Annotated in this window: 52 protein-coding genes and 1 pseudogene (2 of these 53 only partly in view); 29 read left to right on the top strand and 24 right to left on the bottom strand. The window is 68.8% G+C overall.

Features of this window, described 5'->3' with window-relative positions:
• Both AB0M14_RS13775 and AB0M14_RS13780 read left to right on the top strand, forming a co-directional pair.
• Nucleotides 1-111, top strand: the final stretch of a protein-coding gene (locus AB0M14_RS13775) for a DMT family transporter (RefSeq protein ID WP_364993646.1). Its footprint begins 729 nt before the window's first position; the window shows 111 of its 840 coding nt (coding positions 730-840); the start codon falls outside the window, past its left edge; its stop codon occupies nucleotides 109-111.
• 92 nt (nucleotides 112-203) lie between these two features.
• Complete coding sequence (locus tag AB0M14_RS13780; RefSeq protein ID WP_364993649.1) at nucleotides 204-1,166, top strand: LysR family transcriptional regulator; 963 nt, start codon at nucleotides 204-206, stop codon at nucleotides 1,164-1,166.
• Here the strand turns inward: AB0M14_RS13780 and AB0M14_RS13785 are convergent.
• Complete coding sequence (locus AB0M14_RS13785) at nucleotides 1,132-2,037, bottom strand: zinc-binding dehydrogenase (protein WP_364993652.1); 906 nt, start codon at nucleotides 2,035-2,037, stop codon at nucleotides 1,132-1,134. The two genes, AB0M14_RS13780 and AB0M14_RS13785, sit on opposite strands and share 35 nt — an antisense overlap.
• Nucleotides 2,038-2,212: 175 nt before the next feature.
• Complete coding sequence (locus AB0M14_RS13790) at nucleotides 2,213-2,872, bottom strand: TetR/AcrR family transcriptional regulator (RefSeq protein ID WP_364993655.1); 660 nt, start codon at nucleotides 2,870-2,872, stop codon at nucleotides 2,213-2,215.
• Between the two features lie 157 nt (nucleotides 2,873-3,029).
• Between AB0M14_RS13790 and abc-f the strand changes: the two genes are divergently transcribed.
• Nucleotides 3,030-4,637, top strand: coding sequence for a ribosomal protection-like ABC-F family protein (gene abc-f, locus AB0M14_RS13795; RefSeq protein WP_364993659.1), 1,608 nt, complete (start codon nucleotides 3,030-3,032; stop codon nucleotides 4,635-4,637).
• Between the two features lie 81 nt (nucleotides 4,638-4,718).
• A complete protein-coding gene (locus AB0M14_RS13800) occupies nucleotides 4,719-5,321 on the top strand; it encodes a CatB-related O-acetyltransferase (protein WP_364995766.1) in 603 nt (200 codons plus the stop codon).
• Between the two features lie 9 nt (nucleotides 5,322-5,330).
• Here the strand turns inward: AB0M14_RS13800 and AB0M14_RS13805 are convergent, their stop codons facing one another.
• Together AB0M14_RS13805 and AB0M14_RS13810 are read right to left on the bottom strand one after the other, a co-directional pair.
• Nucleotides 5,331-6,191, bottom strand: a complete 861-nt coding sequence (locus AB0M14_RS13805) for a haloalkane dehalogenase (RefSeq protein WP_364993662.1) — start codon at nucleotides 6,189-6,191, stop codon at nucleotides 5,331-5,333.
• A gap of 73 nt (nucleotides 6,192-6,264) precedes the next feature.
• A complete protein-coding gene (locus tag AB0M14_RS13810; RefSeq protein ID WP_364993665.1) occupies nucleotides 6,265-6,582 on the bottom strand; it encodes a hypothetical protein in 318 nt (105 codons plus the stop codon).
• Nucleotides 6,583-6,905: 323 nt separating this feature from the next.
• Between AB0M14_RS13810 and AB0M14_RS13815 the strand changes: the two genes are divergently transcribed.
• Nucleotides 6,906-7,634, top strand: a complete 729-nt coding sequence (locus AB0M14_RS13815; protein ID WP_364993668.1) for an rRNA adenine N(6)-methyltransferase family protein — start codon at nucleotides 6,906-6,908, stop codon at nucleotides 7,632-7,634.
• A 206-nt stretch (nucleotides 7,635-7,840) separates the two neighbouring features.
• Nucleotides 7,841-8,575, top strand: a complete 735-nt coding sequence (locus AB0M14_RS13820; RefSeq protein ID WP_364993671.1) for an alpha/beta fold hydrolase — start codon at nucleotides 7,841-7,843, stop codon at nucleotides 8,573-8,575.
• Nucleotides 8,576-8,592: 17 nt separating this feature from the next.
• Here AB0M14_RS13820 and AB0M14_RS13825 read toward each other — a convergent pair whose 3' ends face one another.
• The 6 genes from AB0M14_RS13825 to AB0M14_RS13850 form a co-directional block, all read right to left on the bottom strand.
• Entirely contained in the window at nucleotides 8,593-9,789 is a 1,197-nt protein-coding gene (locus AB0M14_RS13825; RefSeq protein ID WP_364993673.1) for an MFS transporter, read from the bottom strand.
• Between the two features lie 61 nt (nucleotides 9,790-9,850).
• A complete protein-coding gene (locus AB0M14_RS13830; protein WP_364993676.1) occupies nucleotides 9,851-10,516 on the bottom strand; it encodes an MspA family porin in 666 nt (221 codons plus the stop codon).
• 26 nt (nucleotides 10,517-10,542) lie between these two features.
• On the bottom strand, nucleotides 10,543-11,184 hold the full coding sequence (locus AB0M14_RS13835; protein WP_364993679.1) for an MspA family porin: 642 nt from the start codon (nucleotides 11,182-11,184) through the stop codon (nucleotides 10,543-10,545).
• Between the two features lie 145 nt (nucleotides 11,185-11,329).
• Complete coding sequence (locus AB0M14_RS13840) at nucleotides 11,330-11,803, bottom strand: hypothetical protein (protein WP_364993682.1); 474 nt, start codon at nucleotides 11,801-11,803, stop codon at nucleotides 11,330-11,332.
• On the bottom strand, nucleotides 11,800-12,057 hold the full coding sequence (locus AB0M14_RS13845) for a hypothetical protein (RefSeq protein WP_364993685.1): 258 nt from the start codon (nucleotides 12,055-12,057) through the stop codon (nucleotides 11,800-11,802). The genes AB0M14_RS13840 and AB0M14_RS13845 overlap by 4 nt, the downstream gene beginning before the upstream one ends.
• Nucleotides 12,058-12,275: 218 nt before the next feature.
• On the bottom strand, nucleotides 12,276-13,478 hold the full coding sequence (locus tag AB0M14_RS13850; RefSeq protein ID WP_364993688.1) for a cytochrome P450: 1,203 nt from the start codon (nucleotides 13,476-13,478) through the stop codon (nucleotides 12,276-12,278).
• Nucleotides 13,479-13,616: 138 nt separating this feature from the next.
• Between AB0M14_RS13850 and AB0M14_RS13855 the strand changes: the two genes are divergently transcribed.
• Nucleotides 13,617-16,757 carry a BTAD domain-containing putative transcriptional regulator gene (locus AB0M14_RS13855; protein WP_364993691.1) on the top strand — a complete coding sequence of 1,047 codons (3,141 nt, stop codon included), beginning with the start codon at nucleotides 13,617-13,619 and terminating at the stop codon, nucleotides 16,755-16,757.
• Here AB0M14_RS13855 and AB0M14_RS13860 read toward each other — a convergent pair.
• Together AB0M14_RS13860 and AB0M14_RS13865 are read right to left on the bottom strand one after the other, a co-directional pair.
• Nucleotides 16,741-17,490 (bottom strand): ABC transporter permease, encoded by a 750-nt coding sequence (locus AB0M14_RS13860; RefSeq protein ID WP_364993693.1) that lies wholly within the window; start codon nucleotides 17,488-17,490, stop codon nucleotides 16,741-16,743. The genes AB0M14_RS13855 and AB0M14_RS13860 overlap by 17 nt on opposite strands.
• On the bottom strand, nucleotides 17,487-18,428 hold the full coding sequence (locus tag AB0M14_RS13865) for an ATP-binding cassette domain-containing protein (RefSeq protein ID WP_364993696.1): 942 nt from the start codon (nucleotides 18,426-18,428) through the stop codon (nucleotides 17,487-17,489). The genes AB0M14_RS13860 and AB0M14_RS13865 overlap by 4 nt, the downstream gene beginning before the upstream one ends.
• 149 nt (nucleotides 18,429-18,577) lie before the next feature.
• Between AB0M14_RS13865 and AB0M14_RS13870 the strand changes: the two genes are divergently transcribed.
• Nucleotides 18,578-19,216 (top strand): DUF4097 family beta strand repeat-containing protein, encoded by a 639-nt coding sequence (locus AB0M14_RS13870; protein WP_364993698.1) that lies wholly within the window; start codon nucleotides 18,578-18,580, stop codon nucleotides 19,214-19,216.
• A gap of 4 nt (nucleotides 19,217-19,220) precedes the next feature.
• Here the strand turns inward: AB0M14_RS13870 and AB0M14_RS13875 are convergent, their stop codons facing one another.
• The gene (locus tag AB0M14_RS13875) at nucleotides 19,221-20,885 is read right to left on the bottom strand and encodes a hypothetical protein (protein ID WP_364993701.1); all 1,665 of its coding nucleotides are present in this window, start codon (nucleotides 20,883-20,885) and stop codon (nucleotides 19,221-19,223) included.
• A 191-nt stretch (nucleotides 20,886-21,076) separates the two neighbouring features.
• On the opposite strand from AB0M14_RS13875, the gene AB0M14_RS13880 reads away from it, so the two are divergent.
• From AB0M14_RS13880 to AB0M14_RS13895, 4 genes are all read left to right on the top strand, one after another.
• Complete coding sequence (locus tag AB0M14_RS13880) at nucleotides 21,077-21,400, top strand: metalloregulator ArsR/SmtB family transcription factor (RefSeq protein ID WP_364993703.1); 324 nt, start codon at nucleotides 21,077-21,079, stop codon at nucleotides 21,398-21,400.
• A 1-nt stretch (nucleotide 21,401) separates the two neighbouring features.
• Nucleotides 21,402-21,959 carry an SRPBCC domain-containing protein gene (locus AB0M14_RS13885; protein ID WP_364993706.1) on the top strand — a complete coding sequence of 186 codons (558 nt, stop codon included), beginning with the start codon at nucleotides 21,402-21,404 and terminating at the stop codon, nucleotides 21,957-21,959.
• Between the two features lie 64 nt (nucleotides 21,960-22,023).
• On the top strand, nucleotides 22,024-22,377 hold the full coding sequence (locus AB0M14_RS13890; protein ID WP_364993709.1) for a VOC family protein: 354 nt from the start codon (nucleotides 22,024-22,026) through the stop codon (nucleotides 22,375-22,377).
• Entirely contained in the window at nucleotides 22,374-23,246 is an 873-nt protein-coding gene (locus AB0M14_RS13895; protein WP_364993711.1) for a sigma-70 family RNA polymerase sigma factor, read from the top strand. The genes AB0M14_RS13890 and AB0M14_RS13895 overlap by 4 nt, the downstream gene beginning before the upstream one ends.
• Here the strand turns inward: AB0M14_RS13895 and AB0M14_RS13900 are convergent.
• A complete protein-coding gene (locus tag AB0M14_RS13900) occupies nucleotides 23,227-24,468 on the bottom strand; it encodes an oxygenase MpaB family protein (RefSeq protein ID WP_364993715.1) in 1,242 nt (413 codons plus the stop codon). The genes AB0M14_RS13895 and AB0M14_RS13900 overlap by 20 nt on opposite strands.
• A 297-nt stretch (nucleotides 24,469-24,765) precedes the next feature.
• Between AB0M14_RS13900 and AB0M14_RS13905 the strand changes: the two genes are divergently transcribed.
• The gene (locus AB0M14_RS13905) at nucleotides 24,766-25,908 is read left to right on the top strand and encodes a nucleotide pyrophosphatase/phosphodiesterase family protein (protein WP_364993717.1); all 1,143 of its coding nucleotides are present in this window, start codon (nucleotides 24,766-24,768) and stop codon (nucleotides 25,906-25,908) included.
• On the opposite strand, the gene AB0M14_RS13910 is transcribed toward AB0M14_RS13905, so the two are convergent.
• The gene (locus AB0M14_RS13910) at nucleotides 25,883-29,050 is read right to left on the bottom strand and encodes a carboxyl transferase domain-containing protein (RefSeq protein ID WP_364993720.1); all 3,168 of its coding nucleotides are present in this window, start codon (nucleotides 29,048-29,050) and stop codon (nucleotides 25,883-25,885) included. The genes AB0M14_RS13905 and AB0M14_RS13910 overlap by 26 nt on opposite strands.
• On the opposite strand from AB0M14_RS13910, the gene AB0M14_RS13915 reads away from it, so the two are divergent.
• Nucleotides 29,031-29,627 carry a helix-turn-helix domain-containing protein gene (locus AB0M14_RS13915; protein WP_364993723.1) on the top strand — a complete coding sequence of 199 codons (597 nt, stop codon included), beginning with the start codon at nucleotides 29,031-29,033 and terminating at the stop codon, nucleotides 29,625-29,627. The two genes, AB0M14_RS13910 and AB0M14_RS13915, sit on opposite strands and share 20 nt — an antisense overlap.
• Nucleotide 29,628: 1 nt before the next feature.
• On the opposite strand, the gene AB0M14_RS13920 is transcribed toward AB0M14_RS13915, so the two are convergent.
• Nucleotides 29,629-31,398 (bottom strand): long-chain fatty acid--CoA ligase, encoded by a 1,770-nt coding sequence (locus AB0M14_RS13920; RefSeq protein ID WP_364993726.1) that lies wholly within the window; start codon nucleotides 31,396-31,398, stop codon nucleotides 29,629-29,631.
• Between the two features lie 115 nt (nucleotides 31,399-31,513).
• Between AB0M14_RS13920 and AB0M14_RS13925 the strand changes: the two genes are divergently transcribed.
• Together AB0M14_RS13925 and AB0M14_RS13930 are read left to right on the top strand one after the other, a co-directional pair.
• Entirely contained in the window at nucleotides 31,514-32,122 is a 609-nt protein-coding gene (locus AB0M14_RS13925; RefSeq protein ID WP_364993729.1) for a TetR family transcriptional regulator, read from the top strand.
• A gap of 17 nt (nucleotides 32,123-32,139) precedes the next feature.
• Complete coding sequence (locus AB0M14_RS13930; RefSeq protein ID WP_364993732.1) at nucleotides 32,140-32,964, top strand: alpha/beta hydrolase; 825 nt, start codon at nucleotides 32,140-32,142, stop codon at nucleotides 32,962-32,964.
• Here AB0M14_RS13930 and AB0M14_RS13935 read toward each other — a convergent pair.
• Entirely contained in the window at nucleotides 32,961-34,259 is a 1,299-nt protein-coding gene (locus AB0M14_RS13935; RefSeq protein WP_364993734.1) for a helix-turn-helix domain-containing protein, read from the bottom strand. The genes AB0M14_RS13930 and AB0M14_RS13935 overlap by 4 nt on opposite strands.
• A gap of 205 nt (nucleotides 34,260-34,464) precedes the next feature.
• Complete coding sequence (locus tag AB0M14_RS13940; RefSeq protein WP_364993737.1) at nucleotides 34,465-35,091, bottom strand: TetR/AcrR family transcriptional regulator; 627 nt, start codon at nucleotides 35,089-35,091, stop codon at nucleotides 34,465-34,467.
• Between the two features lie 127 nt (nucleotides 35,092-35,218).
• On the opposite strand from AB0M14_RS13940, the gene AB0M14_RS13945 reads away from it, so the two are divergent.
• On the top strand, nucleotides 35,219-36,589 hold the full coding sequence (locus AB0M14_RS13945; protein ID WP_364993739.1) for an AarF/ABC1/UbiB kinase family protein: 1,371 nt from the start codon (nucleotides 35,219-35,221) through the stop codon (nucleotides 36,587-36,589).
• On the opposite strand, the gene AB0M14_RS13950 is transcribed toward AB0M14_RS13945, so the two are convergent.
• On the bottom strand, nucleotides 36,590-38,089 hold the full coding sequence (locus AB0M14_RS13950) for a multicopper oxidase domain-containing protein (protein ID WP_364993743.1): 1,500 nt from the start codon (nucleotides 38,087-38,089) through the stop codon (nucleotides 36,590-36,592).
• 177 nt (nucleotides 38,090-38,266) lie between these two features.
• Between AB0M14_RS13950 and AB0M14_RS13955 the strand changes: the two genes are divergently transcribed.
• Genes AB0M14_RS13955 through AB0M14_RS13965 form a run of 3 tightly spaced genes read left to right on the top strand, consistent with a single transcriptional unit; the run spans nucleotide 38,267 to nucleotide 41,372 of the window.
• Nucleotides 38,267-39,439, top strand: a complete 1,173-nt coding sequence (locus AB0M14_RS13955; protein ID WP_364993746.1) for a histidine kinase — start codon at nucleotides 38,267-38,269, stop codon at nucleotides 39,437-39,439.
• Nucleotides 39,436-40,077, top strand: coding sequence for a response regulator transcription factor (locus AB0M14_RS13960; RefSeq protein ID WP_364993749.1), 642 nt, complete (start codon nucleotides 39,436-39,438; stop codon nucleotides 40,075-40,077). Before AB0M14_RS13955 ends, AB0M14_RS13960 begins: the two co-directional genes overlap by 4 nt.
• 53 nt (nucleotides 40,078-40,130) lie before the next feature.
• Entirely contained in the window at nucleotides 40,131-41,372 is a 1,242-nt protein-coding gene (locus tag AB0M14_RS13965; protein WP_364993753.1) for an acyl-CoA dehydrogenase family protein, read from the top strand.
• 28 nt (nucleotides 41,373-41,400) lie between these two features.
• Here the strand turns inward: AB0M14_RS13965 and AB0M14_RS13970 are convergent, their stop codons facing one another.
• Nucleotides 41,401-42,588: a cytochrome P450 gene (locus AB0M14_RS13970; RefSeq protein ID WP_364993755.1), complete on the bottom strand. Its 1,188-nt coding sequence runs from the start codon at nucleotides 42,586-42,588 to the stop codon at nucleotides 41,401-41,403.
• A gap of 238 nt (nucleotides 42,589-42,826) precedes the next feature.
• Here AB0M14_RS13970 and AB0M14_RS13975 point away from each other — a divergent pair.
• Both AB0M14_RS13975 and AB0M14_RS13980 read left to right on the top strand, forming a co-directional pair.
• Nucleotides 42,827-42,985 (top strand): annotated as a pseudogene (locus AB0M14_RS13975) (helix-turn-helix domain-containing protein); the annotation flags it as partial.
• A gap of 3 nt (nucleotides 42,986-42,988) precedes the next feature.
• The gene (locus AB0M14_RS13980) at nucleotides 42,989-43,552 is read left to right on the top strand and encodes a helix-turn-helix domain-containing protein (protein ID WP_364995769.1); all 564 of its coding nucleotides are present in this window, start codon (nucleotides 42,989-42,991) and stop codon (nucleotides 43,550-43,552) included.
• Between the two features lie 30 nt (nucleotides 43,553-43,582).
• On the opposite strand, the gene AB0M14_RS13985 is transcribed toward AB0M14_RS13980, so the two are convergent.
• Entirely contained in the window at nucleotides 43,583-45,211 is a 1,629-nt protein-coding gene (locus AB0M14_RS13985; RefSeq protein ID WP_364993757.1) for a CocE/NonD family hydrolase, read from the bottom strand.
• Between the two features lie 466 nt (nucleotides 45,212-45,677).
• Between AB0M14_RS13985 and tuf the strand changes: the two genes are divergently transcribed.
• From tuf to AB0M14_RS14000, 3 genes are all read left to right on the top strand, one after another.
• The gene (gene tuf, locus AB0M14_RS13990; RefSeq protein ID WP_364993760.1) at nucleotides 45,678-46,853 is read left to right on the top strand and encodes an elongation factor Tu; all 1,176 of its coding nucleotides are present in this window, start codon (nucleotides 45,678-45,680) and stop codon (nucleotides 46,851-46,853) included.
• Between the two features lie 236 nt (nucleotides 46,854-47,089).
• Nucleotides 47,090-47,605, top strand: coding sequence for a hypothetical protein (locus AB0M14_RS13995; protein ID WP_364993763.1), 516 nt, complete (start codon nucleotides 47,090-47,092; stop codon nucleotides 47,603-47,605).
• Nucleotides 47,606-47,751: 146 nt separating this feature from the next.
• Nucleotides 47,752-48,888, top strand: a complete 1,137-nt coding sequence (locus AB0M14_RS14000) for an LLM class flavin-dependent oxidoreductase (RefSeq protein WP_364993765.1) — start codon at nucleotides 47,752-47,754, stop codon at nucleotides 48,886-48,888.
• Nucleotide 48,889: 1 nt separating this feature from the next.
• On the opposite strand, the gene AB0M14_RS14005 is transcribed toward AB0M14_RS14000, so the two are convergent.
• Complete coding sequence (locus tag AB0M14_RS14005; RefSeq protein WP_364993768.1) at nucleotides 48,890-50,902, bottom strand: CocE/NonD family hydrolase; 2,013 nt, start codon at nucleotides 50,900-50,902, stop codon at nucleotides 48,890-48,892.
• Between the two features lie 217 nt (nucleotides 50,903-51,119).
• On the opposite strand from AB0M14_RS14005, the gene AB0M14_RS14010 reads away from it, so the two are divergent.
• The gene (locus AB0M14_RS14010) at nucleotides 51,120-52,217 is read left to right on the top strand and encodes an AraC family transcriptional regulator (RefSeq protein WP_364993771.1); all 1,098 of its coding nucleotides are present in this window, start codon (nucleotides 51,120-51,122) and stop codon (nucleotides 52,215-52,217) included.
• A 3-nt stretch (nucleotides 52,218-52,220) separates the two neighbouring features.
• On the opposite strand, the gene AB0M14_RS14015 is transcribed toward AB0M14_RS14010, so the two are convergent.
• Nucleotides 52,221-53,054: a siderophore-interacting protein gene (locus AB0M14_RS14015; protein ID WP_364993773.1), complete on the bottom strand. Its 834-nt coding sequence runs from the start codon at nucleotides 53,052-53,054 to the stop codon at nucleotides 52,221-52,223.
• Nucleotides 53,055-53,211: 157 nt separating this feature from the next.
• On the opposite strand from AB0M14_RS14015, the gene AB0M14_RS14020 reads away from it, so the two are divergent.
• Nucleotides 53,212-54,219, top strand: a complete 1,008-nt coding sequence (locus AB0M14_RS14020; protein ID WP_364993776.1) for an AraC family transcriptional regulator ligand-binding domain-containing protein — start codon at nucleotides 53,212-53,214, stop codon at nucleotides 54,217-54,219.
• Here AB0M14_RS14020 and AB0M14_RS14025 read toward each other — a convergent pair.
• Nucleotides 54,216-54,407, bottom strand: a complete 192-nt coding sequence (locus AB0M14_RS14025; protein ID WP_364993779.1) for a hypothetical protein — start codon at nucleotides 54,405-54,407, stop codon at nucleotides 54,216-54,218. The genes AB0M14_RS14020 and AB0M14_RS14025 overlap by 4 nt on opposite strands.
• Before the next feature lie 202 nt (nucleotides 54,408-54,609).
• Between AB0M14_RS14025 and AB0M14_RS14030 the strand changes: the two genes are divergently transcribed.
• Nucleotides 54,610-55,194, top strand: a complete 585-nt coding sequence (locus tag AB0M14_RS14030; RefSeq protein WP_364993782.1) for a biotin transporter BioY — start codon at nucleotides 54,610-54,612, stop codon at nucleotides 55,192-55,194.
• Nucleotides 55,187-55,853 carry the 5' portion of an ABC transporter ATP-binding protein gene (locus tag AB0M14_RS14035; protein ID WP_364993784.1) on the top strand. 14 nt of this gene lie beyond the right edge of the window, so 667 of the gene's 681 nt are visible here — the first part of the coding sequence; it begins with the start codon at nucleotides 55,187-55,189; the stop codon falls past the right edge of the window. The genes AB0M14_RS14030 and AB0M14_RS14035 overlap by 8 nt, the downstream gene beginning before the upstream one ends.

Below are 55,853 nucleotides of genomic sequence, written 5' to 3' on the forward strand. Positions count from 1 at the left end.
CTCGTCACCATCGCGCTGGCCCGAATCTTCTTGAACGAGAAGCTCGGTCGCCCGCAGCAGGTCGGGGTCGGGGCGGCGCTGGCCGGCGTGCTCGCGATCGCGACCGGCTGACGCGGCGGCTGCCTGGACCTGCGATGTTCGAGGCGGGTGCGGGGTCGGGCAGAATGATTCCCCTTGACTGTTCGATCGGAGGTACGGGCGGAATGATGGAACGCGCCGAGATGGAGATATTCCTGACTCTCGCGCACGAGTTGCACTTCGGCCGTACCGCTGCCCGCCTGCACGTCTCGCCCGCGCTGGTCACCCAGATCGTGCAGAAGATCGAGCGGCGGCTCGGGGTGGCGCTGTTCGCCCGCACCAGCAGACGGGTGGCGCTGACCGAGGTAGGGCAGATGCTGCGCGATGAACTCCAGCCGCTGTACGAGGCGATCGGGCTCGCACTCAGCCGCGCCGAAAGCGCCGGACGCGGTATGACCGGCACGCTCACCGTCGGTTTCATGGGCAGCCAATCCGGGCGCTGGGTGTATGCCGCCCGCGACCTGTTCGCGCGCCGCCACCCGGACTGCGTCGTGCGCATCGTCGAAACCCACCTGCATCACCACGTGGCGCAGCTGCGTGCCGGCGCCGCCGACCTGTTGCTGATCACGCTGCCCATCGACGAGCCCGATCTGACGGTCGGCGCGGTGGTGACCCGCGGCACCAGATATCTCGGCGTGGCCGCGAACCACCGCCTCGCCGCGCGCGAGTCCGCGTCGTTCGACGATTTGGCGGGGGAAACCTTTGTCGCCGTGACGGATTCGGTGCCGGACTACTGGATCGACTACCACTTTCCCCGGCAGACCCCGAGCGGACAGCCCATCGGCAGGCACAATGACCCCTGCGCGACCTATGCCGAGACGCTGGGGCTGGTGGCCCTGGGACAGGCCATCGTGCCCGGCGACGCGCAACTGCCGCTGCTGTACCAGCGACCTGACATCCGCTTCATCGCCGTCCCCGATATGCCGCCGATCGAGCAGGGCATCGTCTGGCGGACGCGCGACGACGCCGACCCGCGCATCCGGGCCTTCGCCGAGGTGGTCATGGAAATCGCGCCGGCGTTGTCGCCGCCCGGCGTGGTGTTCCCCGCGCCGGCTACGACCCCAGATCCAGTACCGCTTTGCCCGTAATCTGCCGGGACAGCAGCATGTCGGCCGCGTGCTCGGCTTGCTCCCACGAACCTCGCCAGCCGATCTGAGCGGTCAGCCGCCCGTCCCGCACCAGCTGGAGCAGCAACGCGAGGTCCGGGCCGAAGGGCGTGGCGACATTGAAGTTCTCCAGCCGCCCGCGCGCCGAGTTGGTGCCCGCCACCTCGAAGTCGATGACGGTCACCTCGCGGGCGGCCCGGCCGATGGCTTGCGCGACGCCATCGGGTTCCAGCCGGTAGAACGCCTCGGCCAGCTGGGCGCCACCCACGTTGTCCAGCACGCCGTACACGGGAGCCGTCAATTCCGCGGGGCCCGAGACGATTTCGGCGGCGCCGAGTTCGCGCAGCCCGGCCGCGCGCTGGGCGCTGCTGACCGAGGCGATGACATGCGCGCCCGCCAAGGCCGCGAGTTGCACGGCGAACCGGCCGACGCCGCCGGACGCGCCGGTGATCAGCACCCGCCGGCCCAGAACCGAACCGAGCCGGCGCAGCGCCTGCAACGCGGTCACGCCCGCGACCGGCAGCGCGCTGGCGATACCGAGATCCACGTCGTCCGGAACCACCGCGAGGTTGCCGGTGTCGACGGCCCGCAACTCCGCCCACGCTCCGCCCCAGCCGAAGGTGACGACCCGGGCGCCCACGGGCGGTCCCGACCCGTCGGCGGCGGCCTGGGTGACGATGCCGGCGGCGTCCCATCCGGAGACGCGCGTGCCCGAAGTGGCCGAACGGTAAGCGATCTCACCGAAGTTCAGCGAAACCGCCGCCACCGTGACCAGCGCCTGGTCGGCCCGCGGCCGCGGATCCGGGGCCGCGGCGAGGTAGAGGCCCTCCGGGCCGTTGAGTAGTGCACGCATAGCTGGGTCTGTTCCTTCGTGTGCTGTCAGTTGCTCGGATCGAGGGCCCCCACTACCTTGGCGTCGCCGCCCTGCCGGAACAACGCACGATTCCGCAAGGATCTCGGCCCGCGGCTGAATGATCCGGGCCCGCCGGGCTGCTGTCCGGCTATCGCGCGGGCATCGAAGTGCCCGATCACATCGGCGCTCGGCGCCGCCCGCGGACCTTGCTCTGATCCGCCGGGGCCGGTAGCGGGGTGAAGGCGCCCGCGGCCGCCGCGAGTGCGGCGGTGCGGGCGGCCGCGTCGGGCAGCCGCGGATCGGGTGGGGTGCGCAGCAGCACCAGCTGGTGGTAGAGCGGGGCGGTCGCGGCGATCAGCAGGGCGCGGGCGTCGACCTCGGGTGCGAGCTCGCCGCGGGCGATCGCGCGCCGAATGATGATCTCGGACTGGGCATATCGGTCTTCCCATAGTTGCCGCAGGGCGCGGGCGGCCTCCTCGGAGCGGAACGAGACCGCGATCAGCGCCACCGCGATCGAGGATTCCGCGCCCAGCGAATCCTGGATTTCCTGGTTGAGGGCCGCCAGGTCGCCGCGCAGGGAGCCGGTGTCGCGCGGCTCCCACGGCAGGTGGGCGGCGGCGTCGAAGACGTCGGCGAGCAGGCCGCCGACGTCTTGCCAGCGGCGGTACACCGTGGCGCGGTGCACGCCCGAGCGGGCGGCGACGGCATCGATACTCAGTGCGTCGTAACCGTTTTCGGCCAGCTCCGCGCTGACCGCGTCCAGCACCTGGGTCCGGATGCGGGCGGTCCGGCCGCCCGGTCGGGAACGGGGGACGGGTGGGGGGTCAACACTCATGCGGTCATCCGATTGCTTGACGGGCGGGAGTCCTCACGCTACCTTAGTGCGACAGTTGTCGTACTAAGTGAGGTTCTGCCGATGCTCCTGCGAAGTGTTCACCCGGTCCTGCGGTCGCTGCCGACCGTGTCGTCCTCGAATGCTTCGGAGAGTGCCCATGCCAACCCAGATCACCGCGCACGCGGTCAGCAAGTCCTTCAACGGCAAGTCCGTTCTCGATGAGGTGACGTGTGCGCTCGCCGCGGGTGAGCGCACCGGGATCATCGGCGAGAACGGATCCGGCAAGACCACCCTGCTCCGCCTGTTCGCCGGACAGGAACAGCCCGACGAGGGCGCGATCGTCGTCCAGGCCGACGGCGGCGTCGGTTATCTCGCCCAGGATGAGCAACTTCCGCCGCACCTGACGGTGCAGGAGGTCATCGACCGGGCATTGACCGAGCTCCGCGCGATCGAACAGCGGATGCGCCGCCTCGAGGTCGCGATGGCTGCCGGCGACGACGCCGGGATTGCCGAATACGGCGATCTGACAACGGTTTTCGAGCTGCGCGGCGGTTACGACGCCGACGCCCGGGTGGAACGCGCGCTGCACGGCCTGGGCTTGGGGCTGGTGCGGCGCGAGCGCACGGTCGCCGGACTGTCCGGTGGCGAGCAGGTCCGGCTGCGCCTGGCCGCGCTGCTGGCGGCCGGCACCGAGGTGCTGCTACTGGACGAGCCGACCAACCACCTCGACGACGACGCCATGGCCTGGCTCGAAGCGCACCTGCGGGCCCGCCGCGGCACCATGGTGGCGGTGTCGCACGACCGGGCTTTCCTCGAGCGCGTCGCGACCACGCTGCTGGAGGTCGACCCGGACCGGCGGCGAGTTGTCCGCTACGGCAACGGCTATGCGGGCTTCCTGACCGAGAAGGCGGCGGCACGCCAGCGCTGGGTGCAGGCGCACGCGCAATGGCAGGCCGACACCGCACGGCTCCGCGAGGCCGCCGCGACCACCGCGCGCGAGGTCGCGCCGGGCCGGGCGATGCGGGACAACAACAAGATGGCCTACGACCGGGCCGGCGGGCGGGTGCAGCAGTCGCTGGCCAGCCGGGTTCGCAACGCTGAGGAACGGCTGCGCCGCCTGCTCGCGGATCCGGTTCCGGCGCCGCCGCGTCCCCTGCGGTTCACGCCGGGGCTGCGGGCCGGGCAGGTGCAGGGCACCGTGCTCGACGCCTCCGGTCTCACCGTCCACGGCCGCCTGGACCGGGTGAGCTTCGAGCTCTGCGCCGGTGATCGGCTGCTGGTCACCGGCCCGAACGGAGCGGGCAAATCCACCCTGCTGCAGGTGCTGGCCGGTCGGCTCGCACCGGACGACGGCACCGTTGTCCGCCGCGGCGCGATCGGGTACCTCGCTCAGGAGCCGAGTTTCGCCGACTCCTCGGACACGCTGCTGGCGGCGTTCGCCCGCGGCCGCCGGGGACCGGCCGACGAGCATGCCGAACGGCTCCTGGCGCTGGGCCTGTTCGAGCAGGCGCAGTTCTCGACGCGCGTCGAGCACCTGTCCACCGGGCAGCGGCAGCGACTTGCCTTGGCCCGCTTGGTCACCGAGCCCCTCGACGTGCTGCTGCTCGACGAGCCGACCAACCATCTGTCACCAGGTCTGGTCGAGGACCTGGAAACCGCGCTGACGCACTACCGCGGCGCCCTCGTGATCGTCAGCCACGACCGCAGGCTCCGCAGTCGCTGGCGCGGCGCTCACCTCGCGCTCCGCGCACCGGTCTTCGCCTGACATCCCCGAACATCCACGCACCGAAGGAGTTTCGCCGTGCCCCACGATTCCGTTCCCGCGGACCCCACCGTCCTGCACCCGATGCCCGGCCAGCCGCGGGTAGTGCTGCTGAAGCCACTGCTCACCTCGCCGCTGATCGAGGTGGGGGAGTACTCCTACTACGACGACCCCGACGACCCGACGACATTCGAAACCCGCAACGTCCTCTATCACTACGGCCCGGAGAAACTGATCATCGGCAAATTCTGTGCCCTGGGCACCGGCGTCCGTTTCATCATGAACGGCGCCAACCACCGCATGGACGGCCCGTCGACCTTCCCGTTCCCCACCATGGGCGCCTCCTGGTCGAACCACTTCGACCTGCTCACCGGCTTACCGACCCGCGGTGACACCGTCGTCGGCAACGACGTCTGGTTCGGCAACGGCGCGACGGTGCTGCCCGGCGTCCGCATCGGCCACGGCGCCATCATCAGCACCGGCGCCGTAGTCACCAGCGATGTCCCCGACTACGGCATCGTCGGCGGCAACCCGGCCCGCCTCATCCGCTCCCGCTTCGACGACCAGGACATCGCCCGCCTGCTGAAAGTGGCCTGGTGGGACTGGCCCGCCGAGCACATCACCGACCACATCCCAGCGATCATGTCGGGAAGCGTCACCGATCTCGAGGCCGCGGCCCCGCACTGACCGGCGGTGTCAGGGGAAACGTTTCGCGATCGCCGTGGCGATCGCTTCGGGTGCGTGTTCCTGAATGAAGTGCCGCGCGTGCGGCAACTCCACCACCTCGAGGTCGGTGAAGGCCGCCCGCATACGCGGGATACCGGCCTTCGGGCGAAACACCATGTCCCGCATGCCCCAGACCAGCAGGGCGGGCTTGTCGCCGAGTACGGCGGGCACGTCCTGCGCCAGGCGCTCCAGTAGCGGGCGCGCGGCACGAATTTCCCTGGGCGGCACGGTGAGTCCGCGCCGGGCCGCCGGGGTGGGCTGCACCGCGCGGTAGTGCTCGGCTTCGGCGGGGGAGAGTGTGCGCCCCAATTCCGCGAGCACAACCCGCTCGATGAGGAAGTTGTGTTCGAGTATGCGCCGCTGCATCGGGCGACTGCTCATGATCGCGCTGAAGGCTCGGTTGGCCAGGGTCTCGATCGGCCAGAACACGGTGTTGCCCAGGACGATTCCGCGCACTCGGTCCGCGCGCGTGGTGGCCGCGCCCAACCCGATGGGGCCGCCCCAATCCTGTCCCATCAGGACGAAGTCGTCGAGCTTCAGGTGATCGATCAGCTCGCCGAGAATCGTCGTGTGCTCGGCGACGGTGTAGCCGAAATCCGCCGGGCGCTCGGACAATCCGAACCCGAGGTAGTCGACGGCGACACACCGGTACCGATCGCGCAGTTCCCGCACGATGTGGCGGTACTGAAAACTCCACGCCGGGACGCCATGACAGAACAGGATTGTCGGTCCGGTCCCCTCATCGATGTAGTGCACACGCCCGGCGGACGAGTCGAACCAGCGCGACTCGAATGGATACAGGTCCCCGTCGGGAACGAAGTCGATCAGCATTGGGCCCCTCCCTCTGGCGAGAGGTTACCCGGGGCCCGCGGCTGACCGGTAGCGGTGTGCGCGACGTCGCGATCTAGGCTTGGATTACCTCGACGTGCACGAGTGCGTTGAGTGAATCGCAACTGGCCCAGGATTGACCCTGCCCGTATTGCACGGGGCCGTATTTCCAGTAAGTGAATGGAACCGGCCAGGCGACACAAGTGAGTTTTACTTGGTGCCAGGTGGGCAGTTCGCAATTGGCCATTCCGCCGGTATTGAAGATGTTGTACACGTGACAGTTGGCCTGCCATACCGGCACGTCGGCCTGGGCAACGCCACCACCAGCGAGGACGGTGGCCGCGGTTGCGGTGGCAACGGCGGCGCCGGCGGCTAGCCGCTTCGCAGTGAGCATTTTCGGACCTCCTGAATTGATGTTGTGTGGAAAACATCGCAAGCGGTTCGAACGTGTTACTCGCGGACGTCTGGGGGCGGTATTCAGATAATTCACCGGATAATCGACCTCGTAAATGCGCGGTAATTCGGTTGCGGGCCGGTGACGTGGTTCGTAGGCTGCTCGTCATGTCTTGTCGCCATGCCGCCCCCTACTTCATCCGTCTGCGCAGCGCTCGGGCTCTGGCCCGCTAGCGGACGCGGAGAGAACTGCTTCGGCGTCCGTGAGCGCGCCCAGGGCCCTTCGAGAACTCATTCGACTCGAAGACCCGAAGGGGCAAGCGCATGGCGCAAGATTTCGCATACCGGAACTACTCCCACACCCAGGGCAAGGTCAAGAACGGCGGCGGTGGCCGCGCGTCCAGGGATCAGGCCAGACGGGCTCCGACCCAGCACCATCTGGTGCACCCGGAGGCCGTGGCGGCGATCCTGGCCGTCGCCGACCCGAGCGGATCGGTGCTCGATCCCGCGGCGGGGGAGGGTGCGCTCACACGCGCCCTGGCTCGGCGCGGGGCACAGGTCACCGCCTACGAGCCGGATCCCCTGCTGGCCGCCAAATTGGCGGCCGGCACCCGTGCCGAGAGCGGAATACGGGTGGTGCGAGCCGATTTCAGCAAGGCAAAGCCGCACCGTGACCCGTTCGCGGTGGTCGGCAACGTCCCCGCCGCGGCGACGGCCCGGATCATCGACTGGTGCCTGACCGCGCCCGCCCTCACCTCGGCGACCCTGCTCACCCAACTGGATTGCGCGCGTGCCTATTCCGGAGCCGACGGGCACTGGAGCCTGACCACCGCGCTGAGCTGGCCGTGGTTCGACTGGCAGCTGCACGGACAGGTGGACCGCACCAGCTTCCGACCCGCCCCCGCCGCCGACGCCGCGATCCTGCACCTGGTCCGGCGACCGGAACCGCTGGTGCAGGAGCGGGATTCCTACACCGACCTGGTGCGCGGCAGCTTCACCGCCGACGTCCATCCGGACCACTGGGTGCGGACGCACGAGCGTCTGACCGGGTAATCGCACCGGTGCCGATCAGGTAACCGGACGGGGTCGCCCTGCCGCGGCAGGGCGACCCGCCTCGTGTGGCCGCGGCGACCCCGCCTCGTGTGGTCGCGGCGAATGCGATCGATGTGGCGCGCGGTCGGTGCGGTGTGCGGAGCCGAGGCGCGTCCGGTGAGTAAAGTGCTGCGGGTCTTGCCCGGCGGTGTGCGAAGGAGCAGGGAATGGTCTGGGGCGGTGCCAAATCCGTGACCGGTGTGGTGTGCACGGTGGCGGGAGTGCTCGCGGGGTTAACCGGAGTGCCGGCGAGTGCGGGCGCGCAGCCACCCGGGAACCCGGTGCTGATCGTGCACGGCTGGACGGCGGGCGGACTGCTGCCGCTCGACGACGATTGGGCCGACGTGCTGCGGTCGGCGCTCGAGCGGCAAGGCAGGCCCGTGTACGTCGTGGATCTTCCCGGTGAGCGGAATGTCGAGAACGCGGAGACGATCGCCCGGGTGGCCCGGCGCGCGTCCAGCGACCACGACGGCGCGAAGATCGACGTGGTGGGCCACAGCATGGGCGGGCTGTCCGCCCGGTACTTCGTCAAGTACCTGGGCGGCCAGGACTTGACCGCGCATTACGTCTCTGCCGGTACGGGCCAATACGGTTGGTACCCAACGTGTTTGCTGCCGCTCGATCGGGGCGGTGAGATGTGCCCGGCAAGCCGGTTCCTGGCTGTCCTCAACGAAGGCCGCGACACCGTGGGCGATGTCGCCTACACCACCCTGCGCACCCGCGCCGACGACGCGGGCCCGTTCCACTCGCCCATGGACAGCCGCCCACTGGAGGGGCGGTCCTGCGTGGCGAACGGTATCGACGGCGGTCCGCACGCCGACGAGCTGAAGAACCCGACCGTTATCGCCGCGATCCTCGACGCCCTGAACGACCGCTGCCCCGGCGCGATCGTCGAGGCGTAGAACCCACCCGCATAGCGCTATTCGGCGTGCCGCAGTTTGACCACGATGTAGAGCAGCGCGGCGAGCGCGGTCGCGGCCAGCAGCAGCAGACCGACCGCGTAGCTGTTGTTTGCTTCGTCGTAGGTGATGCCCATGATCAGCGGCGGGAAGTAGCCGCCGAGCCCGCCTGCCGCGGAGACGATTCCGGTGATGCTGCCGACGTTGGAGGCGGGGGAGCGCTGAGCCACCCAGGCGAACACGCCGCCGGTGCCGATGCCGAGGAACAGCGCCATCGTGATGAAGACCGCGGCCGAGCCCACATCGGCGGGTGGTTTGAAGGAGGCCAGCACGGCCATCGCCGCGGTGCCGATCAGCGAGGCGGCGACGATGTACTTCGGCGCGATCCGGTCCGAGAGGGCGCCGCCGATCGGGCGGGCGATCACCGCGGCGAGGGCGAAGGCGGCGGTGCGGGTGCCGGCGTCGACCGCGGAGAACTCGTAGATGTTCTTGATATAGGTCGGCAGGTAGGAGCTGAAGGCGACGAAGCCGCCGAAGACCACGGCGTAGAGGAACGACATCTCCCAGGTGACACGAAGTTTCATCGCGCCGCGCAGTTTGGGCAGCACCGGATCGGTGTTGGGGGTGAACTCCGGCGAATTCCGCAGGAACAGGATGCACAGCCCCGCGGTGACCGCGAGCGCGGCGGCCACGATCAGGTGCGTCGGCAGTACCCCGAACCAGCCGACGAGGCGCGGGGTGAAGAACGCCGACACCGCGGTACCGACCATGCCCGCACCGAACACGCCGGTCGCGAAGCCGCGCCGCGCGGGCACGTACCAGGAGTTCGCGAACGGGATGCCGACCGCGAAGATCGTGCCGGGGATGCCGAGCAGGAAACCGAACACCAGCATCAGCGGATAGGACTCCATGCTGCCCGCGAGACCGACCGCCACGACGGGCACGATCGAGGCCAGCGAGACCCCGATGAACATCGTGCGCCCGCCGAGCCGGTCGGTCAGCGCGCCGGAGACGATCCGGCCCAGCGAGCCGACCAGGATCGGCATCGCCACCATCAGCGAGGCCTGCGTGCTGCTCAGGTCCATGGTGTCGGCATAGCGCGGGGAGAGCGGACCGATCAGGTTCCAGGCCCAGAAATTGATCGCCGAAACCCAGGTGGCGAGGGCCAGGTTGAGGGTCGGGGACCCGGTGCGTACCGCTGCCTGTAGCGAGGTCACTCGATCAGGAAACCATAGCCACCAGCATCTGAAGCAGTAACACGCAACAGTTGAGCAATCGTCAACCGATGCTGAAGGGCTGCCCCCAGAGCATGACGTTCCCGATGAAATTGGTGGTGTCGACCTCGGCGGCGACAAAGGCTCGAGCCTGGGCGTATCCGCCGCATCCGTCCACCGCGAAGGTCTCGTCGATCCACGTCACGCTGGTGCGCGGACCCGGCACCTTGTTGTATCGCTTGTGTGATTCCTGGCCGTAGTCATCGGGCTTCTCCAAGTCCAGCATCAGGCGAGCTAACGCCTTGCCCGGCCCGAGCGTGATCCCGGTGCCCAAAGCCTGGGCGGGCGCCACCGACCAGGCGCCGCCACCGCCTTGCGACGCGGTGGCGGTTTCGTCGGCGCTCTCGGTGATTCCGGCGATATCCACCTGGCAGCCGACGATGTAACCAGGGCTGATCTTGATCGTCGCGGTCGAGGCGCTCGGGCCCGCGAGATCCACACTCGCGCGGGCGGTCACCCACACGTTGCGATGCATGGGCGTCCCGCCCATCGAGCCGTTGATCCTGGCCGACTCCTGCTCCAGGCGGACCGTAATGGTGGTTCCGTCGGCCAATTCGCGCGTAATCGTGCCGCCGGGCAGCGGTACGAAGGTGTCAGCGGTGGCTACCCCCGTCTGACCGATCCCGAATGCCGTCGCGGCCAGCGCCGCGCCGAGAATCTTGCCGAACATGCGATCCCTTCAGTCGGAACGGACCGTCAGCCGAGGCTGAACGGCTGGCCGTAGAGCGTGGCTTTCACGTACTCGACGCCGATGATCTCCACCACCGCGACCTGGCGCGCCTGCGCGTAACCGGCGCACCCCTGAACCTCCATCGGCACGTCCTGGTAATTGATGGTGTAGGTGCCGCTCTTGACCAGTTCGATGTTGTTGATCGCGACCCACTGCACCTGACCGGGCGAGAGCGGAAAGCTGAAGCCGCCGACGATGGTCGGGGTCGTGCTGAGGGTGAACGCTGTGTTCGCGGTCAGCTGGCTCAGCGCCACCTGGCAGCCGACGATGTAGCCGACCGTGAGGTTCGACGAACCATGGGTCCCCGAATTGTTGGTGCCCGGGTAATTCTTGGGTCCATTGTTGGGTCCCACGACGCCGTCCGGTGTCTCCACCTCGGTGGTCACATTTCCGGACAACCACGAGCTGCGGCCCGCGCCGTTGGCGGCCAGGGACGACGAAATGATCGCGCGCTCACCGCGACTCGTGATTTTGATCCCCGGGCCCTCGATGTGCCCGTCCGGCAGCGGCACCACGACATCCGCGGCCGCACCGCCCGGCAGCGCGGCGAGTCCGATGCTCACGGCGACGGCCGTCACCGCCCATTTCCCGATCCGATTCTTGCTCATTCACCCCTCGCTCATCGTGGCGAGGCCGCATTCCTCCGAATCGAGAGCGACCGCGCTGCGCCAACATTCACTGAGGTAAAGCGAGGGAATCTAACCACACATCCTCAGGAAGACGGCCGATTGCGGCGGGCTATGTCGAGACGCGCTAGGGCGCGGCAGGCCGGGTGATGCTGCCGCCGGCGGTGCTGATCAGGGCTTCGGCGATGCTCGCGGCCAGGTCCGCGTCGTCCTCGTCGCAGGCCCACCAGCGCAGGTCGCCGTACATCTGCCCCGCGGTCCGGCGCGCCAGCATCCGGGCCGGACAGCCGGTGGAGAGCATGATCGCGGCGGGCAGCAGCGCCTCGGGCGGCCCGGCGACGCAACCGGTGACCGCGGCCCGGATCAGGTCGGCCGGCATCGGATCCGGTGCGGTGACCGGCGGACCCGGGAACAGCGCCCAGCGTGCGAGCGGGGGATAGGACAGATAGTTCGCGCGACCGCGCCAGCGGCGGCTGCCCCAGGTCACCATCCGCTGCGCCGCGGTGGTCAGCCGGGTCTCGTCGGCGCTGAAAGTTATTCGCACACAGCGGCATTCGACTGCGGCGACATGCTGTGCGGTAGGTTCTGCGACTGCGGTCATCTCACACCCCTTCGACTGCTCAACGTGGACACCGCGGCGAACACGGCGACCGTGCTGGCCGAGAGCGCCATCAAGGCCAGCGCGTAAGCCGAGAGCAAGATGCTCGACTCCGCCGCGCCCCCGCCGCGATAGATCAGCACGGCCGCCACCAGCGGACCGAGGCAGAAAAGCACACAGCACACGCAGAGATAGCCGACAGCCAAGAGCACATATCCACCGAAACTCGATGCTCGCCGCGCTGTCGGCAATGCCATGCGGACCGCCTCCGATCGAGGAATGTGCCACCATCGTCGTCTGGAATCAGGACTCTAACTTAGAGAACTGGCAAATAGTCAGTCACGTGATCGAATGGTGACCTGGTCCATGAAACATATTGATAGGTAGTATTTTTACGGCTATCTAGTCAATTAACCCCAGTGAGTGTAAATCGGGAAGCTGTAATAGCAATATTTTGGCAATCCATTCTCGAGAATCACCAGGTGACCGGAAGTTCGTGGACGCCATAGATATTCATGTCGGTCCGCAGCCGGACCTCGGCGGCGGGGACGGCGAGGGCGAGGGTGGGGAACCGGCGCAGCAGGCCCTCAAAGCCCGCGCGCATCTCGATGCGCGCCAGCTGCTGGCCGAGGCAGGTGTGGATGCCGTGGCCGAAACCGAGGCGGCCGCGGGACTCGCGGTGGATGTCGAGGGTGTCGGGGTTCTCGAAGCGCCGCGGGTCGTGGTTGGCGGCCAGCAGGGAGACGACCACGGTCGAACCCGCGGCGATCAGCTCGCCGCCGAGTTCGATGTCCTCGGTGGCGTAGCGGTAGAAGATGTCGGCGACGGACAGGTAGCGCAGCAGTTCCTCCACGGCGCCCGGCATCAGCTCGGGATCGGCGCGGAGTTCGGCGAGCTGCGCCGGGTGCTCGAGCAGCGCGAAAGTGCCCAGCGCCAGCATGTTCGCGGTGGTCTCGTGGCCGGCGAGCAGTAGCAGGAAGGCGATGCCGACCAGTTCCTCGATGCTGAGATCTTCATCCCGGGCCAGATCGGAGAGCAGGTCGTCGCCCGGCTCGGCGCGCCGGCGGGTGACCAGGCCGGCGAGGTAGGTGTTGATCGCGATGACCGCGGCCATCTTCTCCTCGAGCGTCTGGTCCCGGACCAGGAACTGGGCGGTGTTGACCTGGAAGGTCGCCCGGTCCTCGTAGGGGACGCCGAGCATCTCGCAGATCACCAGCGACGGCACCGGCAGCGCGAACGCCTGGACCAGGTCGACCGGCGGGGCCATGGCCGCCAGCTCGTCCAGCTGCCGCTCGACGATGTCGGCGATGTGCGCTTCGAGCTGCTTCATCCGCCGGACGGTGAAGGCGCCGGTGAGCTTGCGCCGCAGCCGGGTGTGGTCCGGCGGGTCCATGGCGATGAAGACCCCGGGCATCTGCGGCGACGGCTCGGTCGGCGCGGGCATGCCCGGGGTCTCGAACGGCACGTGGATGATGCCGAGGTCCAGCCGGGAACTGAACCGGGTGTCGGCCATGAGCTCACGGGTCGCGTCATAGCCGGTCACCAGCCAGCCTTGGTGACCGTCGGGAAAAGCCATCGGGCTCACCGGGCGGACCGCGCGCAGCTCGCTGATCTCGCGCGGCGGGTCGAACGGTCCGGCGGTGCGTGCCATGGGCAGGCCCTGGAGGGAATCCGACATCGGATTTTCCTTTCGTCGCGGTTGTTGTGACGACAATCGCGAAGCGACCTGACATGGGCCTGTCACGGGCCTGACACCAAGGGTTGGGCTGGTAACGGCGGTCGGAGCGGCGGCCGCTCCCATGGCAAGATCGGCCAGGTGCAGATCGGGATTCTCGGACCATTCGAAGTCCGCACGGGTGACGGCGTTTTCGCCGACGTGCCGGGCGCGCGGTTGCGCGGGCTGCTGGTAGCCCTCGCTCTGGAACCCGGTCACCCGGTCCCCAAAGCGACGCTGATCGACTGGATCTGGGGCGAGAACCCGCCCGCCGACGCGGCGAACTCCTTGCACCGCTTGGTGTCCCGGCTGCGCAAGGCGCTGCCGGCGGGCTCGGTCGAGGGGCAGACCGATGGATACCGGCTACGGGTGGAACCCGACGCCGTCGACGCGGTGCGGTTCGAACGGCTGCTCGCCCAGGCCCGCGACGAGGACGATCCGCAGGCGGTACAGCGGCTGCGCGAGGCGCTGGCGCTCTGGCGCGGTGCGGCCATGCAGGATGTCGGCCTGCAGGAGAGCGGGGCGTTCGAGGCGGCGGCCGTCCGGCTCGAAGGGCTACGCCTGACCGCGCTGGAAGGCCGATTCGACGCGGAAGTCGACCTCGGCCACGGCGCCGAACTCGTCACCGAACTCACCGATCTGGTGGCCGCGCATCCGATGCGCGAGCGGCTGGTCGCCGCGCTGATGCGCGCGCTCGTCGCGACCGGCCGCGACACCGAGGCGCTGCGCGTCTACGAGCGCACCCGCGAAACCCTGGCCGACGAGCTGGGCGTGGACCCGTCCCCCGAGCTGTCCGCGCTGCACGTCGCGCTGCTGCGCGGCGAGCTGGGCCGCAAGCAGGAGCCCCGCAAGACGAACCTGCGCGCCGAGCTCACCAGCTATATCGGCAAGGACTCCGATATCGCCGCGGTCCGCGAACTCATCGCCGGGCACCGGCTCACCACCCTGATCGGGCCGGGCGGCTCGGGCAAGACCAGGCTCTCCACCGAAACCGGCCGCACCATGCTCGGCGATCTGCCGGATGGTGCGTGGGTGGTGGAACTCGCGGCCATCGGCGCCGACGGCGATGTCGCCCAGGCGACGCTGGGTGCGCTCAAACTGCGCGACGCGCTGCTCGGGGAAGCGCCGGACACCGAGCCGGTGGATCGGATCATCGCCGCCCTCCGGGACCGCTCGATGCTGTTGATCCTGGACAACTGCGAGCACGTGATCGAGGCCGCGGCGGCCTTCGCGCATCGCGTGCTCGGCGAGTGCCGGCGACTACGGATCCTCGCGACGAGCCGCGAGCCGCTCGGCATCACCGGCGAAGCGCTCTGGCCGGTAGCGCCCCTGGTGCTGCCCGGCGCCGACGCCGACCCCGCCGAGATCGAGTCCGCGCCCGCCATCCAGCTGCTGCTGGATCGCGGCGGGGCGGTGCGCAACGACCTCACGATCGACCCCGGCACCTTGGCGACGCTGGCGCGCGTCTGCCGCGCACTGGACGGGATGCCGCTGGCGATCGAACTCGCCGCGGCCCGGCTGCGCACCATGTCCCTCGATCAGCTGGCGCACCGGCTCGACGACCGGTTCCGGCTGCTGACCGGCGGCAGCCGGGCCGCGCTACCCCGGCACCGGACGCTGCGCGCGGTGGTCGACTGGAGCTGGGAGCTGCTCACCGAGCCGGAACGGGTGGTGCTGCGCCGGCTTTCGGTGTTCGCCGGCGGGGCGAGCTTGGAAGCCGCCGAGCACGTCTGCGCGGGTGCGGTGGTCGAGCCGTACGAGGTGCTCGACCTGCTCACCGCGCTCACCGAGAAATCGCTCGTGGTCACCGCGGGCGCGGCGGCGCCGCGCTACCGGATGCTCGGCACCATCAAGGAATATGCCGAGCAGCGGCTCGCGGAGGCCGGGGAGACCGAGCCGACCCGCCAGGCGCACCTCGCGTATTTCACCGAACTCGCCGAGGTCGCGGAACCGCAACTGCGCCGCGCCGAGCAACTGACGTGGCTCGCCTCGCTGGAGGCCGAACACGACAACATCGGCGCCGCGATGCGCGGCGCACTCGCGGCCGGGACAGCGGACGATGCGGTCCGCCTGGCCGCCGCGGCGGGCTGGTACTGGTGGTTGGCCGGGCACAAAACCGAGGGCAACGAGCTGATACTGGCGGCCGTGGCGCTGCCCGGCGGCTCGGCCGACGCGGCCCGGGCCGTGGCGTACGGCCTGGCCGTGCAGTTCATGACCTCCGGGCAGCAGGCGGACGAGCACTACGCGGCGGAGTGGATCCACAAGGCGTACGACATCAGCCGGCAGGTGCAGGGCAGCCATCCGGCGCTGAGCGTCGCCGCCCCGCTGGAACGCATGCTGCGGGAGCCGGGGGAAATCCTGTCCGCATGGGAAGCGCTGCTGGCCGATCCGGACCCGTGGGTGCGCGCGCTGGCGCGGTTGCACTCGGGAAAGATGCGGATCCAGCTCGGCTACGGCGGCCCCGAGGCGGACGCGTACCTGGCGGCGGCACTGGCCGAGTTCCGCGCGATCGGCGATCGCTGGGGCATCTCCTTCGCGCAGACCGAGCTGGCAAATCGCATCGCCGCGCGCGGCGAATTCGCCGCCGCCTGTGCACAGTACGAACAGGCGATCGCGGTCGTCCTCGAGGTCGGCGCGATCGAGGACGTGGTGCCGATGCGATCGCGGCAAGCCCAGTTGTATTGGCTGCTGGGTGATTCGGCGGCCGGCGCGGCCGCACTGGCCGAAGCGCAGCGCTTCGCCGAACGCGTCGCCTGGCCGAACGCGCTGGCGGAGCTGGCACTGTCGAAAGCCGAGCTCGCGCGCTGGAGCGGTGACGCCGAGCAGGCGCACCGGCAGATCGACGTCGCGACCGAGCTACTGGGCGCGGACGCGGTCCGGCCCAGCGTCCGCGGCATTATGCAAGACCTGCTCGGATACCTCGCCGAGGACCTCGGCGTCGCCCGGGCCCACCACACCGCCGCTTATCAATGCGCCGCCGAGGCCGGTCATCCGGTCCTCGTCGCGCGGGTACTCATCGGCATAGCCGACCTGGCGCTGCGCCGCGAACAGTACGAGCAGGCCGCGCGCCTGCTCGCGGCGAGCGCCGCGATACGCGGTCTGCCGGATCGTTCCCAGCCCGACGTGGCGCGCATCGAGCAGGCCACGCGAAATCGCCTCGGCGACACGAGGTTCACCGAGGCGACAGCGGAGGGGGCACAGGCGAGCTGGCAGGAGTTGGTCGCACTCACGCTCGCTTCGTGAAGGTGGCCGATGCCCACAGATAGCCGACCACGGCGATCCCGGCGCACCAGGCGACGGCGGTGAGCGTGGTGCCGGTTTCCGGTGCGCCATTGAGCAATCCGCGCACGGTCTCGATGATCGGGGTGAAGGGCTGGTACTCGGCGAACTGCCGCAGACCCGGCCCCATCTTCTCGGCCGGAACGATCGCGCTGCTGAAGAACGGCAGCATCACCAGCGGCACGGCGGCCATCCCCGCGGTTTCGGGCGACTTCGCCGCCAAACCCAGCGCGACGGTGAGCCATCCGGCCGCGAAAGCCAGCAGCAGGACGATGCCGGCCACGCCCAGCCAGTCCGGGAAGCTCGCCGCCGGGCTGAAGCCGAGCAGCAAGGCCACGCCGATCAGGGCGGCGATGGAGACCACGTTGGTCAGCACGCTGGCGATGACATGGCCCGTCAGCACCGCGCCGCGGGAAACGTCCATCACCTTGAACCGGTTGATGATGCCCTTGGTCATATCGGAGTTCACCGCGGTCGCGGTGCCGCCCAGCCCGTAGCAGACGGCCAGCAGGATCAGGCCCGGCGTCGCGTAGTCGATGTAGTCGACGCCGACGCTGAACGCGTCGCCGAACATGTAGACGAACATCAGCATGATGATGATCGGCATCAGGATCGCGTTGAACACCGAGGTGGGGTTCCGGGCGACGTGCTTGAAGTTGCGGCGCAACATGACAACCGCGGGGGACTTGGCGCTCATTTCACTACTGCTTCCGTGGCGTGGCCGGTCAGGGCGAGGAATACGTCATCGAGGTCGGGGGTATGGACGGAGAACTCTTCGGCGGCGAGCCCGTGCTCGTCGAGCCGATCCAGCAGGGCGCGCAGCGATCTCGTCCCGCCGTCGCTGGGCACCCGCAGGGTCAGCGTCTCCTCGTCGGAGGTGGTGTCGGGGAACAGACTCGCGGCGGTGGCGAGCTCGGTGCTCTGGGTGAATCGCAGCCGGACATGCGTTCCCGGGATCTGGCGCTTGAGTTCGTCAGGGGTGCCCTGGGCGACCAGCCGCCCCTGGTCGAGCACCGCGATCTGGTCGGCGAGCTGATCGGCTTCCTCGAGATACTGGGTGGTGAGGAAGATGGTGACACCGTCGTCCACCAGGTCCTGGATGATCGCCCACATGGTGCGGCGGCTGCGCGGATCCAGTCCGGTGGTCGGCTCGTCCAGGAAGATGACCTTCGGGTTGCCGACCAGCGTCATCGCCAGATCGAGCTTGCGGCGCATACCGCCGGAGTAGGTCGAGGCGGGCTTGCCCGCGGCGGCCGTCAGCTCGAAGCGTTCCAGCAGGTCCGCGATGATCGGCCGGCCGGCGGCGGTGGAGATCCCGTGCAGGTCCACCATCAGCTGCAGGTTCTCCTGCCCGGTCAGCAACTCGTCGACGGCCGCGAATTGGCCGGTGACCCCGATCGCCGCGCGGACCGCCTTGGCCTCGGTGGCGAGGTCGTGGCCGGCCACGCGGGCCGTCCCGCCGTCGGCCTTCATCAACGTGCTCAGCACGTTCACCGTTGTCGTCTTACCGGCCCCGTTCGGGCCGAGCAGGGAAAAGATCGTTCCCGCACGGACATTCAGGTCGATGCCGTCGAGCACGACCTTGTCCCCGTAGGTCTTGCGCAGTCCGGAGACCGCGATCGCTGTGTCTGTCATGGGACAAACCTTCGGGGGCCGCCCTGACACCCACCTGTCACGCACCTGTCACGGCTGTGTCAGTGGCCGGGGCGTCCGGTGACGGCGCCGTGTCAGGACGGCAGGCGAGGGTGGTTCTCATCGAACACCACACCAGAAGGAGTCCCGCCGTGCCTACTTTCCAGACCCCTGCCCCGATCGCCGTCACCATCGATGTCCCCTCCGGGAACGTGCAGGTCATCGCCTCGGATCGCAGCGAAACCGTGGTCGAGATCCGGCCGAGTTCTCCCGCCAAGAAGGGTGACGTCCGCGCCGCCGAGCAGGTCCAGGTCGATTACACCGCCGGCGCTTTGACGGTGACCCTGCCGAAAGCCTGGCGTCTCTACGGCCCGCTGAGCGGCAACCCCTCGATCGAGGTCATCGTGGAGGTGCCCGCCGGCTCGCACCTGAAAGCCACCGCGGCGCTGGGCCGCCTGCTGATCACCGGCGAATTCGGCGAATGCGACCTGGAGGTCGCCGCCGGTGACATCACCGTCGATCGCCCGCGCGGTTCGGTCACCGCGAAAACCGCTAAGGGCGATATCCGGGTCGGCGACGCCGCCCGCGGAATCCTGCGGCTCACAACCTCTTACGGCGAACTCGAGGTCGGCATCCGCCCCGGCAGCGCCGCCCGGGTGGAGACCAACGCCCAGTACGGCACGGTGCGGAACCTGATGGAACCGGTCGGCAAGGGCCCGGGCGACACCGTTCAGGTGTTCGCGCGAAACTCCTACGGCAACATCGTCATCCGGCACACCGACGCCGCGTGAGGCGCTACTTGCCGCCGATCTTCGCGCGAAACGGTCCGCCGACGCTGTTGAACAGCAGGTCGCCGTTGGGGAAGGCTTCGACGATGGCGTACGCGCCGTTGCCGAGATTGGAATGGCCGAAGACGGTGCGGTGCACGGTTTCTCCGGTCTTCCAGTCCAGGCCGGTGACCTCCCAGCCGTCAGCTTTGGTGTAGCCGTTGACGAACACGATCCCCGACGTGCTCGACACCGCCGGCACCATCGAGGTCGACACGACATCACCGCGGGTCCAGGCCGAGGACCAGCTGTCGCTGTCCGGGTTCCACTCGAAGCGCTGCATGCCGTGCGGCGGTTCGGACACCGGTCCGTTGGCGAGCACGTCGACCAGCCGGTCGGGTGCGCCGCCGGGGCCGATGTTCTGCACCACGAACGCGCCCCAGCCGGTGGCCACGACGGACTGCTCGGACTGGATGAACTCCGGCAGCGGATCGCTCAGACCCGCGGTGACCTGGATCTGATCGGCGATGCGCTGGGATTTCGTGCCGGGTTTCTGCTGGAAGCCCTCGGGAATCTTGTTGCGCCAGAACGCGACCAGCTTCATGTGGTCCGCGCCGTCGGTAATCACGACCAGTTCGTCGGAGCCTTTGCCGAAGCCCATCAGCGTCGGGGTGGAGCCGGTGCCGATGCCGAACTTCACCGCCGGGGGCTGGCGGCCGAAGTCGTACGGCGCGGCCCAGGCGCCGGCGCTCTCGTCGCTGGAGAGTTTGCCGTCCCGCCACAGCACTTTGCGCATCATCTTGTCGGAGGCGAAGTACACGCCGCCGTCGGCATCGACGGCCATCGAGTTCGACACGGTTTCGTCGTCGCCGATGCGCAGCTCTTGCGGATCACCTTTCAGGTCTCGGTCGAGGGCGAACAGTGACCGGGACGCGAGGATGAGCAGCTTCCCGTCGTAGGTCATGTCCACGCCGACGATCGACTCGGGGATGCCCAGTGTGGTGCTCGCGGTGCTCAGCAGCGGTTTGAAGTCGCGCCGCGCGACGATGTCGATACCGTCTTCGGGCTTGTCCTTGTTCTTCAGCCCGAAGACGAGCAGTTCGGAGTTCTGGTTGATGTAGTAGACCCGGTTGTCCTTGTCCACCAGGCTGTAGACGCCGTTGACGATCCGCTGCCAATCGGCGCCGGACCAGTCCCGGGCGAGCGCGGCCTCGATCTGCCCGACATCGCTGAACTGCTGCCCGAGCACCTGATCGAGGGCCTGGGTCGAGATCTGCGGTGACACGCCGGGCGCGTCCAGAGCGGCGACCTGCCGGAAACCGTCGCCGGAGACGTCCACGTAGCGCACACCGGATGTGGACGACACCCACATGTAGTTCGAATCCGGGGAAGCGAGGGTCATGATGTTGATCGGCCCGCCGGGCACCCGGGGCATCTGCGCCGGGTCGATCTGAAAGGTGCCGCGCGGCACCGGATCCGGGAAGCTGTCGGTCTGCGCGGGATCGAGGTGGGTGACCGCGTATTTCTCGGCGGCCAGGTACGGATTGCGCGCCGGGCCGCTACCCGCCGCTGCGGTATCGGCCGAACCCGTCGAACTCGAGGAATCGTCGGCGCAACCCGCCGCCATCGCGAACGACCCCGCGACCGCTAACGCCACCGCCGCCGCTCCGGTCCGAATTCGTCGACTGGCCACAATCATCCTCCTGTTTCGAAACCGGCTTCCAGCATGCGGAGAAACGAGAACAAGCGATCTTGGCGAACCGAACCTTACCGAGTGCGGGCAAGGCGCATGGTGCCCCGAACCGGGGTTATGCACGCCAGTACCGGCGGTGAACAGTGTGTATGCCTTGACAAGCATATGCCTCAAGAGGAATGATCAGTGGCATGGCACGTGACGTCTTCGAGGTTCTGGCCGACCCCACGCGGCGGCGGATCCTCGATCTCCTGCGCGAAGGGGAACGCACCGTCGGTGATCTGGCCGGTGCGCTCGGTACCGCGCAGCCCAATGTGTCGAAGCATTTGCGGATGCTCGATACGGCGGCGCTGGTGCGGGTTCGCGTGGACGGTCCACGCCGGCACTACGGGCTGGCGCTGGAGCGGCTGCGGGAGATCGACATGTGGCTGGCGCCGTTCCGGGAGATCTGGGCCGACCGGCTCGACGGACTCGAGCGCTATCTCGACACCCTGCCCGACGAACCCGAGGAGTGACATGACCGGAGTGAACCAGCGGCTCGGCGAGATTCTGCGCGACGGCGACCGCGTCGGAATCCGCTACGACCGCACGCTCGCGCACCCGCCCGCCAAGCTCTGGCGGGCGCTCACCGAATCCGACCATCTGCGGCACTGGTTTCCGGCCGACATCCTCGGCGAGCGCCGGGCGGGCGCGGAAGTCCGGTTCCGGTTCTGGCCGGAGACGGTCGAATCCGCCGACACCGAACTGGCGGCGGCCGGCGTCGACCTCGACGACCCGGAACTGCCCGGCAAGATCCTGACCTGGGACCCGCCCCGGCTCTTCGAAGTGCTCTGGGACGACGAACATCTCCGCTTCGAAATCCACGCCGCCGGCACGGGCTCCCGGCTGCTGACCACGATCTGGTTCGGCGCCCCCGGCCCGCACGGCAATTCGGGAACCGCCGCCGGATACCACTTCTGCCTCGCCGCCCTGGCCGACTTGCTCGACGGCCACCCAGTCACCGAACCCGCCCACGATCTGGTCGCGGAGTACGAGCGCCAGTACGCGGAGCTCATCGACCCGTCCTCCGCGTAAGCCGGTCCGGTTACCTTTCCGCGCCGGCGCTCGTCATAACTACATGCTGACAAACATCATGTACGTGACAATCGCTGTGACCGATCAGGACCGCGCGCTGCGGTTCTACACCGAGGGGCTCGGACTGGAGACGCGGATCGATGCCCCGGGGCCGGAGGGGCGTTTCCTCACCGTCGGAGTTCCCGGCAGCTCGGTACAGATCATCCTCTGGTCGCAGCCGCCGGTGGCGGGGCAGCCTGCCGCGCCCGGTCCGGTGATCCTCGAATCAGACGACCTGCGAAAGGATTTCGAGATCTTCCGGCAACGCGGCGTCACCTTCGATCAGGCCGGGCCCGAAGAGTATCCCTTCGGGCTCCGCCTCGAGGCCGTCGATCCGGACGGCAACCGGATCTCGTTGCGGCAGCAGCGGCAGCCGTGACCGCCGATCCTTCCGGCCTCGTGACCGAGGCGTTCGAAGCCCAGCGCGACCGGTTGCGCGCCGTCGCCTACCGCGTGCTGGGCTCGCACGCCGACGCCGAGGACGTCGTCCAGGAAGCCTGGATGCGCCTGATCCGCCAGGACGCCGCGACCATCGGCAACCTGGCGGGCTGGCTGACGACCGTCGTCGGCCGAATCAGCCTGGACCTGTTGAGATCCCGCCAGGCCCACCCGGAAACTGTTTACGGGCAGGAGTTCTCGCCCCTCGTGACCACTCCGGACGACGACCTCGAGCCGGATGAGCAAGCGGCGCTGGCCGACTCGCTCGGCCTAGCCCTGCTCGTCGTGCTCGATTCGCTCACCCCGAGCGAACGCCTGGCCTTCGTCCTGCACGACATGTTCGCGGTCCCGTTCCAGGAGATCGGCCATATCCTGGGCAAATCCGCCGACGCCGCGAAGATGATCGCCAGCCGCGCCCGGCGCAAGGTCCAAGCTACGGACCGCCCGGCGGACCCGGGCCGCGAGCATCGTGAGGTCCTCCGAGCCTTCCGCGCCGCCGCGGTGGGCGGCGACTTCGAAGCCCTGCTACGCGTCCTCGACCCGAACGTGAAGCTGACTGTCGATACCCCGGACGGCGTCGTCGTCGTGCTCGGGGCCACCGAGGTCGCCGCCGGCGCCCGCAGGTTCTCCGGCGAGGTCGCCCGCCAAGAGCCGGTGCTGGTCGACGGTCGCCCCGGCCACCTGTCCTGGCGTCCGGACGGAACACCGCTGTCCGCCACCGCGTTCACGGTCGCCGGAGGCCGGATCGCGGCGATCCACATCATTACCGATCCGGTGAAACTCGCTGGGCTCAGCGTGGCGGCTGGTTGAGATCCCGGTTCATGGTCGGGATTTCGATGCTGATCGGCATGCGCAGTTCGGCCAGGTAGATGAGGGCGGCTTGGCGGAGGAACTCGTCGAAGAGCCAATAGGCTTCCGGGGCAAGGGGAACCACCGGAAGCAAGCCTTCGCGGACGGCGATGAAGGGACCCCAGCTGAAGCGGAGCAAGGGGTCCCAGACCGGTTCGCGGGGAATCGCCAGGCCGTCGGCGATCGGGTCGCCGAGCAGGAAACGGGTGAAGGAGCCGAGGACCGGTTTGGTGAGCACGGCCAGATCGATCTGGGTGCCCAGGCGGAGTAGGCGATCGGCGAGCTTGGCGCCCTCGGGGGTGGCGGCCAGGATGGGGTCGAGCACCTGGGCCGCTTGGGAATTGGCTTCGGGCCAGGTGGCCGGGATGTATTCGTCGCGCACGCCGAGCATGTGGGCGGCCACCTGCCAGGAGTGCAGGAAGGCGTCGGATTCGTGGACGGGGATCGGGACGCGCCAGGCGGTGAGGTGCTTCATCACGGTGGTGGGCAGGCTGTGCCAGGTGACCATGATGTCGTTCTGACTGATCGGGATGTCCTCGTCGGCGACGTAGGCCCAGTGCGGCGACTGCGGGAGCAGGTGCCGGACCGCGGCGTGCACCAGCCGGGTCTTGACGCAGGTCACCACCATTTCGCCGTCGGGTGCGTAGGCGTTGTGGGTGCCGATGTCGTAGCCGAGTTTCGCGGTCTTGGAGATGCGGTCCTTGAGGTCGTGCCCGCCCTTGGAGTAGTAGACCGCGCGCGCCTCCTTGGGAATGACAGTGCTCATCATGCCGCTGGCCAGGCCGTAGAGGACGCCGAGGTAGAGGCCGCGCTTCTTGTTGAACTCGACCGCGGTGGCGAGCTTTCCCCGGTCGGTCCAGTGCGGGAGCTGCCGAGCGTATTCCATGAAGTCCCGCAGCTCGCCGGGCAGTCCGGCGGGCAGGGGCTGGCCGTTCCTGGTCCAGGTGCGCAGGAGCTCGTTGACCCGGGGGACTTCGCCGCGGTCGATCAGCCCGGCCACCACCGGATCGGCTTCGGCGTCCCACACCGTCAGCGGGTCGATTCCGGTGCCGTCGCCGGCGACCGACCCCTGGGGCGACCACGTCCACGGCTGCGCCCGGGCGGGTGAGACGGCGGCCAGCGTGCCGAGCGCACCCAGTGCGCCGCCCACTTTGATCGCGTTGCGTCTGCTGAATTTATCCATCGTCGCTACTCCTCATCGAGCCGAGCGCTGCCCGCGGGTTCGCGGTGGCGTCTCATATTGCGAAGAATTAGTAGTAACTTAGCTCGAGGCTGGACACATGTCCGGGCTTTGCGAATTCTGGTCTGTTCACGATGTACTCGCTGGTCGTCGCGGGTCGCGCGCAGCCGATCTTGCTGTGGGCATAGCAAGAATAAATAGACACTTAGCCCGCCGTTCGCCGCGTACGGCGGCAGCCGCTCGGACACGCGAGTTCTATGCACTCGCGGAATCGGCACGCACACGGCACTATTCGAGGCGATGCCGTACACACTCGCCGATGTCCTGCCGTCCGTCGCCGCGTCCTTCGGTCTGGGCGGTCCCAACCCGCTGGGGCTCGAACCGAATCGAGACGTCGTGGTGTTGCTGATCGATGGGCTGGGGGCCGAGCTACTCGCGCGGCACACCGATGTCGCGCCCACCCTGGCCGCCCACGTCACCCACACCCTGACCGCCGGATTCCCGGCGACCACCGCCACCAGCCTCGCCAGTCTCGCGCTGGGCGCGCCCTGCGCGACGCACGGCGTCATCGGCTACTCCTTCGCCCTGCCCGACGACGGCAACTTGCGCCTGCTCAACTCGCTGACCTGGCGGCTGGATGCCGCCACGGGTGTGGACGCGCGCGAGCAGTTTCCGCCGGAGGTGGTGCAGCCGCGGCCCAGCCGCTTACAGGATCTCGCCGCGCACGGCGTCGAGGTGCACTACGTGATCCCGGCGTTCCAGGCCGAATCGGGCCTGACCAGAGCCGTCTTTCGCGCCGCGGGCACCGTGCACCCGGCCAAGACGCTCGACGAGGTCCGCGCCGGAATCCTCGCGGTGGCCGGGCATTCCGGCACGCGGTCCCGATTCGCCTACGCCTACTTCCCGAATCTCGATGCCACCGGTCACCTGTGCGGGCCGGAATCGGAACAGTGGCTGACGGTGCTGGGCGAGGTCGACGCGTTCGTCGCCGGACTGCTGACCGACCTCCCGCCGAGCTGCACGCTGCTGATCACCGGCGATCACGGAATGATCCACGCGGACAATGTGATCGACCTCGACGTGCGCGGCCACCTGCAGCAGGGGGTGCGGTTGATCGCGGGCGAACCGCGGGTACGGCACGTCTATCTCGAGCGACCCGAGGCGCTGCCCGACGTGATGGCGGCGTGGTCCGGCGAATTGTCTACGCACGCACGGGTGGTCAGCCGCGAGGAGGCGCTGGACGAGCACTGGTTCGGCCCGACGCCGCCGGAGCCCGTCATCGCGCGGCGCATCGGCGATCTGCTCGCCGTCGCCAAGGATCGGACCGTGCTGGTCTGCCCGGAGCGAGAACCGCTGGAGTCCAATCTGATCGGCCACCACGGCGCCTGGACCTCCGACGAGCAGCTGGTTCCGCTGATCAGCAGTCGCCCGCCAGCGTCGTGATCCAGCGCCGGGTGTCGGCGGGATCGATCACGTCGTCGAGTTCGTTGACGGCCGCGGCGTTGAGGGCTTTGCTGTTGGCGTAGGCGAGCTGCACCATCGCCTCGAAGGTGCGCTGCTGTTCGGCCGGATCCTCGATCGCTTCGAGTTGTTTGCGAAAGCCCAGCCGCACCGCGCCTTCCAGGCCCATGCCGCCGATCTCGCCGGTCGGCCAGGCGATGACGAAGCGCGGGCTGCGGAAGGAGCCGGCCGCCATCGCCTGGGCGCCCAGGCCGTACCCCTTGCGCAGGACGACGGTGCCGAAGGGCACCGACAGCGCGGCGCTGTCGATGAACAGCCGGGCGAACTTGGTGACCGTCGCCTCCCGCTCGGCCTCCGGTCCGACCATGAAACCCGGTGTGTCGCACAGCGATACGATCGGCAGGCCGTGCGCGTCGCACAGCCGCAGGAACGCGCTGAGCTTCTCCGCCGCCGGTGCGTCGATCGCACCGCCCAGGTGGTGTCCGTTGTTCGCGATGAGCCCGAAGGGCCGCCCTTCCACCCGGACGAGCGCGGTGACGACGCCGACTGCCCAGTCCGCCCGCAGTTCCAGCATCGAGCCGACGTCGACGACGGACTCGATAGCGGCCCGTACGTCATAGGCGCGTAACCGGTTCTCCGGCACCACATGCCGGGCCAGTCGCGGGTCCGGCGCGGTCCACTCGGCGACACCGCCCTGGAAATAGGCGAGGTAGCGCCGCGCGATGTCGACGGCGTGCGCCTCGTCGCGGGCGACCACGTGCACCACACCGTTGCGCCGCTGCACCTCGATGGGCCCGATGTCCTCGGGCGCGTACACCCCGAGCCCGCCGCCCTCGATCATCGCGGGCCCGCCCATGCCGATATTGGCGTCGGGAGTGGCGATCACGACATCGCAGATGCCCAGCAGCGCGGCGTTTCCGGCGAAACAGCGCCCGGACGCGATGCCGATCAACGGCACCCGGCCGGAGAGCGCGCCCATCGCGCGGAAGGTGGTCACCTCGAGGCCGGAGACGCCGGTGTAGTCGGTGTCGCCGGGCCGCCCGCCGCCGCCCTCGGTGAAGAACACCACCGGGAGCCGCTGCTCGTAGGCCAGGTCCAGCATCCGGTCGGTCTTGCAGTGATTGCGCATCCCCTGGGTGCCGGCGAGCACCGTGTAGTCGTAGGACAGCACCACCGCGCGGCCGGCGTTGATAGTCGCGATGCCGCCGATCAGGCCGTCGGCGGGGGTGTTCGCGATGAGGTCGGCGTCGTTGCGGCGCTTGCGTTGCGCGGCGATCGCGAGGGCACCATACTCGCGGAAACTGCCCTCGTCCACCAGATCGGCGATGTTCTCGCGGGCGGTGCGCCGGCCGAGGCGCCGGCGTTTGGCGACCGCCTCCGGGCGCGCCTCGTCCAGCCCGATCCGATGGCGTTCACGGACCTCGGCCAGATCGGGGCGGACCGCGTCGAGGTCGATTTCGCTTGCCGCGGTGGCGGTTCCGTCGTGCTCGGCGCCGGTCCAGGTGACGAGCAGCTGGTGCGGGTCGATCACGGCTCCGGTCGCGGCGAAGGCGCGCCGTACCAGCAGCGGCGTCTCGGCGCGCAGCACGTGCTCCATCTTCATCGCCTCGAGGACCGCGACCTCGCCACCGGCGGCGACGACGGTTCCGGGTGCGGCGATGCTGACAATTGTGCCGCCCATGGGGGAGCGGAGGGCCTGTTCGTCCTCGAGAAGTGCTGGCGCGGTGTAGTTTTCGGGCTTCGAAGCATCGCCGATCGGGATTGCCGGCAGGTCCGCGGCGGCCGCGATCAACTGCTCCGCGTGCTGCTCGAACCAGGAGGTGGACACCGGTCCGTGCGCGGCGAGCTCGTCCAGGACGGCCCGCAGCAGGTGCGCGTTGGTGTCCACGCCCGCTACCACGGTTTCGGCCAGCGCATCCGAACAGCGTTGCAGCGCGGCCGGATACGAATGGCCGCGAGCGATCACCTTCGCGAGCAGCGAATCGAAGTGCGCGCCGACCCGCAGGCCCGGCTGGGCCGCGGTATCGACCCGCACCCCCGCACCGGTCGGCGCCGTGAAATGGGTGAGCGTCCCCGTGCTGGGCAGCAGATCACCGCTCGGCGTGACCAGTTCGGCGTTCACCCGGGCCTGAATCGCGAAACCCCGCGGCGCCGCGTCCGGCAGATCCAGGTCGTCGAGCGTGTTGCCTTGTGCGAGCGCCAATTGCGCCGCGACCAGATCCAGCCCGGTGGTCTCCTCGGTGACGGTGTGTTCCACCTGGAGGCGCGGATTGACCTCCAGGAACCAGGCTTCGTCGTCGCGGACCAGGAATTCGACGGTGGCGAGTCCGCGATAGCCGACCGACTCCGCGACCCGGACGGCAGCGCGGTGCAGCCGATCCCGCAGTCCGGCAGCCAGGTTCGGGGCCGGTGCGATCTCGATCAGCTTCTGCCGCCGGCGCTGCACGCTGCAATCGCGGTCACCGAGCGCGACGGCGCGGGCGCCGTCCCCGATCACCTGAACCTCGATGTGCCGGGCGTCGGGCACGAGCGCCTCCGCGTAGAGCGCGCCGTTGCCGAAACTGGCCTCCGCCTCCGATCGGCAGCGTTCGTAGGCGTCGGCCAACGCGCCGGATTCGCGCACCACCCGCTGGCCCCGGCCGCCGCCGCCATGGGTCGCCTTGATCATCACGCCGTGCGGTTGGCCGGCGAGCAGCGCTTCGATCGCGGGCAGCCCCGCTCCGGCGGTGGTGGCGGTCAGTACCGGCAGCCCGGCGTCGAGGGCCGCCTTCCGGGCCGTGAGCTTGTCGCCGAAGACTTCGAGCGCGCCCGGATCCGGGCCGACGAACACCAGCCCGGCCGCCGCGCACGCCGTAGCGAAAGCGGCGTTCTCACTGAGGAATCCATAGCCCGGATGGACCAGCGCACCCGCGCCGGCCGTACTCGCGGCCCGCACCACGGCAGCCACGTCCAGGTATGCCGCGGCCCCGGTTCCCGGCAGCGGCACCACCTCGTCGGCGAGCCGGGCGGGCAGCGCCGAGCTCTCCTCGCTGGTGCACAGCAGGTAGGTCGAGTGCCCACGCTCCCGTGCGGTGCGCAGAATCCGGACCGCGACTTCGCCCCGATTGGCGACGACAATCTTCACGCCGCCAGTCTCGCAAACTCCCCGGCATCGCGAACTGCTGGACGCCGCCGCACGAGTCTTCGCCGCGCGCGGCTACGAAGACACCACCGTCGCGGCGATCACGGCCGAAGCCGGTGTCTCGCGGGCGACGCTGTACGTCTACTTCGCCTCGAAAGAGGAGATCTTCCGCGCGCTGGCCGCCCGGGTCCGCGACGATTTCCTCGCCGCCCAGGAATTCGAGACCGCCGACGCCGATCCCCGTGCCGCCCTGGCGGCGACCATCCGCGCCTACGGCGCCGCGGTGCTCGCCGCCGGACCGCTGCTGCGGCTGATCGATCAGCGCGGCGCCGTCGACCCTCGGATCGCCGCGCTCGCCGAGGAGATCAACGAACGTCCGCTGCGCCGTTTCACCCGCTACCTCGACCGGCAGGCGGCGGCCGGCGCCATCGCACCGGCCGCCGCCCATCGGGTCATCGCCGAGACCATCGGCTACACGATCACCCATGGCATGCTCGCCCGGCGCGAGGCGACCGCCGCCGCCCGATCCGCGTTCCTGGACGAGATGCTCCGAGTCAGCCAGACGCTGCTCGGCCTCTAGATCAGCCGTAGAGTTCCGCGATGACGGCGGCGTAGCGCTCGTTGATGGGCTTGCGCCGCAGCTTCATGGTCGGAGTGAGCACCTCCGAGCCCGGTTCCCAGAAGTCCGGCACGATGGTGAACTTCTTGATCTGCTCGACCCGCGACAGTTTCGCGTTGGCCTGCGTCACGGCCTGCTCGATCCGCCGGTACACCTCCGGATCTTTGGCCAGCACGGCGGGATCGGCTGCGACACCGGCCTTTTCGGCATAGACCGCCGCGGTGTCGGGGTCGAGGGAGATCAGGGCGACGTTGTACTTGCGGTTGTCGCCGATGGCGACGGCCTGGCCGATCAGCGGCGAGAAGGCCTTGATCCAGTTCTCGATGTTCGACGGCGACATGTTCTTGCCGCCCGCGTTGATGATCAGTTCCTTCTTGCGATCCACGATGGTCAGGTAGCCCTCGGCGTCGAGCGCGCCGATATCGCCGGTGTGCAGCCAGCCGTCGGCGTCGATGGCCTCGGCGGTCTGCTCTGGTTTACCGAGGTAGCCCAGCATCAGGATCGGCCCGCGCGCCAGCACCTCGCCGTCCTCGGCGACCGCGATCTCGTTGCCCGGCATCACCGTGCCGACGGTGCCGAGCCGGATCTGCCCAGGTGGGGAGAAGGTCACCATGCCCGACAGTTCCGACATCCCCCAGCCATCGGAGAGCGGGATGCCGACACCGTGGAAGAAACGCAGCACATCGGGGGACACCGGTGCCGCGCCGCAGATCGCGACCTCGGCGGCGTCCAGGCCGACGGCGGTGCGCAGTTTCGACAGCACGAGCGCGTCGGCGACGCGCTCCTGAAGACTCAGCAGGGCGCTCGGCGCGCCGCCGTCCAAACGAATGTCGGCGGCTACGCGTCCGACCCGCAGCGCCCACCCGGCCAGACCCGCCCGGATACCTGTCGCCTCGCTGACGCGCTGCTCGATACCGGCCCGCAGCTTCTGCCAAACCTGCGGCACCGCACCGAAAATCGTGGGCCGCGCGGCCGTTAGTCCGGCGAGGAAATCGGCGCGGTCGGCGACGGTGGTCACCTGATTGCCGACCACTTGCAGGTTGTAGAGCGCCGACCAGCGGTCCACGACATGTGCCGAGGGCAGGAACGACAGGAACCGCGTCGCGGCGGTCAACCCCGCCTTGCGTTCGGTCGCGTCGATCATCGCGAGCATGTTGGCGTGCGTGAGCTGGACCCCCTTGGGGTCGCCGGTGGTGCCGGAGGTGTAGATCAGGGTCAGAACGTCGGTGGGTTGCACCGCGCGCCACGTGGATTCGAAGTCGAAATCCGGATCGCGCTGCGCCGCGACAGTGCCGAGCGCGCGGGTGTCCGGCGGTGTGCCGTCGATGCAGACGACAGTGACCTCGCCGTCCGCGCTCGCGGTGATCCGCGCCGCGAACTGTGCTTCGCATACCACGACTTTCGCGCCCGAGTCGGTCAGCAGATATCGGATCTGTTCCGGCGCGGAGGTGTTGTAGATCGAGAACGCGGTCGCGCCGAGGTGCTGCAGTGCCACGTCGATCGGATAGAACTCCGGCCGGTTGGTGAGCATCAGCGCCACGGCGTCGCCCCGGGCGACGCCGAGCGCCGCGAAGCCGGCGGTCAGGGCGCGGACCTGCGCGTCCCATTCGCGGAACGTCAAGGTCACGCTGTCGTCGTGGGCGCGGACCGCGATCTTGTCCGGGTCGCGCCGGACGGTGGCTTGAAACGCCGCGCACATCGTCGTTGCCGCCGTGGCGTAGGTGTCGCTCATTCACATTCCTCTGCACTTTATTGACGCGATAGTGCTAATCGTGCACTCTGAATGGCAAAGAGTGCAAGCGAAAGGTTAACCGGGACGTAGGCGGTGGCAAGGAAGAATGACGACGGTGACGAGCAGTCGAACGCCCTCCGTGCGCGCCGCCGCCCGCGAGCTGGTCCGCGAGCGCATCCTCGAGGCGGCCACCGAGCTGGCCGCCGCCGCCGAGTGGAAGACCATCCGCATGACCGACATCGCGGGCCGTGCGGGCGTCAGCCGGCGCACGGTCTTCAACGAATTCGAATCCAAGTCCGGTGTGCTGGAGGCGATGGCCTGGCGGCACACGAACCACTACCTCGAAGGCATCGCCAGCCGGCTGACCGGGCACCACGACGATCCGGTCGCCGCGGTCACGGAGATCACGGAGTTCCTGCTCGCCACCGTGGCGGCGGATCCGCTGGTGCGCTCGGTGCTGGACGGCCCGCCGGACGGGCCGGGTGAGCTGCTCGCGCTGGCCACCACCCGCTCGGCGCCCTTCGTCGAGGCGGTGACGCAGTTCTATGTCGCCTTCGCCGAACAACATTGGCGCGATCTGATTCGACCCGGCGTGGACGTGCAGTTCTTCGCCGAGAGCATGGTCCGCCTCGGCTTCAGCCACATGATCCGGCCCTCCGCGGCACCCGCGGAGACGGCGCGCTCGCTCGGCGAGCTGACAGCAGTTCTGCTGCTACCCGAATAGGAAAGGACTCGTCAACGATGACGAACTCGGCCCGGCGCGTGTCGCCGACCCCGCCCGCGCACTTCCGCGCCGGATCCGGCGAGCCGCTGGTGCTGCTGCACGGCGCCACCAGCACGTGGCGCTGCTGGGAACCGGTGCTGCCCGCGCTCACCGCACGCTATGACGTGTTCGCCCCGAACCTGCCCGGGCACGCGGGCCGCCCTGGCGTCCGGCCGCTCACCATGGACGGCGTGCTGGACGTGCTCGAAGCCACGCTGGACGAAGCCGGAATCGGCACCGCGCACCTCGTGGGGAACTCCCTCGGCGGGTGGGCCGCCATGGAATTGGCCCGGCGCGGCCGGGCCCGCAGCGTGGTGGCGCTGGCGCCGGCGGGTGGCTGGACCGCGGCCGAAACCCGTGTTCCCGCGCTGTTCCACCTGATGCGCAAGAGTCTGCAACTCGGCCTGCCCGGCCTGCCCGCGCTGCTGCGGGTCCCGGTCCTGCGCCGCGGCATGCTGCGCCTGGTCTGCGAGCGCGGCGATCAGCTGACCGCCGAACAAGCGTTGGTCGCCTGCTACGACGCGCTGGCCTGCACGCTGATCGAGGACCTGCCGCGCCCGGTGGTCGCGCAGACCGAACCCTATGGCGACCTGGGGATTCCGGTTCTGATGTCGTGGGGCGGCAACGATCGGCTGCTCACCATGCCGCGCTACTCGGACCCATGGCGCACGCTGGCGCCGGCGGCGACCTGGCACACCAACCGCGGCGTCGGCCATGTCCCGATGTTCGACGACCCCGAGCTGGTCGCGAACACGGTCATCGACTGGGTGACCCGGGCGACGGCCCAGCCGAAGGCGAGCTAGCCCGGCTGGCGTTGCGGAACAACGGATTTCGCCGAGTCGGGCTGGTCCCGGTAGCTGCGGGCGACCATCGCCGACCGGAGGTACCACAGCCCGCTGGCCTGGCTCGGATCGAAACCGGTGATCGCGGCGATGCGCTTGAGCCGGTAGTCGACGGTGTTGGTGTGCACGTGCAGCGCGTGCGCGGTGCGCTGACGGTTGAGGTTGTTGCTGATGTGCAGGTGCAGGGTGCCCAGCAGCTCGGGATGCGAATCGAGCGGGTCCAGCAGCGTGCACAGCTGTTCGCGGCCCGGGCCGGGCCGGGTCAGCTGGAATTCCAGCGCGAGGTCGTCGAAGCGATAGAGCCCGCGTTCGAGCCGTAGCCGGTGCACCATGTCGAGCAGTTGATGGGCCTGATCGGCGGCGCCGGGGATATCGGCGGTGGCCACCGAGACCAGGGCCGCCGTGATCGGCACCTGCCCCGCCTGGGACAGGGTAGCGACGAGGCGGTCCAGGTCGACGGTCTCGGCGTCGGCCGGGATCAGCAGGGTGCCGCCGTCCACACTGAGCAGCGACAGCACGGTGTCGCCGACGGTGGCGAGCACGGCCTGCACGCGGCGCAGCTTGCGGCGCGCGACCACCGTGCGGTCCACGGCCGGATTGGCTTCCTCCGGATGCGCCGGAATAGCCAGGGCCAGAACGTGATAACGGTCGGCGATCTCGATGCCCGATTCCCGGGCCATGGTGGAGCTGGGATGCCCGGCCAGCAGCGCGGAGGTCATCGTGTGCACCCCGTGGTGGTGCTCGCGGACGACCGAACGCAGTTCGCGCACATAGGCTTTCGAAACCGCGGAGGTCATGGTGTCGAGAATGTCGACGACGATGCGCGCGCCGACGACGAGATCGTCGTAGTCGCCGCGGCGCAGCACCAGCAGTTCCTGATCGTCGTCGTGGGGATGGCCGGTGGCCGCGCTCATCACGAGGTCGAGTCCGAGCCGGAAGCCCTCGTGCATGGCGCGGTGCACGGTGTCGATCGGGACGCCTTCGCGCGCCCACTGCGCGGCGGCGTGCTCGAGCCGGCGGATCTTCTCCGGGGCGTCGGTGCCGTCCAGCATGCTGACCGCCAGTTCCAGGCACATGCGGGTGACGGAAGTGACGTCGCCGTCGAGCGATTCCCCGGGCAGGGTGCGGCAGGACGCCACCGTCTCCAGGAAATGCGTGACCATCTCGCGGGAGAGGGCGCGGACGTTCCGGAGCGGTTCGGCCAGCGATGTTCCGGGACGGGTTCGGCCCGAATTGTGCGATGTGTCCACGGTCATCGGTGACCTTTCTTCCGAACGACTAGCAGCGGTAGGTGTTACCCGCTCTAGCAGAAACCGTAAACTGCAAACGAACTCACCTTCTACTCCTCTTCGGAACCTCAGCGAATGCCCGCAAAGAGGTGGGTGCACCTGGGAAAATGCCGGTGACCGCGCCGTGCGGCGGAGTGCCCGCGCGAGCGATTACTGGGTCGGTGCTCACTTTTCAGGCCGCGCGGTCGCGTTCGTTGTCGGTCCAGGCCGCGATCATCCGCGCGGTCATCTGGATGGCCTCCCGGCGGGCCTGGGCGTCGACCTCCAGCGCCGCGGACCGGACCACGGCCGCGAAACAGGTATTGATCAGCACGAACGTCATCACGTCGTACTCGTGATCGTCGCCGGGGCCGAGGATCTGGATCACCATCACCTTGACCAGCAGCCGTAGCCGCGGCTCGAATTCGGGGATGCCGCTGCTGTAGAACTGCACGCCCTCCACCAGCGCGCGGACCAGCCGGGCCTGTGCGGCCAGCTCCTCGGCGAGCACCTCGAGAATGCCGGTCACCATCTCCAGCGTGGACCGGTCCGAGAGGCCGAAAATCTGCTGGGTGAAGCGTTGTTCGATGGTTTCCAGCAATCGCCGCAGCAGTTCCTCGACGATCACGGACCGGTCGGAGAAGTACCGGTAGACGGTGCCGATGCTCACCCCGGCCTCGGCCGCGATGCGATTGGTCGAGGTATTGGCGATACCGCGTTCGCCGAACAGCGCCGCGGCGGTGTCCAGGATGTGTTCCCGGGTCGCCTTGGCGCGTTCCTGGGCTGGGCGCCGCCGCTGACCCGACGCTTTGGACGGCATCGTTGCCTCCTGCCGTGTCGAGAAATGAGCGGCGCTCAGTTTAGGCATGGACCCGGCCGTCCGTGGGCGAATTGCCGATCATGAGACGCCGTGATGGGGTGGAATGTGGTGGATCAACGGAGGTGTGATGACCGGTCGGGTACCGAAGAGCAGGCTCGCGCGCGGCGGCAGGATCGGCGCGCTGGTGGCGGGCCAGGCGATCCGGGGCGTCGGCACCCGGCTGTCGATGATCGGGCGACCGGAACTGGCGCGCGAGGTGCTGGCCGAACGATCCACGCTGCAGACCGCGCAGCAGCTGGTCACGGTGCTGGGCGGGCTCAAGGGCGCGGCGATGAAGGTCGGGCAGATGCTGTCGGTGCTCGACGTCGACCTGATGCCCGAGTCGCACCGGGAGATGTTCCGGGTCAAGCTCGCCGAACTGCGCGATCAGGCGCCGGAGGTGCCGTTCGCGGGGATGCGGAAGGTGATCGAGGGGGATCTGGGCTCCTTGACGCGGGCTTTCGCCGATTTCGACGAGACCGCGATCGCCGCGGCGTCGATCGGCCAGGTCTATCGGGCCCGGCTGCACGACGGCCGCGAGGTCGCGGTGAAGGTGAAGTATCCGGGCGTCGACGAGGCGGTCGAGGCGGACATGCGCAACCTGGCGATGTTCAGCCGATTATGGAAGTCCGTGCTGCCCAGCGCGGCCGACAACGACGTGCTGGAGGAGATCGCCCGCAATATCGGCAGTGAACTGGACTACGAGCGCGAAGCGCTGACCCAGCATCGGATCGCCGAGCGTTATCGCGGCCACCCGTTCATCACCGTGCCGGAAGCGATCGGGGAGTTCTGCGGCCCGCACGTCCTTGTCACGGAATTCGTTGCGGGACAGTCGTTTCACGAGATACGCGAACTACCGGCCGCCGATCGTGACCGGGTCGGTGAACTGGTGTACCGCTTCTACGTCGGATCCTTGTTCTCCGACTACGAATTCTGCGGCGACCCGCATCCCGGCAATATCCTGTACGCCGCGGACGGCCGCGTCGGGTTCGTGGATTTCGGGCTCTATCACCACATGGATCCGGTCCGCGTCGACTTCGAGCGCGAAGGTCTGCGCGCCGCGGGCGAATACCGCGCCCAGGACCTCTACGACGCGTGGGTCAAGCACGGCGTCATCGACGCCGATTCCCCGGTCGGCGCACCGGAAGTCCTGGATTACGTGTGGGCCGCCGCGGGCTGGCACCTGCTGGACGAGGAGATGACCATCACCCCGGAGCTCGCCACCGGAGCGGTGATCATGGCCGTGGATCCCCGGGCCGCCGAGTTCAAAGGCATGCGCCAGCTTCGCCTTCCGCCCGAGCATGTCTTCTCCCGCCGCGCCGATCTGTTCACCTTCGCCGCGCTCGGCCAGCTGGAGACCACCAACAATTGGCACCGGATCGCGCGTGAGTGGCTCTACCAGGACCCGCCGGTCACCGAGATCGGGCGCGTGCTGGCGGGGTGGCACGCGGGACGGTGATCAGCCGTGCCCGCCGTGTGACATCGGCATCGGCATGGACATCGGGGCCGGCTGCTGCCCGGGGCCGAGCACCAGGAACTGGCCCATCATGCCGTGATCCTCGTGCAGCAGCAGGTGGCAGTGGTACATGTACGGATACGTCGGGTCGGTGTGCCCGGAGAACCGCATGACGAGGGTGTAGCTGGATCCGGGCTTGGTGTAGACGGTGTCCTTCCAGCCCGCCAGCACCGGTGGCGGTGCGGCGCCGTCGATTTCGGTGATCTGGAACTGCACGTCGTGCACATGGAAGTTGTGCGGCCAGTTGTCGACATTGCGCACCGTCCACACCTCCGTGCTCTCGGGGGCGACGGTGAAGTCGATGCGATTCATGTCCATCTGCTGATGGTTGATCTGGAACCACTGCAAATCGAAGCGCCGGTTCGCGGCCGCGCCGGCCGCCGGGATCGCCGCTCGCGGGATCAGCGAATCCGGCACGAGCGCGGCGGTTTTCACCGCTGTCGCACCGCGCAGCTCCAGAATGTCGAAACTGTCGTCGAAGCCGAACTCGCGCGCTTCCACCGGGTCCATGTCGCCGCGATTCTCGATCGGCAACGCGCGCAACAGGACCCGATCGCCGGCGCGGATCGGCACCACGATCTCGGCGCGTTCGCCGGGGCTGAGCTGCAGCCGGGTGAGCCCGATCGGCCGCGGCAGCAGACCGCCGTCGGTGCCGACGACCTGGAACTCGCGATCGTCGGCGAAGGCGAGGTTGTAGAGCCGCCCAGAGGATCCGTTCAGCAAGCGCAACCGGATTCGGGACGTGCGCGCCCGGAAGTAGGCTCCGGCAATGCCGTTCGTGACGATGGTGTCGCCCAGCAGGCCGATGTCGGTGGGATCGGATTCGTCGAGCGCCCCGTCCGCGGTGAAACGCCGGTCCTGGATGACCAGCGGGATATCGTCCACCCCATAGTCGTTCGGCAGCTCGAGCGCGTCGGCGGCGTCGTCGTCGATCAGGAAGAACCCCGCCAGGCCGCGATAGCCGTGCTTCTCGGTGCCGCCGTGTGGATGCGGGTGGTACCAGAGGGTGGCGGCCTGCTGCTCGATGGTCCACGACGGCGCCCAGCTGCCGCCGGGGGCGATCGTCTGATGCGGTCCGCCGTCCATGGCGGCTGGCACGCGCATGCCGTGCCAGTGCACCGTGGTCGGCTCGGGCAGGTCGTTGCGGATCTGGAAGGCGACCGGTTCGCCGCGCCGGGCGCGCAGCGTCGGGCCCAGATAGGGGCCGTTCACACCCCAGGTGGGCGTGTGCTTTCCCGGAAGGATCTCGGTGCTGCCCGGTGCGATGGTCAGCCGGAATCTGCGCACGCCGTCCGCGCCGACCGCCGAGTCGGCCAGCGGCGGGATCGGCAGCGGGCGCGGTCCCGTGACCGGGGCGTCCGGACGCCCGAGCGCGCAGCCGGCGCTGACGGCGATCGGCGCGGCCGCGAGCCCGGCCAGGAACCCCCTTCGCGAAAATGTCATACCGGAAATCGTGGTCGGCGCGGGCCCGGGGTCCCTCCGCCCACGGGCCGCGAATCCGGGGCGCCGCGCTCCTGCCCGAGACCCTTGCCCCGATGCTTGCTGTGTGATAACTAGCGCCGCGCCGCCTCCTGCCCAGGTAGGAGGCGGCGCGGCGCGCACGTCCCCTACCGTGGGTGCGTGACCGAAACCGCTCCGCGTCGTGACCAGTGGCTGCTGCTGCGCTGTGTACCCCTGGTGCTGGTTCCGCTGCTCCTGCTCGCGAGCACCTTTCCCGGCCAATACCGGGTGCCGGTGAGTTACTGGCTGCTCGCGATGACGGCGGCGGCGCTGCCGGCGCTGGGCGCCCGGTGGCCGGTGTCGGTGTCGGTGGCGCTGTCCGCGCTGGCGGTCCCGTTGTTCCTGGCGGACGCGTGGGGGTTGTCGGGTCTGGTGCCCTACCTCGGGGCGGTCGCGCTCACCGACGCGGTGATGCGCACGCACAGCCGCGGCAAGGTGGCGCTGGTCGCGGCCTGCTGGTCGGCGGCGTTGCTGATCGGACTGTGGTTCGACCACATGCCGTTCTGGCGCGCGGCGACCGCGGTGGAGACGATCGCCTATGCCGGGTTGCCGCTCCTGCTCGGGCTGTACCTGCGCGCGCAGCGCGATCTCGCCGAGAAGTTCCGGCTGGAAGCCCGCGCCGCGGAAGCGCGCCGCGCGGAGGCGGAATCGCACACTCGCGCCGCCGAACGCAGCGCTATGGCCCGGGAGTTACACGATCTGGTGGCGCACCACATGGCCTCGATCGTGCTGCGGGTCGAGGTGGCCCGGCACGTGCTGGCCGATCCGGATCCCCGGGTGCTCTCGGTGCTCGACGACGTGCACGGCGCGGCCGCCGACTCGCTCGCCGACATTCGCCGGCTACTGGTCGCGCTGCGCGATCCCGATCTCGGCGCGGTCGCGCTGGTCGAATCGGAGACGCTGGGCCGGGAGGTCGCCGCGGCGGTCGAGCGGGCCCGCGCCGCCGGCTTCGTCATCGACGCGGAGCTCCTGTCCGACCCGTCCGGCCTGGACGCGGTCGGGCGGCTCACGCTGTTGCGGATCGTGCAGGAATCGCTCACCAACGTCATGAAGCATGCCGACCGGGCGCGGCCGGTCGAGGTCACCGTGCTGCGCAAGGACGGCGGCATCGCGGTGCGGATAGCCAGCGGTGGACCGGGCGCGCCGCCGAATCCGCTGGGGCACGGCATCATCGGGATCCGTGAGCGGGTCGACATCGCCGGCGGCGAGCTCGCGGTCGGGCCGGCGGCGAGTGGCTGGGTGGTCGATGCCTGGCTGCCCGCGACCGCGACCCGGGAGCTGATGCCGCGATGATCACCGTGCTGCTCGTCGACGACCAGCGCCTGATCCGCACGGGTTTGCGGATGCTGCTGGAATCGACCCCCGACATGCGGGTCGTCGGGGAGGCCGCCGACGGTGTCGAGGCGGTCCGGCTGTGCGCGGAACTGCACCCCGATCTGATCCTGATGGATTTGCGGATGCCCGGCATGGACGGTGTCGCGGCGACTCGGCAGATCACCGGATCGCGTTCGGCGGCAAAGGTTCTGGTGCTCACCACCTTCGACGACGACGAGCACCTGTACCCCGCGCTCGCGGCGGGCGCCGCGGGCTTCCTCGTCAAGGACACCGCCGCCACGGATCTGCTCGCCGCCATCCGGCGCACCGTGGACGGTGACATGCCCTTCTCGCCCGCGCTGGTACCCCGGCTGGTCGGCCGCGCGCTGGCCGCCGGACCGGACGCCGCGCCCGACCCGGTCGCCCTCACTCCGCGCGAGCGCGAGGTGCTCGCCCTGGTCGGCGACGGCTCGAGCAACCAGGAGATCGCCGACCGGCTGCACATGGGCGTCACCACCGTGAAGACCCACGTCGCCAACCTGATGGACAAGACCGGCTGTGACAACCGGGTCCGCCTGGCGGTCTACGCGCACCGGCGCGGCTCGGAACTCAACTAGAACGTGTTCTATATTGAGGACACCGTTCCGGCGATCCCGTGGGAGTTTGCACGATGTACCAGTGGTCCGACACCGACCTGATGTTCCGCGACGCGCTGCGCGGGTTCATCGACAAAGAGGTCAAGCCGCACGTCGAGCAGCTGGAGAGCGGTGAGCTGCCGCCCTTCGACATCATCCGGAAGCTGTACGCCACCTTCGGCATGGACGAGCTGGCCCGCGAGAGCCTGGCCAAGGCGATCGCGAAGGAAGAGGCCAAGGAGCGCGGCGAAGCCCCCGCGGGATCCGGGAAGTCGTCCGGATTCAGCGGCGCGGGCAGCATGGGCGTCATCCTGAACAGCGAGCTCGCCGGAATCAGCCTGGGGCTCGTCGCGTCGATGGGCGTCTCGCTGGGCCTGACCGTCGGCACCATCCGCAGCCGCGGCACCCTCGCGCAGAAGAAGCGCTGGCTGCCGGAACTGGTCACCTTCGAGAAGGTCGGCGCCTGGGCGATCACCGAACCCGACTCGGGCTCGGACGCTTTCGGCGGCATGAAGTCCTACGTGCGCCGCGACGGCGAGGACTACATCCTCAACGGCCAGAAGACCTTCATCACCAACGGGCCGTACGCCGATGTCACCGTCGTCTACGCCAAACTCGACGAGGGCGACGCCGGGGTGGACCGCCGGGACCGCAAGGTGCTGAGCTTCGTCCTGGATCAGGGCATGCCCGGTTTCACCCAGGGCAAGCCGTTCAAGAAGATGGGCATGAACTCCTCGCCCACCGGCGAGCTGTTCTTCGACAACGTCCGCATCAGCAAGGACCGGCTGCTCGGCGAAACCGAGAACCCGGCCAAGGGCGACGGAAAGGACAGTGCGAAGGAGTCTTTCGCCGCCGAACGCATCGGCATCGCCTCCCTGGCGCTGGGCATCATCAACGAATGTCACCGGCTGTGCGTCGATTACGCGAAGTCCCGCAAGCTGTGGGGCCGCGAGATCGCCCAATTCCAGCTGATCCAGCTCAAACTCGCCGAGATGGAAGTCGCCCGGATCAACGTGCAGAACATGGTCTTCAACGCCATCGAGCGCACCGCCGCGGGCGAAAAGGTCTCCCTCGCCGAAGCGTCGGCGATGAAGCTCTATTCCTCGCGCGCCGCCACCGAGGTCGCGATGGAAGCCGTCCAGCTCTTCGGCGGCAACGGCTACATGCGCGAATACAAGGTCGAGCAGCTGGCCCGGGACGCGAAGTCGCTGATGATCTACGCGGGCAGCAACGAAATCCAGGTCACCCACATCGCCAAGGGGCTGCTCGGGGCCTGACCGCGATCCGGGCTGCCGCGCGGCTGGGCTACCAGGTCACCGGAAGGGCGCGCACTCCGTAGATGTCGGTTCCTTCACGCAGCGGCACCTCCGCGGCGGGGACGGCCAGGCGCAAGCCCGGGAAGCGGGCGGTCAAGGCGGAGAACGCGACTCGCATCTCGACGCGGGCCAGGTGGTGGCCGAGGCACAGGTGCGCGCCGTGGCCGAAGGCGACGTGGCCGACCGCGTTGCGGCGGATATCGAAGCTGTCCGGATCGTCGAACTTCGCCGGATCGCGGTTGGCCGCGGCGAGACCCAGCAGTACATTGGCTCCGGCTTTCACCTGCTGTCCCTCGAGTTCGACATCCTCGAGGGCTACCCGGAAGAGGTTGGACACGATGGTGAGGTAGCGCAGCAGTTCCTCGATGGCGGGGTCGAACCGGTCCGGGTCGGCGCACAGGTCCGACCACCGGTCCGGATGCTGTAGCAGCGCAAAGGTTCCCAGCGCGATCATATTGGCGGTGGTGTCCAGACCGGCCGCGAGGAGCAGGCCGCCCATCCCGGCCAGTTCGTCGTCGGACAGGTCGCTGGTGGTCAGGTCGCTCAGCACGTCGTCGGTCGGTGCGGCGCGTTTGGCCGTGATCAGTTCGCGCACATACGAACTCAATGCCTCGAAGGCCTCGTACTGGCCTTCCAGGGTGGTGTCCACTCCGGTGACCTTGGCGGCGTCCGCCTGGAAGTTCGCCCGGTCGGCATAGGGCACGCCGAGGAGTTCGCAGATCACCACGGCGGGGATCGGCTGGGCGAAGGCGGTGACGAGGTCCACCGGTCCGCCCTGGCGCTGCATGGCGTCCAGGTGTTCGGCGGCGACGAGTTCGATCCGCTCGGTGAGCAGCCGCATCCGGCGCGGAGTGAACTTGCCGGACAGCAGTTTCCGGTAGCGGGTGTGCGCCGGGGCGTCCATGCCGAGGAAGTCGCCGGGCTGTGCGGGCGGCGCGGCCACGCCCTCGTAGCCCGGCTCCAGTGGGCGCATGAGTTCGGTGCGTGAACTGAACCGTGGGTCGGACAGCACCTGGCGCACCGTGGCGTAGCTGGTCGCCAGCCAGCCCTCGGTGCCGTCCGGGAAGGCCAGTGGTGTGAGCGGGGCCGTGGCGGCGATGCGCGTCAGTTCCGCGGGGGGATCGAAGGGGTGGCCCGGGGTGCGGTGCGTGGGCAGGTCGGCGATCGTCTCGGTCATGGTGTTCCTCGCTGATCGGTGCGGAGTACCGGTGTCCGGCTCTGATTCGAAGTTAGGTTCGAGTTGAAGTGCGGTCAACGGAGGAGGCCGCCATGAATGGCCTATTGATGCAGCTCAATGGCATAATTTGCGATTGCAATGACATTGCCGATTAATGCTCGCTCCGGCGCAGCTGCGTTGCAACGATCTAGGGTGGGCACGCATACTGGCGGGACGGCGATCGAATCGAGGAGACACGATGCCCGGACGGCGACTCACCAGTACCGACCGTCGCAAGATCGCCGCCGGATTGGCACAGGGCCTCGACCATGCGCGGATCGCCCGGGACCTGGGTCGTCCCACGTCGACGGTGAGTCGTGAGGTCGCGCGTAATGGTGGACCGGGCCGATACCGTGCGGACTTGGCGCAACTCGCCACCACACACCGGGCCCGGCGCACGCCGCGCTCGGCGACGCTGCCGCTGACCGAGGAACCCGCCGGTCCGGATCCCGAGACCACGGCGGCGTTCAGCGCGGAATTCACCGCGGCCCTCATCGACACCGGCTTACCGCGTACCGCCGCCGGGGTGATGACCTGCCTCTATGTCTCCGAAACCGGTAGCCGCACCGCCGCCGAGCTCGCGCGGCACCTCCAGGTCAGCGCGGCGACCATCTCGCTCGCGGTCGGTCTGCTGACCGACCAAGGCCTGATCAGCCGCCGCCGCGACGAAACTGGCAGGCGCTACCGGTATTTCATCGATGACGACGCGGACTACCGCTCGGCGATGGTCGCCTTCCACGCCAACCAGCGCCTGGCCGACAGCGCGTTGCGCGGCGCGGCGCTCTTCGGCGCCGACACCGCGCCCGGCGCCCGGCTCGCCCTCGCTGGGCGCTTCCTCGAACAACTCGGCAACGAACTGATCCGTGCCGCGGAACGCTGGCGTGCGACGACGGGTCTCGACGTTGCGGCACAGCGCGACCGCTGACCGAGGGCGCCGGCGGCCGCGCTGCTCCGGCTAGGACGCGACGGGGATGTCGACGTAAGCCGGGCCGGAGAGTGTCACCGTGCCGCCCGTATCGGGTTGATCCGGATAGAAGTAGAGCAGATCTCGGGCGTCGGTGATCAGGACCAGTTTGTGGCCGATCGGAATGTGATAGTCGGTGGCCTGCAACTGGATTCGCAGCTCACTCGGCTGGCCTGATTCGTTCTGCACCGTGGCCGCGGCATGGGTGATGATCCGCATGGCGCCGGTGAACGGATTCAGGTCGAAGAGGTAGGCGATGACGGTGGCCGAGTCCGCGGACGTGGCGAGAGTCAGCGCGACTTCGGGAATCCCCGCGAGGTGCTGGGGTTGCGCGAACGAGTGTGTACTCCACACCGCTCCCGCGGAGCGGTCGACCTCGGCGAGTTGCTGCCGGTGCGGAACGAGCAGTCGCTCCCGGAACCCGTCCATGACCAGGGTCGTGACGGCTTGGACCTGCTGACCGCCCGCTTGGAAACTCTGGCCGAAATCGGCGGGCGCTTCGAGACTCAGTGCGCCGTCCGGAGATTGACCGTTGGGTGCGGTCAGGTAGTAGCGCCGGGCGGGCCGCATCCAGGATTCGAGATCGGTCGCGGCGGCGGTGCCGAAGGTGTGCATGGATTCGGTGTGCACCGCGCCGTCGCGATCGATCCCGTTGTCGATGCCGCGGAGATAGCGGTCGAACCAGGCGTAGGCGGCTTCGGTGGTACGGGTGTACACCCCGAGCAGCAGGCCCGGGATCTCCACCGCGCCATGGTCGCCCACGGCCAGGTCCAGGCGTTTGGGGCCGGGGTAGCGGTCGAAGAAGGTCAGCAGCTGGTTCTGCGGGAAGATCGTCTCGTGCCAGAAGCTGGTGAAGAAGGTCGGCACCGCGCGCAGCTCGGGCAGGTGGGCCGGAGAGCGGCGGTGCGCGTAGTCCAGCACCTGCTCGATATTGGTGTCGGCCCGGAAGTCGTCGAGCACCTTCAGCAGTTCGCCGCTGGGGCGGTCGCTGATCGCGGCGAGCGCCTCCGCCGCCGCGGTGTGGCGCGTCCCGTTGTCATAGAGCGCCGCACCCAGATCTGCCCAGGTGCTCAGCGCGACAACGGCTTTCACGCGGACATCGGCCTGGGCGACGAGCTGGCTGATGCCGGATCCGTAGGAGATGCCGGCCATGCCGATCCGGTCCGGGTCGGCGTTGAGCTGGGAGTGCGCCAGCGCCCAGTCGATCACGTGGCTGCCGTCGTAAACGTCCTCGGGACCGGCGACGGTCAGCTCGCCCTCAGAGCCCGGTAGGCCGCGCTCGGTGTAGGCGATGACGGCGTAGCCGCGGATCAGCAGCCGAATGATGGCTCCGGAGTACATCTTCCATCCCGCCGGGTCCAGTCCGGCGGGCAGCACGATGAGCGGATGCGGGCCCTGGGCGAGCGGCCAGGCGGCGATGCCGTCGAGCAGGACACCGCCTTCTCCGGGGATCTGGACCTTGCCGAGGGTGCTCTGTGCCCGCACCGCGGCGATGTCGTCGACCAGATACTCGGGTACCCCGGTCGTGCTGCCGCTGAGCAGGCAGTTCACCACCGCCTCGGCATCGGTTTCCTGATCGGGAGCCAGCAGCCGCACTTGATTCGAACGCGCGTGAGACATGGTCAGTCCTTTCGAGGGCGTCATCGGCCGTCGGAGATGGAGCGGAGTCGCGAACAGCGCTGTCGCGGGAGAACTGCCGCGAAACGGCAGGGTGGAACCGCGCCGGCGAGGACAGTGGCGGCGCCCGAAAAGCCGTCGAATTCGCCTAGAAGACAACAGCTTTGACCGAATGTTACGCCCCGGTTTCCGGCGTCGGTCCGGATTGGGAATGGATACCCGGGAGTCGGATTCCGCGGAAAATCAGTGGCCGCGGACCCGGCCCGCGCGGCATCATGATTCCCATGTTCCGGCAGTTGATCATCGCTTCGCCCGCAGCCGCGGGCGCGATGGCCGCTGCCCTGGTGGTCGCTGCCGCATTCGACGGCGCACGACGCTGACCTTCCCCGGGACGTCCCCGGGACCTCAGACGGGGGAGGTCGTCCGGCGTTGAGGTCCCGATCTACGACTCCCAGGGAAGGTTCCCATCATGGCCAAGCAGGCCTTCGTTCGTACCAAGCCGCATCTGAACATCGGCACCATCGGTCATGTCGACCACGGCAAGACCACGCTGACCGCCGCCATCACCAAGGTGCTCGCCGAGCGCGGCGGCGGATCCTACGTGCCGTTCGAGCGGATCGACCGGGCTCCGGAAGAGCTCGAGCGCGGTATCACCATCAATATCGCGCACGTCGAATACGAGACCGCCACCCGGCATTACGCGCACGTGGACATGCCCGGTCACGCCGACTTCGTGAAGAACATGATCACCGGCGCGGCGCAGGTCGACGGCGCGATCCTGGTGCTGTCCGCCCAGGACGGGGTGATGCCGCAGACCGTCGAGCACGTGCTGCTGGCCCGGCAGGTCGGGGTGCGGCACCTGGTCGTCGCGCTGAACAAGGCCGACGTCGGGGACGCCGACCTGCTCGAGCTGGTCGAGCTGGAGGTCCGCGATCTGCTGACCGCCAACGGCTACGACGGCGCGGGCACCCCGGTGGTGCCGGTCTCGGGTCTGCGTGCGCTGCACGGTGATCCGCGCTGGACCGCAGCGGTGCTGCGGTTGCTGGACGAGGTGGACACCCATATCCCCACCCCGGTCCGATACACCGACGCGCCGTTCCTGCTGCCGGTCGAGAACGTGCTCACCATCACCGGGCGCGGCACCGTCGTCACCGGTGCGGTGGAGCGCGGCCGGGTCCGGATGGGTGACCGCGTCGCGGTGCTCGGCTTCGGCTCGGACCTGGAGTCCGTGGTCACCGGTGTCGAAACCTTCGGCCGGACAATGGAGTTCGCGGAAGCGGGCGACAATGTCGCGCTGCTGCTGCGCGGCGTGCAGCGCGGCCAGGTCCGCCGTGGCCAGGTCGTCGCCGCGCTCGGCAGCGTCGGCGTGCACACGCGCTTCACCGCGCGCCTGCACCTGCTGTCGGCGGCGGAAGGCGGTCGCCGCACCCCGATCGCCACGGGTTACCGCCCGCAGTTCTACCTGCGGACCGGTGACGTCGTCGGCGATGTCACCCTCGACGCGCCCCGCGCCCACCCGGGCGACACCGTCGAGGTGCGGGTGACGCTGGGCCAGCCGGTGCCGCTGGAGCCGGGCCTCGGTTTCGCTGTCCGCGAGGGCGGCCGCACCGTCGCCGCCGGCACGATCGACGCGGTCGAGGACTAGCGGGTCGCCTGGACGCCGGGCGGGCACAGTCGCCTGTGTCCGCTCGGCGTTCGCGTCCGAATGCCACCGGCGGTCAAGGCCATCGGCGTGCGGGGCGAGGGGTCACGTGGCGTTCGAGGGCCGATTGCTCGCGCGCGGTGGCCGCCGGATGACCAGGCGATGGCGGTGGCTCAACAGGAGGTTAAGGATGGCTGTGTGGGGTGCGGGGTGTTCGCCGCGCTCTTAGAATCCGACTCGTGTATGAGGGTGCCGGTGGCGCAGTGGAATTGGCTGTGCCACCGATCGCGCGGATGCTGCTGCACGCGGATGGGTCGACCACTCGCTTGCTGGAAGCGTTACTGGGGCAGCGAGTTTCGCTGGAGGTAGTCGAGCAGCAGGCGACGCTCGCGGCGACCTTGGCGGCGGAGGTCCGGGCGGCGCTCGGTTGCGGGGCCGCGGACGAGGTGGTGTACCGGCGGTCGCGGTTGTGCGCGGCCGATGGCACGGTGGTGTCCAGCAACGAGGTCATCGTGGTCTGCCGGGAGCCCGAGATCGCGCGACTGCTGACCGATCCGGTCATTCCGATCGGGCCCGCGCTGGCGGCCGCCAGCAGACATCTGGGGCGAGTGCTGCTGGCGACCGGATGGGATATCTGGCCGCTGTCGGAGGCGGACCAGTGCGTGTACAAGCAATATCTGCTGCTGGATTCGGCCTCGGTCCCGGTCGCGCACATCCGGGAACGATTCAACCCGGTCTTCGTACCTGTTGCGTGAGGTATCCCCGGACCGGCGGGTCGGTATGGGTGGAAACCGGGAGTGCGGTCGAAAAACCCTGTGGCGTAAGCATTTCCCGGACACGGGCGATGCGCGCCGGGATAATCGGTGCTTCGAGCCTTTTCGGGGGGCGAGAGGAGACCACGGTGTCGGATGCACGAGAGTTCTCGTTCGGCACGATGGCCGGCGTCAATCCGCCCCTGGCGCAAGCGCGCTTCCTGATCCGAATGGCCCGGCTGGGGCAGCTGGATTCGATTGTCGCGCCGGATCATCTGATCAGCGTGTTTCCGAAGGCGGTCTGGGACACCGACTTCACCCCACAGGCCAAGGCGGTCGCCAGCCCGGACGAGCAGTTCGATTTCGCGCCGCTGCTGGCCCACCTCGCGGCGGGCGCGGGCAGGATGCAGCTCGGTGTCGGCGCGACCGACCCGCACCGGCGGCATCCGGTGCTGCTGGCCCAGACCTTCCTGACCCTCGCGCACATGACGAAGGCGCCGCCCATTTTGGGCATCGGGTCGGGAGAGAAGGAGAATCTCGACCCGTACGGCTTCACCTGGGACCATCCGGTGAGCCGGTTCGAGGAGGCGCTCCAGGTACTCCGCGCCTGTTTCGAGACGAAAGGGCCGATCGACTTCGCCGGCAAGTACTACCGAATCGAGCGGGCCCCGATGGATTTGACCGCACCCGCGGGCCGGGAACCACAGATCTGGATCGGCGCGCACGGCCCCCGCATGCTGGAACTGACCGGCCGTTACGCCGATGGCTGGTACCCCTGGGAGGCGCTCACTCCGGAGGAGTACGCGGGCAAACTCGAGCTGGTCCGGACCGCGGCCCGCACCGCCGGCCGCGACCCGGAGAAGATCGTGCCAGCGCAATTGATCTCGATCATCACCGCCCGCACCCGGGCGGGGATCGCCCGCCAGTTGCGCGCCCCGGCGGTACGCTACCTCGGCCTGATGGCCCCGGCCGCGCTGTGGGCGCGCTGCGGCGCGAAACATCCCTTCGGCGAACACTATCGAGGGCTGATCGAACTGATGCCGCACCAGCTCTCCCGGCAGGAGGTGCTGGACGCGATCGCCGAGGTACCCGAGGAAGTACTGCACGAATGGCTCGTGATCGGTACTCCCGCTGAGATCCTGTCCCGGCTGCGCGCCCAGGCCGACGCCGGGCTGCGGCACGCGATCGTGTTCCCGAGCTCGGCGCTGGTCTCCAACGCCGACGCGGCCTTCGGCTACGGCGCCGTGCTGTGGCTGGCGGCGCGCTGGCGCCGCCAGACCAGCTGAGCTACTCCGGGATCGCCACGCTCAGTGGAACATTCACCCAGCTGGGCTGGGCCGGATCCAGGCGGAGATGCTGCGGCGCGAGCCCGCTGTCGGCCAAGGCCAGCATGGGTGGCAGGCCCTTGGGCAGGTTGCTGGCATAGATATCGATGCGGAGCCGGTGCCCCGGTTGCAGTACCGCTTCGGTGGGATCGATGCCGATGTCCAGCGTGACCGGCTGCCCGGGCGTGACGGGTTCGCGGCGGGCGAGATCGAGGTAGTACTCCGGATTGGTGTAGTCGCCGTTGGGCGCCCGGGTGCTCTGGGCGTCATCGATCTGGCGCAGCGAGGCCAGCAACTGCCCGGAACTGAGCTCGCGAGACCGGCCGTCCGGGGAGACGTCGTTCACGGTGACCACCCAGTAGCCGTCCGGGCGGTCCAGGACGGTGTTGAGGTGTGCGTTGATCGGTCCGGAGAGCACGGTCGGTTCGGTCACCGGGTTGCTGGTGAAGGTGAGACCACTCTGCTCCCAGATCCGCGAATCCTGGTCGCAGGCCATGATGATCGAGGGAATCCCGGCCCAGATGCGCGAGGTGTCGCGCGAGCACAGACTCAGCAGGCCGGGGGTGACGGTCAGATCGGCGACGGTCTGCTGGTGCGCGGTGGCGGCGAGGCTGCCGTCGTAGCGCGAGTTCGCGGTACCGGAGCGCCGGTCGTCGAGATACATCCGCTGCGGGGTGCTCTCGGCCCGCGGGTACGACGGCGCCGAAGACCACTGTCCGCCCTGTTGTTTGAGGGTCAGTGGACTGTACTCGTCGACGTGGTTGTCGATTCCCTTGAGCCACTTGTCGAACCACGCGCGTTGCAGCGCGTCCAGGCGGGGCGGCATGCCGGGCTTCCCGAATCCGGCGACGCCCGCGCCCGCGTGGAAGCCTTCGCCCATGATCAGCTTCTTCTGCGTGCCCGGCAGGGCGAGCGCGTTGTAGGTTTCGGTCGGCGTACTGCCGAAGATGTCCCACCAGGCGCTCACCAGGAAAGTCGGCGCGGTGATCTGTTCGGGGTTCGCCTTCAAGCCTTTGCGCAGATCCGAATCCGGGTCGATGAGGTCCCGGGTCTTGGGCGTGAGCTGTCCGGTGTCCATGGCGGTGAAGGCGTTGGCGACCACGTCCATGAAGGTGAGCGGGTCGGCCACCCGGTCTTCCAGCCATTTTCGTTGCTGTGCCGGGTCGAATCGGCCCGCGATGATCGCCTCGACGTCGGGCGCGAACTTGGCCAGATTGACCGCCATCGGCCACACCGCCGCGAACCCGAATCCGACGCCGCCACCCGGGATGACGATGTCGTCGATCAGGTCGCCGCTGGAGATCAGGCTGAAGACCGCCTTGATGGCGGGGTGGCCGCGGTCGGCCGCGCGCAGGGCCGCGATACCGGTCGCCGAGGTGCCTTTCACCGCGACGGTGCCGTCGCTCCAGGGCTGACTGGTGATCCAGTCGATGACTTCGGCGGCGTCCTCGCGTTCCTTGTCGCCGAACAATTGCCACTTGCCTTCGGAGGTACCGGTGCCACGGATATCGACATGCACCAGGTTGTAGCCGCCGCGCACCAGATCGAAGTTGTGCGCGGCGGCCTGGAGGATGCCGGAGTCGAGTTGCCGGCTCAGATCGGTCAACCCCTCCAGCCCGGAACCCGGCGGCGCGCCGACCGAGGCCAGCGCGGGCAGCAGGACCTCGTCGACGCCCGGAATCTGCAGCATCGCGGAGGCCAGGTTGACCGCAATCTTGCTGTAGGTCTCGAATTCGATGATGGTGGGTAGTTTTTCCCCGGTGGGGCTGCCGTTGCCCGGTCGCTGAACATCCAGTTTGAGCACTGTGCCGTCGCTCATGGTGACCGGAATCGCGAGGTCGGGGAACACATCCGGATACGATTGCGGCCCATCGACGGCGGCGTTCCAAGCGGCGGCGTGTGCCCCGCCGTCGATATCGGTGAATCCGGGGGGCGGTGCGCCGACGGCCGACGGCGCGGTCGCCGTCAAAACCATGGTGGCGAGAAGTACTGCGGGTCGGGCAAACCGCGTCGTTCGGGCCCTCGAATACATGCCGATTCCCTCTTTCGTCTGCTGAACATCGCTGAGTATGTCGGCGCACTCCGGGCCGGCGATTGCTCCAAGACGACAAAGATTTGCGGATCGGCCGCTAACCTACCGATGAGTAAGGACTCCGGTGGCTCCGGACGTCCGCTCGAGAGGAGGATCGGCGATGGTGGTCATGACGCGGGCGGCCGGTCTGCGCGGATATGCCGAACTGGTCGATGAACTCGGCGGTGACGGCGTCGCGTTGCTGGCGCGGTTCGGTATCACTCCGGCGGCGCTGGACAGCGACGATGCGCTCGTCTCGGCCGAATCGACCGGCTGGGCGCTCCAGATCGCCGCGGCCGAACTGGACTGTCCCGACTTCGGACTGCGCCTGGCCGAACGGCAGGACAGCACCGTACTCGGCCCGCTCTCGATCGCCATCGCCAACGCCGAGACGATCGGCGACGCCATCAGGTGCGCTGCCCGGTACCTGTTCGTCCATCACCCTGGCATCTCGGTGGCCCTCGTGCCTGATCCGGAGGGCCGCACGGGCACCGTCGCACTCAACTACCGCGATCCCGGTGAGGCCAACGGGATCGTCCAAGGTGTCGATCTCGCCGCGGCGACCATTCACGCCGGATTGCGGCGGGCGGCGGGCGGCGACTACGGGCTGCGCACGGTGTATCTGCCGCATCCACCGCTGGCACCAGCCCGGCGTTACACCGAATACTTCGGCGCGGCAGTGCGATTCGATGCCGAGACAACGCTGTTCCGCATCCCGTCCGAGCTGCTGACCCGGCCGGTAATGGGGAACGACCGCACGCTGCGCACGATTGCCATGGATTACTTGGCCCGCAACTATTCGGAATTGACCAAGTCCATGACGGCACGGGTGCGGGTGGCGATAGACCAGAGCTTCACCCAGGGGAAACCCGACATCGACGTGATCGCGAAGGTGCTCGCCATGCACGAACGCTCGCTGCAACGCGCACTGGCCGAGGAGGGCACCACCTTCAGCGAGGTGCTCGACGGGGCCCGGCGCGACGCCGCCTACCGGTTGCTGCGGGAAACCGAGATGACGATGACCGAGATCACCATCCTGATCGGGCTCGGCGAACAGTCCGCGCTGACCCGCGCCGTGCGCCGCTGGTTCGGCGCGACACCGCAGCAGGTCCGCGCCGCCGCCCGCGCCGAGCGCGGACACGGGCCACGAGTTTTGGTGTCGCGCAAGGGTTCCGCGCTGAGGTTCGCGACCGGGCCGGAACCGGACCGGCAGCGCTGAGGCTCATTCGTCCCGGTCGTAGTCGGCGACGCCGCGCTTCCAGTATCCGGCGATCAGGAAGTCCTTCGGACCTACCCCGAGTTCGGTGCGCACCCAGCGGCGCAGGGGGCGCAGGGCGCCCGCCTCGCCCGCGATCCACACGTAAACCCGTTCTCCGGCAGGCACTTCCACCTCGCGCAGGGCCTTCTCCAGGGCTTCGCCGCTGCCCGGCTCCGCCGCGCCGCGCGGCACCCAGCGCACCTGAACGCCGGGCGGCGGGCTCAGCTCGATCTGCTCGCTCTCCGCGCCGACCTCGATGAAGGCCCAGCCGGACGCGGTGCGGGGCAACCACTCCAGCCAGCGGGCAATGGCGGGCAGCGCGGTGAGATCACCGGCGAACAGATACTTGTCGTAGGTGCGCGGCACCACCACGCCGCCGGGCGGGCCCGCGATGTGGACGCGGGTTCCCGGGGTGACGGTCAGCGCCCACTCCGAGGCCAGGCCGCCGGGGTGGATCGCGAAGTCGATGTCGAGTTCGCCGTCGCCGAACCGGCGCACCGTGTATTCGCGCGAGACCGGCCGCGGCGCGCCCCATTCCAGGGACAGCCCGTCCCGCTGCGGCAGGCGCAGCACGCCGTCCTCGCACGGAAAGATCAGCCGCACATGCTCGTCCGGGACATAGCTGTGGAACCCGGCGAGGTCCGGGCCGGCGAAGGTGATGCGCAGCAAGCCGGAACCCACGGGAACAGTGCGCCGCACTTCGACCTCGCACAGTCCGATCGGGTAGCCGACCTTGGCGCCGTGCGTCCCGGCCAGGACTTCGTCGATGCGTTCGGCGTAGGCGCTGCGATCCATCATGCCGTTGAACTTAGCCTAACCTGACCACAGCCCGTGGCGGGAGGGGGCAACCCCCTAACTGCTGGATCAGACAGTGTTCCGGAACCAGGTTCTGGAACACTGTGTGCGATATAGCGTTTCCGCACAAATTCGTAGCAACGGGTGTGAGGAGGGGTTGTTGGGAACTGACCAGACACTGCTGCATCGGTTCGCGATTTCCCAGCTGACAGCGGCGGGGATCGATCGGAATCGGCTGATCCGGGAATGTGGAATTCCCGAATGGACGCTGACCGGAGACGGTGTACATCTACCGAGCGAGACCTTCTGGCGGGTGTGGGAGATCGGGGCGCGGTGGCTCGACGATCCGGATGTGGCGTTGCGGGTGGCCAGCCGATACGAGCTGAAGGCGACCAGACTCTACGACTATCTGTTCACCAGCGCGCCGACGGTCGGCGCGGGCTTCGCGACCTGTGGTCCGTACATCACCGCGGTCACCACCAACCATCGGTTCGATCTTTTCGACACCGACAACGGTCCGACGCTGCGGGTGGACATGGTCGACGGTGACGGACGCGCTCGCGACCAGACCCACCAGTGGGGCCTGGCAGCCGTGCTGGCCCGCGCCCGCCGCGTGGTCGACGCGCCGCTGATCCCGACCCGGGTCTCGTTGCGGCAGCGCGCCCCGCGCCGGCTCGACGCCTATCGCGAGGTCTTCGGCGATACCACCACCTTCGATTTCGGTGCGGACATGGACGCGATGACCTTCGCCGAGGCCGATATGCGTATGCCGCTGACGACCGCGGACCCGGACCTGGCCGAGGTGCTCAAGCCATTGGCCGCGGCCTTGCCGCCGCCACCGCCGTTGACCAGCGCCTGGCCCGAACGGGTCGCCGTCGCGATCGCCGAGGTCCTCGACGACGGTGAATTGTCACTGGAGCAGGTGGCGCGCCGACTGGCCACCAGCCCACGGACCTTGCAGCGCCGGCTGGCCGAAGCGGGTACGACGTGGCGGCGCGAATTGGACCGGGCCCGGCACGCCCGGCTCGCTTCGGCGGCGGCCCGGGGACCGTTGAGCCGGGGCCGGCAGGCCGAGCTACTCGGTTACGCGGATGCCACCTCCATGCGACGGGTGGCGTTGCGGTGGTCGGTGGCCACGCACGCGCACCGTTCGGACTCGCGCGCCTAGACCTTGAGGTGGCTGGCGGCGATGTTCCAGAACATGGCGCGATCCATCGCGCCCAGATCCCAGCTCTCGACGATCGCGCGGGAGGTGGCGACGATGCCCGGTACGTCGAAATCCTCGCGCGTCGCCGTCCCTTTGGCTTCCAAGGCCGTGATCACATAGGCGATAGCGGTTTCGTGCGAGTGGGGCACAACATCTCCAATCCGGCATTCGACGAGCTACGTGAAATGTGAATCAGGTCGGCGCGCAAGGGTGTGGATGCTCAGTCTTGCGTTCGCACTCGGGGCGCGACCAGCGCGGAACATGTCAACATCAGGCAAACGCGCCAATCTGACGGGCCGTGAGGGTTTGCTATCTTGAACGTTGTTCAAGCAGGTAGTGGAGGAAAACGTCGTGGATCGTGTCGAGAATGCCCGAGCGTCGAAAGTCGCCTTCTCCGCCCGGGATCTGGCACAGGTTGCCGTCTTCGCGGCACTGATCGCGGCACTGGGGCTGCCGGGCGCGATCACGGTCGGTTTCAGCGGAGTGCCGATCACGGTCCAGACCCTCGGCGTCATCCTGGCCGGCGCCGTGCTCGGCGCGCGCAAGGGCACGGCCGCGGTGCTGGTGTTCATCGCGCTGACGCTGATCGGTTTGCCGTTGCTGTCCGGCGGTCGCACGGGATTGACGGCATTGGCCAGCCCGACCGCCGGTTATCTGCTCGGCTGGATTCCGGCGACCCTGGTCATCGGCCTGCTGACCGCCCGGATCCTGCCGAAGTACCCGCTCGTGCTCGGCCTGCTGATCAACGCGTTCGGCGGGCTCGTGGTCATCTACCTGTGCGGTGCGATCGGGCTGCTGGTGCGCACCGACCTGGATCTCGCGCACGCCATCTCCACCAACTTCGCGTTCATCCCCGGTGATCTGGCGAAGGTCGTGGTCGCGACGGTCGTCGCCAAGGGCGTGCACCGGGCGTACCCGGGCCTGATCCGTGCCTGAGGTCGTCTTCGACGCGGTGCGGCACGCCTTCGGCGAGCGCACCGTCCTGTCCGGCATCGACCTGCGGATCAGCGAACGCCGCGTCGGGATCATCGGCGCCAACGGTTCCGGGAAGTCCACGCTGGCGCGGATGATCAACGGCCTGCTGATTCCCGCGGCCGGACGGGTCACCGTCGACGGCCTCGACACCGCGCGCAAAGGCGGTCAGGTCCGGCGCAAGGTCGGTTTCGTCTTCACCGACCCCGATACTCAGATCGTCATGCCGACGGTCGGTGAGGATCTGGCCTTCTCGCTGCGCCGATCCGGGCTGAGCAAAACCGAGATCGCGGCCCGCGTCCAGGAGACGCTGGTGCGTTTCCAGCTCGCCGACCACGCCGACCATCCCTCGCATCTGCTCTCCGGCGGCCAGAAACAACTGCTCGCCCTCGGCGCGGTCCTCATTCGCGAACCCGAGCTGATCATCGCCGACGAACCGACCACCCTGCTGGACCTGCGCAACGCCCGCGTCGTCGCCCAGGCGCTCGACGCCATGGACCAGCAGGTCATCGTCGTCACCCACCAACTCGCCCTGCTGGACACCTTCGATCGCGTCATCCTCATCGACAACGGCGCGATCGCCTTCGACGGCCGCCCCGCCGACGCCGTCCACACCTACCGCG

The sequence above is a fragment of the Nocardia sp. NPDC051832 genome, from assembly GCF_040681285.1.
In the GTDB taxonomy this organism is placed as follows: Bacteria; Actinomycetota; Actinomycetes; order Mycobacteriales; family Mycobacteriaceae; genus Nocardia.

What these genes read in the sequence shown, in the direction of transcription:
- AB0M14_RS13780 (WP_364993649.1), top strand. Translation starts at nt 204, where the DNA reads ATGATGGAACGCGCCGAGATGGAGATATTCCTGACTCTCGCGCACGAG.
- AB0M14_RS13785 (WP_364993652.1), bottom strand. Translation starts at nt 2,037, where the DNA reads ATGCGTGCACTACTCAACGGCCCGGAGGGCCTCTACCTCGCCGCGGCC.
- AB0M14_RS13790 (WP_364993655.1), bottom strand. Translation starts at nt 2,872, where the DNA reads ATGAGTGTTGACCCCCCACCCGTCCCCCGTTCCCGACCGGGCGGCCGG.
- abc-f (WP_364993659.1), top strand. Translation starts at nt 3,030, where the DNA reads ATGCCAACCCAGATCACCGCGCACGCGGTCAGCAAGTCCTTCAACGGC.
- AB0M14_RS13800 (WP_364995766.1), top strand. Translation starts at nt 4,719, where the DNA reads ATGCCCGGCCAGCCGCGGGTAGTGCTGCTGAAGCCACTGCTCACCTCG.
- AB0M14_RS13805 (WP_364993662.1), bottom strand. Translation starts at nt 6,191, where the DNA reads ATGCTGATCGACTTCGTTCCCGACGGGGACCTGTATCCATTCGAGTCG.
- AB0M14_RS13810 (WP_364993665.1), bottom strand. Translation starts at nt 6,582, where the DNA reads ATGCTCACTGCGAAGCGGCTAGCCGCCGGCGCCGCCGTTGCCACCGCA.
- AB0M14_RS13815 (WP_364993668.1), top strand. Translation starts at nt 6,906, where the DNA reads ATGGCGCAAGATTTCGCATACCGGAACTACTCCCACACCCAGGGCAAG.
- AB0M14_RS13820 (WP_364993671.1), top strand. Translation starts at nt 7,841, where the DNA reads ATGGTCTGGGGCGGTGCCAAATCCGTGACCGGTGTGGTGTGCACGGTG.
- AB0M14_RS13830 (WP_364993676.1), bottom strand. Translation starts at nt 10,516, where the DNA reads ATGTTCGGCAAGATTCTCGGCGCGGCGCTGGCCGCGACGGCATTCGGG.
- AB0M14_RS13835 (WP_364993679.1), bottom strand. Translation starts at nt 11,184, where the DNA reads ATGAGCAAGAATCGGATCGGGAAATGGGCGGTGACGGCCGTCGCCGTG.
- AB0M14_RS13840 (WP_364993682.1), bottom strand. Translation starts at nt 11,803, where the DNA reads ATGACCGCAGTCGCAGAACCTACCGCACAGCATGTCGCCGCAGTCGAA.
- AB0M14_RS13845 (WP_364993685.1), bottom strand. Translation starts at nt 12,057, where the DNA reads ATGGCATTGCCGACAGCGCGGCGAGCATCGAGTTTCGGTGGATATGTG.
- AB0M14_RS13850 (WP_364993688.1), bottom strand. Translation starts at nt 13,478, where the DNA reads ATGTCGGATTCCCTCCAGGGCCTGCCCATGGCACGCACCGCCGGACCG.
- AB0M14_RS13860 (WP_364993693.1), bottom strand. Translation starts at nt 17,490, where the DNA reads ATGAGCGCCAAGTCCCCCGCGGTTGTCATGTTGCGCCGCAACTTCAAG.
- AB0M14_RS13865 (WP_364993696.1), bottom strand. Translation starts at nt 18,428, where the DNA reads ATGACAGACACAGCGATCGCGGTCTCCGGACTGCGCAAGACCTACGGG.
- AB0M14_RS13880 (WP_364993703.1), top strand. Translation starts at nt 21,077, where the DNA reads ATGGCACGTGACGTCTTCGAGGTTCTGGCCGACCCCACGCGGCGGCGG.
- AB0M14_RS13885 (WP_364993706.1), top strand. Translation starts at nt 21,402, where the DNA reads ATGACCGGAGTGAACCAGCGGCTCGGCGAGATTCTGCGCGACGGCGAC.
- AB0M14_RS13900 (WP_364993715.1), bottom strand. Translation starts at nt 24,468, where the DNA reads ATGGATAAATTCAGCAGACGCAACGCGATCAAAGTGGGCGGCGCACTG.
- AB0M14_RS13905 (WP_364993717.1), top strand. Translation starts at nt 24,766, where the DNA reads ATGCCGTACACACTCGCCGATGTCCTGCCGTCCGTCGCCGCGTCCTTC.
- AB0M14_RS13920 (WP_364993726.1), bottom strand. Translation starts at nt 31,398, where the DNA reads ATGAGCGACACCTACGCCACGGCGGCAACGACGATGTGCGCGGCGTTT.
- AB0M14_RS13930 (WP_364993732.1), top strand. Translation starts at nt 32,140, where the DNA reads ATGACGAACTCGGCCCGGCGCGTGTCGCCGACCCCGCCCGCGCACTTC.
- AB0M14_RS13935 (WP_364993734.1), bottom strand. Translation starts at nt 34,259, where the DNA reads ATGACCGTGGACACATCGCACAATTCGGGCCGAACCCGTCCCGGAACA.
- AB0M14_RS13940 (WP_364993737.1), bottom strand. Translation starts at nt 35,091, where the DNA reads ATGCCGTCCAAAGCGTCGGGTCAGCGGCGGCGCCCAGCCCAGGAACGC.
- AB0M14_RS13945 (WP_364993739.1), top strand. Translation starts at nt 35,219, where the DNA reads ATGACCGGTCGGGTACCGAAGAGCAGGCTCGCGCGCGGCGGCAGGATC.
- AB0M14_RS13950 (WP_364993743.1), bottom strand. Translation starts at nt 38,089, where the DNA reads ATGACATTTTCGCGAAGGGGGTTCCTGGCCGGGCTCGCGGCCGCGCCG.
- AB0M14_RS13960 (WP_364993749.1), top strand. Translation starts at nt 39,436, where the DNA reads ATGATCACCGTGCTGCTCGTCGACGACCAGCGCCTGATCCGCACGGGT.
- AB0M14_RS13965 (WP_364993753.1), top strand. Translation starts at nt 40,131, where the DNA reads ATGTACCAGTGGTCCGACACCGACCTGATGTTCCGCGACGCGCTGCGC.
- AB0M14_RS13970 (WP_364993755.1), bottom strand. Translation starts at nt 42,588, where the DNA reads ATGACCGAGACGATCGCCGACCTGCCCACGCACCGCACCCCGGGCCAC.
- AB0M14_RS13985 (WP_364993757.1), bottom strand. Translation starts at nt 45,211, where the DNA reads ATGTCTCACGCGCGTTCGAATCAAGTGCGGCTGCTGGCTCCCGATCAG.
- tuf (WP_364993760.1), top strand. Translation starts at nt 45,678, where the DNA reads ATGGCCAAGCAGGCCTTCGTTCGTACCAAGCCGCATCTGAACATCGGC.
- AB0M14_RS14005 (WP_364993768.1), bottom strand. Translation starts at nt 50,902, where the DNA reads ATGGTTTTGACGGCGACCGCGCCGTCGGCCGTCGGCGCACCGCCCCCC.
- AB0M14_RS14010 (WP_364993771.1), top strand. Translation starts at nt 51,120, where the DNA reads ATGGTGGTCATGACGCGGGCGGCCGGTCTGCGCGGATATGCCGAACTG.
- AB0M14_RS14015 (WP_364993773.1), bottom strand. Translation starts at nt 53,054, where the DNA reads ATGATGGATCGCAGCGCCTACGCCGAACGCATCGACGAAGTCCTGGCC.